Genomic DNA, 57,671 nt, shown 5'->3' on the forward strand with positions numbered 1-57,671 from the left:
CGGTGGCGAGCAATGTGATGGCAATGGACCGGGACTTCGGCCACGAGATGGATGGCGTCTACGCGTTCACTGAGGTCGGTGACACCTGGAAGATCACTGGCCGCGTCCAGTAGTCCTCTGATCGATCCGTCCCTACCCCCTCTCCCAGGACATCCAATGACAGTTGGCACCTTCCTCTTCCTGCTTGTCCTGAGCGCAGCCGTACTGGTCGCCATCGGCACCAGCCGAGCATTTCAGTCCCGAAGCCAGCGGGAGGCCTTCGGTCGGGACTTTGAACGCTCCTACTACGGTGCCCCAGGCGGCTTGGCGATGTCCGTCGAGCGGTCCAGGTTGAAGATCCGTGCTCGCAATGCAGTCAAGATCTACCCGCTGGCGGATGTGCGCTCGTGGGAGAAGCATTGGCACAACTCAAAGCGTCAGGGGACGCTGATTGTGAGTGTCCGGGATACGGATCACCCCGTGTGGTCCATCCCGTTCCAAAGCGAGAACGAGATGAATCAGTGGTATGAAGTCTTGAATCAGGCGATCAACGAGGGTGGAAAGCCCTGATTCCGATTTGCAGGCAACGCTCGATCTTGACCGCAATGCGTTTTGTGCTACGAATCAGGGAACTCCACAACTTGGATTCCTTGCCATCATGCACATCGCCAGTCACTCCGCACCTCCACTCGACGAACAAGAAGCGCAGCGTCGCCAGACCCATGTAGAAAGCTGGATTTCGCAGCAGAACGCCGCTGGATTCGGAGTGGACCAGCACATGGCAACCGCGCTCAATGCGTATCTCGACGGTCTTGTGTCCCTACCGGAGCTCTTGACCGAGCTTCGCCGTCCATACCTGCACTGATCTCTCTATCACGCAGAGAGCCTGCTAACGGAGACGGCGCAAGCTCGATGCCGCTCGCAACCGCGTTGATCGCTCCGACGCCTTTCTCTCGGCGCGCCTGCTCGGCTGTGTGCTCCTCAGGGATTGCCAGGAGGCTGCCTTCCTTACGGTAGCGCTCCAAAAGCTGCTCAAAGCTCGCCAGCCCTTTGACGAAGATCCCCTCATCTCGGCGCACGGCAATTCGTTGGCTCAGTTCACTGCGCTCTGCTCTGGTTTCCGCCTGGTTGCGGGCCAAGTGGGAATGGATGCGGTCGGAGATCATGGCGCGGATCCACTCAATCTCGCCTTTGCCATTGATACGCCCGTCCAGGACTCGCGTCTTGGCTGCCAGCCCAGAGGCCTCCATGCGCCTAGTCGTTGCCAACAGATGAGCGTAGAAGTAGCGAGGATCGTTCTTGGTTGGCCGGTGATGGCTCGCTTGTAGCGCAAAGCCATACCGCTTGATCAGCGCATGCGACACATCGAGAACGAGATCCCAGCGGCGTCTGTCGTCTAGCTCGTGCGGTAAGGCGATGGTGAAGTCGCGACATACGGTGCTGTTGCGACGACGCTCCGCCGCCTCCGCCGCCGCCCACAGACGCTGCGGGTCATTGGTCCATGCAGGTGATCCAGTGGGGGCCAAGCAGCAGGCCTGAATGATTCCAGCCCTGCCCCGGTAGTCATGCTTGACGTCGGATCTGGGATCAGTGAGCAGAAAACCGCCCCGGTAGGCGGCTGCTGCGAGAGCGGAATGACCCTTAGCTCGGCTGTAAGTTTTGATGCGTGTGTGTTCGATAGTCATAAGGCTTCCAGTGTCTTAGTCCATTGGTTATGGCTCAAGATTTAAGAAGCGCAATAGCTCGAAAACACCTTATTTATGGCGCTTTTGTTGCCTGTTATGGTTCACATACGGAACTACTGACTAGCGAAAATTGGGCTGTCGCCTTTGCACTAGACACATACTCACCCGCCGCAATGACAAACCATGTGCTACCGGAGAAGGGGTAACGATGCCAATAGACACCACTCCCTCAGAGATTCATCTTCGACAGGCTCTGACAGATCGACTGGCGGGTCTCGGATGCTCCGGTGCACCAATTCTAGAAGAAGACAAGCGCATGGAAAGAACATGATTCCTCAGCGAGCGCCGCGCCCCCCGTTAGCTTGAACGCATTTCCAAGTCAGTCGCATAAAGAGTTGCGTCCTTGACCATGCTGGCAGATGGCCTGCAACCGTAGATCCGCTGGCAATAAAGGATGCGAGTTAGATTCATGACACAGCCCCGCCGCACAATGTTACGATCTTCGACTCTCAGCCGAACAGGGATGTAAGCAATGTCAAGGCGATTTGCGAGTCTGATCGTTGTCGGGGATAAAATAACGCTCGTACAGGCCGATGTGCCAGATGATGAATCCAATGCCATAGTTATCACTCTTGACGACACCTGGAAATTGCAGAAAGATGGTCGACCGGATGCCTATGACGTGCTGTACAAACGCTGCACAAGTTACTTTTCTGGTCAGAAAATAGATCAGATTGTGATCAAGGCGAGTGCCGTATCCCAAGGATCCGCGACCATGGCACTACTGCGGAGCGCCGAGACTCGAGGGGTGGTCATCGCAGCCGCTGCGTCAACCAATAAGAATGTGGCAATACTTTCGAAAGCCGGTATCAGCAAGACCTATGGTGACCGTAAGGTTGACGAATATATTAGTGATGAGAATTTTTGGAAAACCCACACGCAGGGAGCTCCACTGCGGAAGGCAAGCCGGGAAGGCGCCGTATTGATCCTGGCGCAGAGGAGTATTTGATGGCCGGTGTCGTTCCTGCCCTTCAAATAGGCCAGAAGCTAGGGGCTGGACATTTCGGCGTTGTGTACTTAGGCAATGACAGTATCCACGGTGAAGTCGCGGTCAAGGTCCTCGAACGGAAGGCCGGACAAGATGACGCCGAGTGGGATTTGCATAAAGCAAGCTTTCTATCCGAGGCGCAGAACCTCTCGAAAGCTAAGCACCCAAATGTGGTCCAAGTATTCCATATAGAGGAGCTTCCAGGCGGTCAGAGCATTCGTTTCTGCATGGCCTATTGTCCTGGGGGTTCCCTGCAAGCCCTCTATGAGCAAGGGCCAATGAATCTGAAATCAGTCCGCAAGATTGCGACAGAGGTTGCGATAGGCCTTGGTGCGCTACACACCCGAGGATTGCTTCACCGCGATATCAAGCCTGGCAACATCTTGATTGATAGCCAAGGCACTGCACAAATTGGGGATTTCGGCCTAGTCACTGATCGGTTGATCGCAGGCTACGGATCCGTGGCCGGATACTCGGACCATATCGCTTATGAAGTGTGGGGAGGAGCACCAACGAGCGTCAAGACAGACTTTTGGGCCTTTGGCATGACTCTTTTCCGCCTCCTTCATGGCAAAGACTGGTATGAGCGGAGTCCTGCACCTAGAAGCGTCGTTGCTAACGGTGGCTTTGTTAATTCTCTGACTTGGCTTCCGCACATACCAAAAGCGTGGCGTTCCGCTATCAGACGCATGCTAAACGATGACCCAAAGGCACGCTATCAGAGCGACCAGCAGCTTCTCAATGCTCTTTCTAACTTGCCTATCCCAGCATGGACTGTGACCGTGTCCCCTGCGAAGGTAGTTTGGGAGATGCTTGATGGGACGAGGAAAAAGATCGTCGAGTGGACGACGCATTCAGCCCGCAGCCACAGCTGGTCGGCGTGGAGTGAGCCTGTCCGGGGGAGTGGCAGAAAGCGCACGCTGGGTGGATCGGGGGGCACGATTGGGAAAGTCGAAGTGCTTCGACAGTTGAACGGCTTCTTTGACCCTTAACTGTTCAGATCGGCTCTACTTCACCTTGCGGTGACTTTGACGAAGCGCCCAAGGCAGTAAGTATGGCCCCGACGCATCTTGAGGCGTGAGCGGCATGAGCCCAAATACAGCAGACGCAGCACCCCTTCTCGACGCGGAACACGATGGGCAATAGGCATCGGTAGCTACCACACCTTGGGGTGGTAGCCACGAACGACCGCAATAACGACACTTAGGCCGCGTCACAGTGAGAGACGCGGCACGGGGCAGGACTCGTTCGCCCTTCGTCTTACTTCTACTGGTGACTGTGCGCTCTCCCATTTGAACAACATAGCAACAATCATCGGCTGCGCAAGAGCTCATGGCCATGTGACGATCTGAGAACAGCCCGCATATGAACCCAGTTATGTCTCAAAAGATGAGACTGACCTGCGCCAGGCTCTCCTTGTGTGCACATATGCCGGTAGCGTCGGACTGAATTGCCTAACTGCCTTCTTAAGATAGATTACTTAAGGCAAGCACCCATCCATTTATGTTGCGTTCATTTTCTTGGTGTGAGAAATGTCTCACTTTCCGCCATTATTTTACTTTTAAACACTATAAGCACGTCTATGGATATTTGAGCAGGCTTAGGCCAGATGCCTTGCAATTGCTAAGTGATTAAGAATATTTATTATGAAACTAATTAAGCCTTTTGCCATCCAACAACACAAAAATAGGCAATGACTTAGGCAATCTTTCGGACGTAAATTCTGTCTCGATTTTGGATTGACGAAAAATCGTGCTGCCTTATCAAAGATCTACCTCCTCATACCGGATAGTAGATGCTCTCTCAAAACTCCCAATTGGCGCATTACATCGAAGATCCATTCGGCGATCTGTTTATCGAAGAAGTTAGCCACGGCAAATCAAGCTTTAGAAACATCCGGATTACCAGCCAGGCAGGCGCCGTTTACTTTCAGAACCTCGTCCAAGCGACGCTAGACGACCATGAGCGCAAAAGACGGCTTCGCAGATCAGGCACGCGCTATCCCGAGCCTTTGCCTCCGGCAACCCCGGCTCGGCTTCTTTCGAAAGAAACAGAAGATTTCCTCAACGACAAAAAACGGCAGAATCGCGAGCAGACAACCATTGATGCATATCGCCGAACGCTTGCGATCCTGCAACGCGTCACTGGCGATATCTCCGTTGCAGGCATCAATCACACGCATATTTACGAAATGTGGGATCTGCTTCGGTGGGCACCAGAGGACTTCATGTCCAACCCCGCCTATCAGAAGCTGGATGCTAAAGGGCTGATCGCGAAGGGGCAGGCACTTGGCAGAACTCAGCCCGCCAACGCAACGCTTGAATTGCACCGCCGTCTATTGACCGCCTTCTTCAATACGCTGCACGAGGCCGGAGCCATCCCACATTCGCCGATGACTTCCTTCAAAGCCCCTCGTAAAGATCTTGTCGTTGATCCAGAAGAGCCAGAGCGACTGCTCTCCCAGGAGGAAATCCAGAAGATCTTTGCACCTGAGACCTTTATCCCTTGGGCCAAGAAGTATCCGCACCGCTTGTGGTGTCCGCTGATCGCACTCTACACAGGAGCCCGCATCAATGAAATTGCCCAGCTCAAAGCTAGTGACATCGTCCAGGACCAAGGGGTTTGGTGCTTCTCGATCCAAAAGACAGTGGATGCAGATTTAGCGGGAAGCATCGGCAAACGCTCACGGCAGAAGCTCAAAGGCAAGAGTGCCATCCGCAAAGTGCCCATCCACAGCAGCCTGATTGAGGCAGGCTTCCTGGACTTCTTAGCCGACATCGAGGCCTGCGGACATCCTCGCCTCTTCCCCAATCTGTCAGCGGGCACCTGCCGGCAAACCGGAGAGCCCAATGGTCGTTACAGCCAGGGGTTCGTCAATCAGTTCGCCAAATACATGAAAGAGTTGGGCTTTGGCAAAGGCATCGGCTCCCATGCGTTCCGTCATACGCTCGCCACTGAACTGGATGCAAAGGGCGTGCGAGTCGAGCACATCGCGTTGATCACAGGCCATTCGCTCAACAAGAGAGCGCCCGTGCTCCAAGAGAACTACGTGCACAAGTCAGCGGCCAATGTGCGGAAGATCCAAGTTGAAGCGCTGGCGCAATATCAGCCGTCAGTGACATTACCGAGCTACGTGCGCGGACAGTTTAAAGAACGGTTAAGCAAAGAGGCAAAGATGTATCCGTAACCAACCCGCATCGAGTAATCATAATTTCAGCGAGTCGACAGAGACGGGCATCGCCAATATATTGAACTCATGCCTTTGCTGAGAAATGACTCCATTGATCTACATGTTGAAGAACGGCAGCATCGCCAGTGTCGTTCCAGATTGCAGACTTTAATCCCCAAAAGAAGCGGTGAACGGTTTCCCCGTTGGCGTTTTTAACCGTGGCCTGCTTGCCGATGCCTGTCCACAAGGATACCAAGTCTCCCTTCGACACCTCCTTATCCGGGAACCAGTAAACATGACGGAGTTTGTTGGAGACAGTGTTGTCCTTTATATAGGTTGTATCACTCAACTGATACTTGCCGATATCACAATCATCCAACACACGGAGCAGAACGTATTCTTTGCTCTCGTCCCCGTGACCATGAATTGAAACAATTTTGACCTTCATCATATGACTCCACGCTTTGAATAGGTTTGTCGATGAACATCACTCATGACCCCGCATTTAGCAAGTCATCCCTCCTCACTGAGTGCAGGCCTTATCTGCATGCTACTGTTGCCGGTGCTGAGTGAACTGTCTGAATGCATCCGCGAACTCCTCCATATACTGCCGTGTGCTTTCCTAGAGGACCACAAGCGTCAGGCCCGTTGACTCGGTGCTGGCGCGCCATTACGGGCTGGAACGTCTGGCAGCAACTGCCCTCGCCTCCCGCGCGGCGAGGACGGATGCCCGCTTCAACTGCGCGCCAAATTGCGAGGAGCAATAGGTCGGGAGCACAACGGAAGGCGTAAAGAGCGCCAGCGTGTCAACGCGCTCTTGGAGCGTCTCTGGCTCGCAAAACGCGGGAACCGGCAGACCATCCCTGTCCACATACACCCTGCGCAGCGTCGTCCCGGGCGGCTTGTAGTGCCCTGAGATGCGACCAATCACAGGCTCTCGCTGCTCAGGCTTCATCCCGGTTGCGGCCAGCGCCCGATCCAGGTGGGTGATGAGGTAGTGCCTAAATGCATGAAATCCCATGCCAGGATCAACAATGCCTTGGTCTTTCACATAGGCCGAGAACTGCCGACTGAGCTGCCTGCCCAGCCCAAGCCCTGTGGAGTTCGGCAGATTGGGGAAGAGCCGCTCGTGTCCAGCCGTTCGCACGTCTTCCACATAGGCCATAAAGCCCGCATCCAACAGCGGCTGGGCCAATGGCACAAAGCGGCGGCTGTTTTGGTTCTTAACTTTGTTGCCCTCGCCTTCCGTCGTGACGACAAAGCCCCAGATGCCTTCCACCGCCTGGATGTCGGCAACTCGAAGCTGCGCCACCTCAGTCACGCGGGCGCCACTATAGAGACCGATCATTGGACCGAACCAGCGGTGTGGCCACTTCGACGCCCAGGGCACAAACCCAGCGCCGAACACCGCTTTGAGCTCCGCATGCGAAAAAGGTCGACCCGTCGCCGCCTCGGTCTTCGCCGAAGGGCGAACTATAGCGGCCATCAGATCGCGATCCAGCACTCCGGCAGCATGCAGATGGCGAACGAACACGGCCATTCGATCCCAATGCTTGCTCAACGTCCATGCCTTAGGCGGCGGCTCCCCGTTCGCTTTGGAATGAGCGACCGTCTGCTTGACGCTCAATGTGCGGTATTCGGCGCGCTGCGTCGCGTTCTTCGGCCAGTGCTGCACGCCGTCCAATAGCGCCCTGACATGATCAACCGTCAGCCCAGCCGCTGGCAGATCCCCAACGAGTCCGAGCAGGATGCGAAGCGTCTGGCGGCTTTCGATGATGGTCTTCGGATCGCGCTTTGCACGACGCAGATCATCCAAATGCTGGTCAATCGCGTGAGATAGCGTTACTCCTCCCTTTGGGGGCGCTACGGTCTGAGTCACCTGGCCTTTGATGACCTCGTTGCGCCAGCCTGATCCCGCTGCTTGATCCGCTGGCTCCGTTTCATTTAACGATGAAGCAGACAACCCCAAGAGGCTGGCAAGCAGCGCCGCATCATGGGGCGTATCAACCTGGGCGCGCCCAATTCGCTCTCCGTTGGGAAGCGAAATGTTCTCCAAGGTGAGCTCACGCAGCTGCCCCAAGGCGACTTTACGCAGCAGTTCATCCAGTTCCTTCTTGTCCACGAGTCTTCCTGCACGCATCGCGCTGAACGTATCGGAGAGTGCCACGCTCATGCACGCCGCCGCCAGTCGTGCGCGATCACCGGAGGGCAAACCCAGCGCACGGACGATGAAGCGACAACCCAAGCGGGATCGAAGGTCAAGAGGAACAAGGAAGCGGGCGTAGAGCCCTGATGGGCGCGCAAGAAGAAGCGGCTTTGGCATGGAGCGATACCTCAAACGATACCTATGGGAAGGTCGTTTGAAGGCAGCGTTTTTGACTCAGCACCCTTTGCATTCATGCACTTAGCGGCATGAGCGGGTGGAGTGGAGCGGGTGAAGGGAATCGAACCCTCGTCAGTAGCTTGGGAAGCTACAGCTCTACCATTGAGCTACGCCCGCGTTGCCCGACAAGTCTATGCGGGGCACGTGTTCAAACGCAACGGGCAGGCCCTTGCAGCCTGCCCGTCGAGTAGACGGCAAGCCCGCAGGCCTGCCGTCATGTGCATCAGAAGCTGCCGCTGAAGCTGGCAAACAACGTCGCGTCCTGCGCACGCTTCTGCAGGGTGGTGGCGCTCAGGCCGATGTTGCTCTGCAGGCCGAACAGTTCCATGCGCGCGCCCAGGATGGCGGTCGCATAGTTCTTGTCGAAGTCCATGCCCGGCACGCGGTACATGCCCACGTCCGGCAGGCTCTGCACCCAGGCGCTGGCCTGCTTGGTGTCTTCGAACTCGTGGTCGTAGGTCACCTGCACGTACGGCTTGACGGTGCCGCCGTCGAAGCGGGCCTGCCAACCGATACGGCCCACGGTGGAATCGACATCCTGCTTGCCGTAACCCAGCGCGGTGGCGAGGGTGCCGGCATCGGCGCTTTCGGTGTAACCGTCGATCTTGACCTGCTGCCAGATCACCGAGGCGATCGGGCCGTGGCGGAAACCGCCCTCGGTGCCGAACTCGTAACCGGCGTTCAGGGCGGCGGTCAGGTTGCTGCCGTCCGGCGAGCCGCTGTGCTCACGGGTTGCCGGGCCGAGCTGGACCTTGCGGTTCACGTCATAGGAGAGCCAAGTGTAGCTGACCTGGCCATTGACCCAGATGCGGTCGCCGTACCAGCCAGCGAACAGACCGGCCGTGGTGTCCTTCTGGGTGAAGTCGCCACGGCTGTTGCCGAAGTCGGCATTCAGACGGCCAAAGCCGGCGAAGCCGCCGAAGACCATGCCGTCACGCGCCCAGTCGATACCGAACAGGCCGGCCGGGGCCAGACCGTCGTACAGATCGGCGTGGTCATAGCGCTGCATGTCGCCGCGCACGCCGCCCCACCACGACAGGCCGTCAGCCGGGCGACCCGCCTGGTGCAGGCTGACCTGGTCGGCACGCGAGCGGCCGATGGTCTGTGCCGAATGGCTCAGCACCTGCTGCAGGCGCGGACCTTCGAGGATCGACACCGCGTACTGGCCCAGCAGCGCATGGCCGGCGGTGGTCGGGTGCACGCCGTCGGCGAACAGATAGGCGGTGGCCGCATCCGGGCTGACGTAGCTGGTCGGGTTGCAGGTCAGGATGCTGGTGGTGGTGTCAGCAGGGTTGATCCTGCAACCGGTGTCGGTGACGTTGCGGAAGCCGTACATGGCCGGGTTGGCCGCCACTTCACGCAGCACGGTGAAGGTATCGAGCGGGATGAACTCGATGCCGGCCTGCTTCAGGCCGCCATACAGGGCCTTGTTGTAGCCAGCTGCCAGCGCGGTCGCCTGCGCGGCACCGGCCGGACCCAGCGAGCGGAACTGCGGGGCAATGCCGACGTCGGGCAGGTTGGGGACGAGCACGTACTCGGCACCGGCCTGCTTGAGGGCGCCCACCAGGGCCACCTGGTCGGTGACAGCCGCGCCGATGATGGCCTGCGCCTGGGCCGGCGCACGCGCTGCGGCGAACAGGTCGTTGGCACCGCCCCAGACCGTGTACAAGGCATTGGCGTCAGCCTTGCCGCCGTTGGCAGCCAGGTAGCGGGCCGTCTGGCTCTTCAACGATGGGATGGTGCCCAGGGCACTGGCCACGTCGACGCCGACACGGGCACCGCCGACAGCGTAGTTGTCGCCGTTCTGGCCGTTGCCGTTGGCAGCGCCATTGAGGCCGTAGTAGTTGGCGACCTGCTGCGCCCACACCCAGCCCGGGTTGGTGGTGAACTGGCCAGTGACCGGGCGCACGTCGGCCGGCAGCAGCGGACGGAAGTAGCCAGCGTCGGTCAGGCTGTCGCCGAAGAAGACCGCGTGGCTGTAGGGGGATTCGCCTGCCATGGCCGGCAGCGCGGCCAGCGCGATCGCGGCCGCCATGAGGGAGCGGATCGGGCGTTTGCTGAGCAGCATGTAAAAACTCCTGTGGGGATATCGTTGAGGATCCGACGCACGTACGCCGGCGCACGGTGAATGGTTTCACTGCGCCGCCAATTGCTCACGCTGCGCCGCCGCATGGATTGTCGCCCGAGCCAGGCCTGGTGGGCTTTGCCGGTGCGGGCGTAGCGCGCAACTTGCAACGGTTCCGATGCGAACCGGCGATCAGCGACAATGGCCGCATGAACATCCAGCTCAATGGCGAACCCCGCACCCTGCCCGCTTCGGCGACCCTCCTGGACCTGCTCGCGGCCGAGCAGCTGCTGCAACGCCGGGTGGCGGTGGAGGTCAACGGCGAGATCGTCAGCCGCAGCCGTCATGCCGAGCATGTACTGGCCGAGGGCGATGTGGTGGAGATCGTGCATGCGCTTGGCGGTGGTTGAAGCAAGGCCCGTGCCTTGCGCTCGCCGGGCATGGCCCGGCGCTACCAGCGAGAAATGACCCTCGCCCCCGCATCCGCGTGACCCCATCTTCAGGCGGATAAGCGATAATCGCGCCATGAACGCTCATGTCTCCCCCGATTCGCTGGTGATCGCCGGCAAGACCTACAGCTCGCGGCTGCTCACCGGCACCGGCAAGTTCAAGGATCTGGAAGAAACCCGCCTGGCCACCGAGGCCGCAGGCGCCCGGATCGTCACCGTGGCCATCCGCCGCACCAACATCGGCCAGAACCCGGGCGAACCGAATCTGCTCGACGTGCTGCCGCCGGACCGTTACACCATCCTGCCCAATACCGCCGGCTGCTACACCGCCGAGGATGCCGTGCGCACCTGCCGCCTGGCCCGTGAACTGCTGGACGGCCACAACCTGACCAAGCTGGAAGTGCTGGGCGACCAGAAGTCGCTGTACCCGGACGTGGTGCAGACCCTCAAGGCCGCCGAACAGCTGGTCAAGGACGGTTTCGAGGTGATGGTCTATACCTCCGACGACCCGATCCTGGCCAAGCGCCTGGAAGAGATCGGCTGCGCTGCGGTGATGCCGCTGGCCGCGCCGATCGGCTCGGGCCTGGGCATCCAGAACAAGTACAACCTGCTGCAGATCATCGAAGACGCCAAGGTGCCGATCATCGTCGACGCCGGCGTGGGCACCGCTTCGGACGCGGCGATCGCGATGGAGCTGGGCTGCGACGGCGTGCTGATGAACACCGCCATCGCCGGTGCGCGCCACCCGGTGCTGATGGCCAGCGCGATGCGCAAGGCCGTGGAAGCAGGCCGCGAGGCATACCTGGCCGGCCGCATTCCGCGCAAGCGCTACGCCAGTGCGTCCTCGCCGATCGATGGGTTGATCGGCTGATGACCAATCCATTCGACAGCGCCGGTTCGAAGGCGCCGCCCAAGCCGTTCACGGTCAACGAAGGCCGCCGTGAAGTGCGCAGCTTCGTGCTGCGCCAAGGTCGTTTCACCCCCGCCCAGCAGCGCGCGTTCGACGAGCGCTGGCCGCGTTTCGGCCTGGATTTCAGCGGTGAACCGCGTGATCTGGATGCCACCTTCGGCCGCGATGCACGCAAGGTGCTGGAAATCGGCTTCGGCAACGGTGCCGCGCTGCGCTTTGCCGCACAGCACGACCCCAGCCGCGACTACATCGGCCTGGAAGTGCACGCGCCCGGCGTCGGCCGCCTGCTGAACGCGCTGGCCGACGACAACGCCGACCACGTGCGCCTGTACCACCACGACGCGGTGGAAGTGCTGGAGAAGGAAATCGCCGATGGCGCGCTGGACGAAGTGCGCATCTATTTCCCCGACCCGTGGCACAAGAAGCGCCACAACAAGCGTCGCCTGATCCAGCCGGGCTTTGCCGAGCTGCTGGTGCGCAAGCTGCGCTCCGGTGGCCGTCTGCACTGCGCCACCGACTGGGAAGATTACGCCGAGCAGATGTGGGACGTGCTGGATGCCACCCCCGGCCTGGTCAACCGTGCCGGCCCGCGTGGCAGCGTGCCGCGCCCGGACTGGCGCCCGCAGACCCACTTCGAGACCCGCGGCCAGAAGCTCGGCCATGGTGTCTGGGACCTGTTGTACGACCGCACCTGATGAACGCCTGAGGACGCCGCGCCCCACATGGATACCGCGCTGACGCTGACCACTGACATGAAGCTCGTGCTCGGGCTGGTCGGCTTCACAATGGCGATGTTCCTGTTCGAGCGCATCCGCGCCGACGTGGTCGCGTTGGTGGTGCTGGTGGTGCTGGGCGTGACCGGCCTGATCGCGCCGGAGGAGATCTTCGGCGGTTTCTCCGGCAACGCGGTGATGAGCATCATCGCCACCACCATCCTCGGCGCCGGCCTGGACCGCACCGGCGCGTTGAACCGCCTTGCGGCCTGGCTGCTGCGGCGAGGCCACGGTGTGGAGCAGCGGCTGCTGATGATGACCACGGCCATCGCCGGCCTGAACTCGTCCTTCATGCAGAACCCATCGGTGATGGCGCTGTACCTGCCGGTCGCCTCGCGCCTGGCCGCGCGCACCGGGCTGACCATGCAGCGCCTGCTGCTGCCGATCTCGGCGGCGATCGTGATGGGCGGCGCGCTGACCATGGTCGGCAACTCGCCGCTGATCCTGCTGAACGATCTGCTGGCCTCGGCCAACAACAACCTGCCCTCCGGCCTGGCCACCATCGAGCCGCTGCGCATGTTCGCGCCGCTGCCGATCGGCATCGCCCTGCTGATCGCCTCGCTGCTGTATTTCCGCTATTACGGCGACCGCAAGCTGGTGGAAGAGGAAAGCCTGGTCAACGACGGCACCACGCCGGCCCGCACCGAGAGCTACTTCGCCAAGACCTACGGCATCGAAGGCGATGTGTTCGAACTGGTGGTCACCGCCGAGAGTCCGCTGGTCGGCATGACCCTGGGCGAAGCGGAGAACCTGCATGACGCGCCGCTGCTGCTGGCACTGAAGACCGGCAATGACACCCGCCTGGCGCCGCCGGCAGAAATGCGCATATGGGTGGGCAGCGTGCTGGGGGCGATGGGCCCGCGCGAGCAGATCCACGATTTCGCGCAGAACCAGTTCCTGCGCATGTCCTCGCGCCTGAAACACCTGGGTGACCTGTTCAATCCCAGCCGCGCCGGCATTTCCGAAGCGGTGGTGCCGCCGACGTCGAACGTGATCGGCAAGAGCGCGGCCGACCTGCGCCTGCGCAAGGAACGCGGCATCAGCCTGCTGGCGATCAACCGCGACAAGCAGGTGATCCGCGAGGATGTGCGCGATGTGCAGCTGCGCGCCGGCGACATGCTGGTCTTCCACAGCATCTGGACCGATCTGGCGCAGGCCGCCAAGAGCCGCGACTTCGTGGTGGTCACCGACTACCCGACCGGCGAGCAGCGCCCGCACAAGTTCAAGATCGCCATGGCGATCTTCGCCCTGACCATCCTGATCGCGCTGACCAGCAAGCTGCCGGTGGCGCTGACCCTGATGACCGGCGTGGCCGGGATGCTGTTGACCGGCGTGCTGCGCATGGACGAGGCCTATGCCTCGATCAACTGGAAGACGGTGTTCATGATGGCCGGGCTGATTCCGCTTGGCTGGGCGATGGATTCCAGCGGCGCCGCGGCGTGGGTGGCCGGCCATACCATCGACAAGCTGCCCACGGGTATTCCGATCTGGGTGCTGGAGCTGGCGCTGGCCCTGCTGACCACGGTGTTCTCGCTGGTGATCAGCCATGTCGGGGCGACCATCGTGATGGTGCCGATCGCGGTAAACCTGGCGCTGGCGGCAGGCGGTAATCCCACGGCCTTCGCGCTGATCGTGGCGCTGTCGGCGTCCAATAACCTGATGACGGCGTCGAACCCGGTGATTTCGATGATCACCGGCCCGGCCAACTACACCCCGCGCGAGATGTGGCGGGTTGGCGGCCCGCTGTCGCTGATCTATACGTGCGTGGTGGTGGTGATGATCAACCTGATGTTCTGAGGGTGGGGGTTTGTTGGCAGGGCTGCGCCCTGCACCCGCAGAGGCAACGGCAACGGCAACAGCCGGAGCAACAGCAAAAGCTGGCTATCCGTGGGATGGCGGGGTGGGCCCGGTGGCGGGGGACGCCGCAAGTACGTCCCTGTAGGCTTGGCCGTGGCATCCATGCCGCGGACACCCCCGCAACCGGACCCACCCCGCCTTCGACAAATCGCCGCAATCTGCAGTAGATCCACGCCATGCGTGGATGGATCTCTGGATACCTGTTGATCTATTGGGTGCGGACTGTTGGCTTGGTGGGTGCGGACCGTTGGTCCGCACACCGATGCATCAGGCCAGGTAGACCTGCCCGTCGCGGACGTCCACCGGCACGGCGCGCAGGCGGTCGCCCTTGCAGGGGCCGGCGATGCAGTCGCCGCTGTCCAGCGCGAACGAGGCGCCGTGGGCGGCGCAGACCAGGTGGCCTTCGCGGCTCTTCAGGAACTGGCCCGGTGCCCAGTCCAGGCGGCGGCCCGCGTGCGGGCAGATGTTCAGGAACGCGCGCACCTGCTCACCGTCGCGGTACAGCAGCAGCGACTCGGCATCGCCATCGACCACCGCTTCAACCTCGGCAAACGCACCATCGGCAATGGCATCAAGGGTGATCAGGGCGACAGCGGCAGTCATGGCGAAGGCTCGGACGGAATCGCGCATTGTCGCATGCCTGGTCATGTGACTAGCTGCGACATGAACACAAGTCATTGATCCGTAATAAGCCAAGGCTATATTTAACGAGTTTTTCACTCAATGACAGTGGCAGCTGCCGATACTCATGGCTCGCTGATTTCCAGCCTATCGAGCCACCATGTTCAATCGCGATTTCGCCTTCAACCAGTTCCGCACCCTGTTTGCCCCGCGCAAGCCGCGCCATCCGCTGGTGCGCGTTGCCGTGGGCCTGCTCGGCCTGGCGATCCTGGCCGCGATGGTGTTCATCGGCGTATTCGTCGGTGCGGCCATGATCCTGGTGGGCCTGGCGTGGAAGCTGCTGGCTTCGCGCAAGCCCGGCCCGAGCCGCCCGGCCGACCCGAACGTGGTCGAGGGCGAGTACCACGTGGTGCGCAAGTCGGCGCTGCCGGCCTCGCGCTGATCGACGCTGCCCGCTGACGGCGGGCCTTGCTGCGTTCTAGACTGCGGGCACTCCCTTCCTGGATGCCCGCATGTCCGATGTCTCCGATGTGATCCCTGCTGCAGCCACGCCGCGTGTACCGGTCGTTGGCGGCGGCAGTTTTCCCGTGCACCGCATTTACTGTGTCGGCCGCAACTTCGCCGACCATGCGCGTGAGATGGGTGCTGCCGTGCCTGCAGCCGACGATCGCGGCCGCCCGATGTTCTTCACCAAGCCGGCCGACGCCATCGTGGTCGGCCACGATGATGTGATCCCCTACCCGCCTGCCACCAGCAACCTGCACCACGAGGTGGAACTGGTGGTGGCGATCGGCCGTGACGCACCCGCCGGCGAGCTGGCCGTGGCCGATGCCGAGGCACTGGTGTATGGCTATGCCGTGGGCCTGGACCTGACCCGCCGCGATCTGCAGGCCGCCGCCAAGGAAAAGGGCCACCCGTGGGATTCGGCCAAGGGCTTCGATGCCTCCGCGCCGATCAGCGAGATCGTGCATGCCGGTGAAGTCGGTGACCTGGCTGCGCTCAACCTGTCGTTGGAGATCAACGGCGAAGTACGCCAGCAGTCCCTGCTCGATCAGATGATCTGGAACGTGCCGGAGATCCTGCACGAGCTGTCCAAGCTGTGGCAGCTGCGTGCCGGCGACCTGGTGTTCATGGGCACGCCGTCCGGCGTGGCCGCGCTGAAGCCCGGCGACCGTTTCAGCGCACGCCTTGAGAACGTGGCCGAGCGCCACGGCGTGATCGCCGGCTGACATCACCTGCGCTACCCTGCGCGCTGTCCCCCCTCGCCCTCAGGAGAAAAACAACAATGGGAATGCTCACCGAGTTCAAGGAATTCGCGATGCGCGGCAACGTCATCGACCTCGCCGTCGGCGTGGTCATCGGCGCGGCCTTCGGCAAGATCGTCACCGCGCTGGTGGAGAAGATCATCATGCCGCCGCTGGGCATGCTGATCGGCAAGGTCGATTTCTCGCAGCTTGCGTGGACGCTGTCGCCGGCCAGCATCGGTGCCGATGGCAAGGAAATCCCGGCGGTGGTGATCGGCTACGGTGATTTCATCAACACGCTGATCCAGTTCGTGATCGTGGCCTTCGCCATCTTCCTGGTGATCAAGGTGATCAACCGCCTGTCGCGCAAGAAGGAAGCGGCACCGGCAGCGCCGGCCGAGGAAGTTCTGCTGCTGCGCGAGATCCGCGACAACCTGAAGAAATAAGGTGGTAGCGCCGGGCCATGCCCGGCGGAACGCCATCTTGCCGCTGCGCTCGCCGGGCATGGCCCGGCGCTACCGCAGAGGCATGCGAAAGCCCCGCTCCGGCGGGGCTTTCGCTTTGCTGCATCTGGCGGAAAACAGCATCCGCAGCGGCCATGACCTCCCGCCCATGCGCGGCGCTGAACGACTGTTAAGCTCCAAGGCTTACACCCTTCCCGGAGCTGTCCATGCGTCGCCGCGTCCTTGCCATCGCATCCTCCCTCGCCCTGCTGGCCGCGCCGGCCTTCGCGGCGCCGCATGCCACCACCCTGCCGCCGGCCTCGCTGGCTACCGCCGCACAGCTGCGCGACCAGGCGCTGGCCGACGACACCGGCTGGAAGGTGGTCGAATCGCTGACCACCGAGATCGGCCCGCGCATCGCCGGCAGCGAGGCCGACGCGCGTGCCGTGGCCTGGGCCGAAGCCAAGTTCAAGGCACTGGGCTTTGACAAGGTGTGGAAGGAACCGGTGACCTTCCCGAAGTGGGAGCGCCGTAGTGAACACGCTGCGGTGACCGGCAGGAACCCGCAGCCGCTGCAGATCACTGCGCTGGGTGGCAGCCCGGGCGGTACGGTGGAAGCCGAGGTGGTGCGCTTCGCCGATCTGGCTGCGCTGCAGGCCGCACCGGCCGGTTCGCTGAAGGGCAAGATCGCCTTCGTCGATTACCAGATGCTGCCGTTCCGCGATGGCCGCGACTATGGCCGTGGCGGCGCGATCCGCAGCAAGGGCCCGTCCGAGGCCATCCGCAAGGGCGCGGTCGGCTTCCTGATGCGTTCGGCCGGTACTGATTCGCACCGTGTGCCGCACACCGGCATCACCCGCTTCGATGACGGCCTGACCCCGGTGCCGTCGGCGGCGCTGTCGGTACCCGACGCCGACCAGCTGGCCCGCCTGCTTGCGCGTGGCGCGACCACGGTGAAAGTGGCGCTGGACTGTGGCTGGGATGGCACCGCGACCTCGTACAACGTGATCGGTGAGATCACCGGCCGCACGCTGCCGAAGGAAGTAGTCGTCATCGGCGGACATCTGGATTCATGGGACCTGGGCACCGGCGCGGTCGATGACGGTGCGGGCGTGGGCATCACCATGGCCGCCGGTCATCTGATCGGCCAGCTCAAGCAGGCACCGAAGCGCACCATCCGCGTGATCGCCTTCGCCAACGAAGAACAGGGTCTGTATGGCGGCAAGGCCTACGCGGAGGCACACGCCAAGGACGTGGCCCTGCACCAGCTGGCCGCCGAGAGCGATTTCGGTGCTGGACGCATCTACGCCTTCAACACCGGTTCGCCGAACCCGGAAGGCTCGCGCGAGGCAACGAAGCAGATTGCCGAGGTGATGAAGCCGCTGGGCATCGAGTACCAGGCCGACAAGGGTGGCCCGGGCCCGGACGTCGGCCCGCTGGCGGCCAAGGGCGGTGCATGGGCGTGGCTGGCGCAGGATGGCTCGGACTACTTCCACCTGCACCACACCGCCGACGACACGCTCGACAAGATCGACCCGAAGGCGCTGGCGCAGAACGTGGCGGCCTACACCGTGTTTGCCTACCTGGCCGCCGAAGCCGATGGCAGTTTCGGCAGTGAAGCGAAGGCCACCACGCCGCCGAACGAGTGAAGCCGCATCCACGCATGACGTGGATCAACGCTTGACCAGGTAGCGCCGGGCCATCCCGGCGCTACCTGCCAGGACACTTACTCCGCCCACACGCTGGTATTGCGAACCCCCAGCAGCTTCGGGTTGAACAACGGATCACGCCCGTGGCGCCGGTGGTTTTCGTAATCGCGCAGTGCTGCCAGCGCGGGCCTCTGCAGCAGCAGGATGGCGATGATGTTCAGCCAGCTCATCATGCCTACGCCGATATCGCCCAGCGCCCACGCGACCGTCGCACTCTTCATCGCCGAGTAGCCCGTAGCAGCCAGGAACAGCAGCTGGAAGGCACCCATCACCCACTGTCGGGGACGATCGCGGCAGAGGTAGCTGACGTTGGTCTCGGCCATGTAGTACAGGGCGAGGATGGTGGTGAAGGCGAAAGGCAGGATCGCCAGCGCGACGAATGACTTGCCGAAGCCGGGCAAGGCCGACTCCACCGCGTGCTGCACGAAGCGCGGCCCCGCTTCCACGCCAGGAAGGTTGCCCAGCAGCAGTCGTGCCTCATCGGGCACACCGTTCACCGCCGGGTCGTAGACGTTGTAGAGCCCGGTGGAGAGAATCAGGAAGGCCGTCGCGCTGCACACGACCATGGTGTCGATGTACACCGAGAACGACTGCACCAGCCCCTGCTTCACCGGGTGTGACACTTCCGCTGCGGCGGCAGGATGCGCGCCGCTGCCCATGCCCGCTTCGTTGGACAGCACGCCACGACGCACCCCCCACTGGATCGCGGTGCCGATCATCGCGCCGAATGCGGCGTCAACACCGAACGCGCTGCGCAGCACCAGGGCGATGACCTCAGGCACTTTCTCGACATTGAGCACCATCACCACCGCAGTGACCAGCAGATAGGCCACGGCCATCACCGGCACCACCCATTCGGCGACGCGCGCGATGCGACGCACGCCGCCGAGCAGGATCGCCGCCAACACCACCAGCAGCACACCGGTGGTGACCATTACCGGAACATCCCACGCTTCGTTCACCGCACTGGTGATGGCGTTGGACTGCGTGCCCGCCAGCATCGCCCCCGCCAGCACCGTGACCAGCGCGAACAGCACGGCGTACCAGCGCTGGCCCAACCCCTTTTCGATGTAGTACGCCGGACCACCGCGATACTGCCCCTTGGCATCGCGATCCTTGTAGATCTGCGCCAGGGTGGACTCGATGAACGCGCTTGAGGCACCGAGGAAGGCGACTACCCACATCCAGAAGATCGCGCCGGGACCGCCGAAGGCAATGGCCATGGCGACACCGGCGATGTTGCCCACGCCCACCCGGCTGGACAGCGACAATGACAACGCCTGGAACGGCGAGACACCGGCATCGGAGCGTTCGTGGCGGAACATCAGGCGCAGCATGTCCGGCAGCGCGCGCAGCTGGATGAAGCGGGTACGCACGCTGAAGTACAGACCCGTCGCCAGGCACAGCACCACCAGGTACGGGCTCCAGACAACGGCAAGAACGGCATTGACGATCGTTTCGACATTCATCGCAGGGCCCCCATCAGAAGAACATGCCCAGGGCGACCTGGGGGCTGATGATGCGGCCGGTATTGCGACCGGCAACGGTGAATTCGACGCCGGCAATCACCCCCAGCGACGGACTGAAGTGGTACTCGATCGCCGGCGCGAAGGTCAGGTTGCGGCTGGCAGGACGGGCCTCATCGATGCGCTGGAGCGTACCGGCCGCGTCCGGTGCGAAGCCGGTCAGCCGCTGGCCGCTTTCACGGCTGGCGGCCATTTCCATGACACCCACCCAGCGTTCGTTGAAGCTGTACTCGGCGCCCACCGAAAGACCCAGCACCGAACCGCGCGCGATATGTCCCTGGAAGCCGTCATCGGTGCCATACACGCTGCCGCCGGAAATCGCAGTGCGTGAGGGCGATGGCCCGGCACTGAGCTGCGCGCGCCAGCGCAGCGGGCGATCGTTCGCCAGCCACAGCACCTGCTGCACCGCCAGCGCAGCCACGGTGCGCTGCGTGCCGTCACCCTGGGCGTCGAGCGGGTTGCCGGTGATCCGGTCGTGACTGCCGGTGCTGAAGCGCTGCACCAGTGCAACTGACACCGCCGGGGTGGTGCCATCGGCACTGGAAGGCTGCAGCAGGTACTGCAGGCGTGCGGTGGTGTCGCCGGCGCGGAAACCACTGCTGCGCGCGTTGCCTGATTCTGCACGCGAGGCACTGAGGTTGACCTGGGCGGTCACCCGATCGCTGAACCCGTAGGCGATGGGCACCACCATCGCCCACGCGCCACTGCGCTCGTCGCTGCGTTGACGGTCGCCGTTGTGGTCGAAGGACGAGGAACTGTCGACCCGCACCAGATAGGGTTCGACGTACCAGCGACCTGCCGGCATACCGGCAGGATTGGGGGTGATCAGCGGGCCGGTGAAGTTGACGCCGTCGAGCGTGCGCTCGTTGGCCTGCGCGGACACGGCGGCAAGCGCACTGAATGCCAGTACCAGGCAGACACGCACCGTACTGCGGGGAGGATGATGCATGGGGACCACTCCTGTACGACGTTGGATGGACTTCCACCCTGCGTCGCCGGGAACGGCACACCAATAAGGAAACTTTCAATTCGTCATGCATGCTTTGCGCATCGCACTGTCAGGAAATCCACCGGGCGTTGCCCGGCGCTACCGGTGAACCGTGCATGCCGTGCGTAGTGCAACGCAGGAGGCACCTTCCCGGCATGAGGAAATCCCGCACGACGTGGATCTGCTCCGATCCGCGGGCACCGGCGTTACCCGGCGCCCGCAAACCCACCCATCAGCGGCGCTGGCTGACCCACTGCGCCAGCAGCACGGCAGTGGCGGAAGCGACATTCAGGCTTTCAACCGCGCCACTGCCGGGAATCGACAGTTGCTGGTCACACTGGCTGGCCAGGCCGCGATCCATGCCTTCACTTTCCGCGCCCATCACGTAGACCAGGCGGGCCGGCAACGATGCGCGGAACACGTCATCGCCACCGTCGACCAGGGTCGCGGCAAGGCCGAAACCGGCCGCGCGCAGCTGCGCCATCGCTTCTGCGTCTTCAGGCAGCTGCACCAGCGGCACCGACTCTGCTCCGCCCTCGGCCACGCGTGCGGCCGCGCCGGACAGTGCCAGCGTGCTGCTGGCAGGCAGCAGCAGCGCCTTGGCACCGAAGTGCGCGGCAGAGCGCAGGATCGCACCGAAGTTGTGCGGATTGCCGACGCCATCCAGCCACAGTGCCAGCGCCGGGCCTTCGCCCAGTTCGGCCAGCCACTGCGCCAGCGGCACCACCGGTGCGCGCAGCACGTCGGCCACCAGGCCTTCGTGATGGGTGGTGGCGGCCAGCTTGTTGAGGTCGCCCTCTTCCACCACGCGGTAGCCCACGCGGTTGGCCACGCACCACTTCAGCACCGGCTGCATGCGCGGAATCAGCGACTCCACCAGGTACAGCTTGCGCAGCGCCTGCGGACGCTTGGCGAACAGGGCCTGCACCGCGTTCCAGCCATACAGGCGCAGTTCGTCGTTGCCACGCCCCGGTGGCGGCGGGGTGCCGCCCTCACGCGGTGGCAGCGGGGTGGCCCGCGGCGGTCGCGACGACGGGCGGCGGGCATTCTTCCAGGGATCATTCACTACGGGACAACTCCAGCTTGCGTTGACGCCAGAAATCGGCGTTCTTGATGCCCAGGGCATCGGGGTCGAAGATCGGATCCAGGCCGAGCTTCTTCTGTCGTTCGTAATCGCGCAGCGCCAGCATGGCCGGCTTCTGCACGATGAGGATGGCGATGATGTTCAGCCAGGCCATCAGGCCTACGCCGATGTCGCCCAGCGCCCAGGCCAGGGTGGCGTTGTGGAAGGCACCGAACACCACCATGCCGATGATGCCCAGGCGCAGCAGCAGCACGGTGAACGGCCGCTTCCTGTTGTGGTTGACGTAGGTCAGGTTGGTTTCGGCCATGTAGTAATAGGCCATGATCGTGGTGAAGGCGAAGAAGAAGATCGCCACCGACACGAACGCCGAACCCCAGCCCGGCAGCACCGCTTCCACACCCGCCTGCGCGTAGCCCGCACCTTCTGGAATGCCGGCCAGGCCCTGGAAGATCGGCTCAGCACCCGCGACCGGCGAATACACGTTGTAGGTGCCGCTGGCCAGGATCAGGAAGGCGGTGGCGGTGCACACCATCATGGTGTCGAAGTAGATGGCGAAGGCCTGCACGTAACCCTGCTTGGCCGGGTGCGAGACCTCGGAGGCCGCCGCAGCGTGCGGACCCGAACCCTGGCCGGCCTCGTTGGCGTAGATGCCGCGCTTGATGCCCCACTCCACCGCCAGGCCCATCATCGCGCCGAACGCGGCGTGGGTACCGAAGGCGCTCTTGAAGATGATGCCGAACATTTCCGGCACGCGGTCGTAGTTGATGATCATGATGACGATGGCCATCAGGATGAAGCCGGCCGCCATGAACGGCACCACCACTTCGGCGAAGTTGGCGATGCGCTTGACGCCACCGAAGATCACCACGCCCAGCAGCAGGGCGACGACGATGCCGATGCCCAGCTTCAGCGCCTGCACCGATTCCATGCCGAAGGACTGGCCATCGAGCGGACCGCACAGCGCGGTGCCACGGCATGCATTGATGATGCTGTCGGCGATCGCGTTGGCCTGCACGCCGGGCATCAGGAAGCCGGCAGCGATGATCGTGGCGATGGCGAAGGCCATGGCATACCACTTCAGGCCCATCGCCTTTTCGATGTAGTAGGCCGGGCCACCGCGGTAGCGGCCTTCGGCATCCTTGGTCTTGTAGATCTGCGCCAGGGTGCATTCCACGTACGAAGTGGATGCGCCGAGGAAGCCCATCACCCACATCCAGAAGATCGCGCCGGGGCCGCCGAAGGCGATGGCGGTGGCCACGCCGGCGATGTTGCCGATGCCCATGCGGCCGGCCATCGACATGGCCAGGGCCTGGAACGAGGACACGCCGGCGTCGGATTTCTCACCGGACACGGTGAGGCGGCACATCTCGACGAAACCACGGATCTGCATGAAGCGGGTGCGCAGGCTGAAGAACAGGCCGGCGGCCAGGCACATGAAGATCAGCGCCTTGCTCCAGATGATGCTGTTGATGAAATGTACGGTAGCTTCCACGCGCGCTCTCTCCAGTCGGCGGGTTGTGAGGACGTCCCGTCGGCTGGAAGGGACCGGTCGATTCTCCCTGATCGAAGGTCGCTGCGATAGCGCCGGATGCGGGGGCGTGTTCTCCGCCGGGCATGGCCCGGCGCTACCCCCGGAGACGGCAGCACCTCCGGCGGCCAACGGAAACGGCGGCGCACCCGGTAGCGCCGGGCCATGCCCGGCGGCCTTTCAGGGCAGCGCGGTCCGCACCCGGGCGAATCGGCGCAGGTCATGCAGGACGCCGCGCTTGTAGACGGCGCAGCGCTCCACGCCCTCTTCCTGGAAACCGTTCTTTTCCAGTACCCGGGCCGAGCCCAGGTTGAAGTCGACCACCGTGGCCTGCAGCCTGAACAGGCCAAGCTCGTCCATCACCCAGGGCGAGAACAGACCGACCACACCGGTCATCAGGCCCCGCCCCCAATGGGCCTGGCCGAGCCAGTAACCCAGTTCAGCGGTATGCCCGCGCTCGGCCACGCCTTGCTGGGCACCCACGCTGCCGCAGGCCTGGCCGTCGATCTCGATGGCCAGGTTCAGGGTGCCGGGGGCCAGCACGCGCCCGCCCAGGAAGGCTTCGCCATCCTCGCGGGTGTACGGATACGGGAAGCGGTCACGCAGTCCACGCGAGACGTCCGCGTCGTTGGCGTGGCGCAGCAGCGACTCCAGGTCATCGCTGCGCCAGGGCCGCAGGAGGAAGCCTTCGCCGTGCAGAATGCGCGCCGGCTCAGGCATGACCACCCACCGACGGCGAGTCGGCCTCCTGCTTCTCCAGCTCGCGCTTCACCGCCTCCGGCGAGCGGGTATACGGGGCCAGCCGCGCGTAGAACGCCGGCACCACGAACAGCGACAGGAAGGTGGACAGGGTGACGCCGAAGATGATCACGATGCCGATGGTGCCACGGCTGGCCGAACCGGGGCCACCGGCCACCACCAGCGGAATCGCGCCGACCACGGTGGCGATCGAGGTCATCAGGATCGGACGCAGGCGCACCATCGCCGATTCGATGATTGCTTCGCGCACGGTTCGCCCGTCGTCGCGCAGCTGGTTGGCGAATTCGACGATCAGGATGCCGTTCTTGGCCGCCAGGCCGACCAGCATGACGATGCCGATCTGGCTGAACAGGTTCACCGTGCCGCCACTCAGCCACAGGCCGACCAGCGCACCGAGCACACCCAGCGGCACGGTCAGCATGATCGTCAGCGGGTGGATGAAGCTCTCGAACTGCGCGGCCAGCACCAGGTACACCACCAGCAGGGCCATGGCGAAGGTCAGCAGCACCGCGCCACCCGCGCTCTGGTACTCGCGCGATTCGCCCTTCCAGTTCACCTGCGCGTACTGCGGCAGCTCTTCGCGCGTCACCTGCTGCGCCCAGGCGATAGCCTCGCCCAGCGGGTAGCCGGGTGCCAGGCCGGCACTGATGGTGATCGAGCGCAGGCGGTTGAAGCGGTTCAAGGTGCCAGCTTCGGCCACTTCGCTCAGCGTGACCAGGTTGGACAACGGCACCAGTTCGCCGGAGGTCGCACGCACGCGGATCGCGGCGAGGTCGGCCGGGCTGGCGCGGCCATCACGGCCGGCCTGGACCAGCACGTCGTACTCCTCGCCGTTGTCGACGAAGGTGGTGACGCGGCGCGAGCCCATCATCGTTTCCAGCGCCGAACCGATCGCGGTGACCGGCACGCCGAGGTCGGCCGCACGCTGGCGGTCGATGTTCACCCGCATCTGCGGACGGGTTTCCTTGTAGTCCGAGTCCGGACCGACCAGGCCGGGGTTGTCGGCCATGCGCAGCAGGATGCGGTCGCGCCACTGCGCGATCTCGGCGTATTCCGGGCCACCCAGCACGATCTGGAACGGCTGCCCGCCACTGCGCACCAGGCCGCCACCGACCTGGGTGCGTACGCGCACGCCACGGATGGTGTCCAGTTCCTTCTGCAGTTCGTTGGCTACTTCCGGCGTGCCTTCGCTGCGCTGGCGCCACGGCTGCAGGAACACGCTGACGCGGCCGGTGTGCATTTCCTCGCTTGCGCCGAAGCCGCCGGGCACGCGCGGGTTGGCGCGCACGATCGGCTTGTCCGCGCCCACATGCGGGGCCAGCAGCGCTTCCACCTGCTGCACCTGCTGCACGGTGTAGTCGTAGCCGGCGCCCTCCGGGCCATCGATCATGATCTGGAACGAACCTCGGTCTTCGGCCGGAGCCAGTTCCGAAGGCAGCACTTTGATCAGCAGCCAGCTGGCCGCCAGCGCTGCGACCATCACCAGCAGATAGATCCACGTGCGATCGACATGATGATCGAGCACGCGACCGTAAGCGCCGGCCAGGCGTTCCAGATTGCGGTTGATGAAACCGTGCAGCCCGCGCGGGGCCTGCCCGGTATGCGGCTTGAGCAGCTTGGAGGCCATCATCGGGGTCAACGTCAGCGCAACGAACGCTGACAGCGCGACCGCTGCGGCCAGCGCCACCGCCAGTTCGCGGAACAGGCGCCCGGTATTGCCTTCCAGGAAACCGACCGGCAGGAATACCGCCACCAGTACGGCGGTGGTGGCAATCACCGCGAACGCCACCTGTGCGGTACCGCGTTTGGACGCCACCAGCGGTGGTTCGCCCAGGTCGATGCGGCGCTGCACGTTTTCCACCACCACGATCGCATCATCCACCACCAGGCCGATGCACAGCACCAGCGCCAGCAGCGTCAGCAGGTTGATCGAGAAGTCGAACGCGTACAGCGCGATGAACGCCGCCACCAGGCACACCGGCACCGTCACCGCCGGAATCAACGCCGCGCGGAAGCTGCCGAGGAACAACCAGATCACCGCAAGCACCAGGATCATCGCCTCCACCAGCGTCGCGTACACGCGGTCGACGGCGGCCTCGATGAAGGTGGTGTTGTCGAAGGCAACGAAGATCTGCGTGCCCTTGGGCAGGGTCAGCGCAACACGCTCGGCCTCGGCGCGCGCGGTGCGCGCCACGTCCAGCGAGTTGGCGGTGGAGGTCTTGACGATACCCAGGCCGATGCCGGGCTCACCGTTGCTGCGGTAATAGGCGCGACGCTCGGCCGAGGCCAGCTCGATCTTCGCCACATCGCCCATGCGCACCACGTAACCATCACTGCCCTTGCCCAGCGGGATGGTCGCGAAGTCTTCGGGCTTGATGTAGTTGCGCTCCACGCGCAGGGTGAAATCGCGGTCGGTGGATTCGATGCGGCCGGCCGGCAGTTCCACGTTCTCGTTGCGCAGCGCGGTTTCGATGTCGCCGGTGGTCAGCCCGCGTGCGGCCAGCTGGTCGCGGTCCAGCCAGATGCGCATCGCGTAGCGCTGGCGGCCACCGATGCGGACCTGGGCCACGCCATCGAGGCTGGAAAAGCGGTCGACCACGTAGCGGTCGGCGTAGTCGCTCAGTTCCAGCGTGTCCATGGTCGAGGACACCATGTTGAACCAGATGATCGGATCGGCATCGCTCTCGACCTTGGCGATCTCCGGTGGCCGTGCCTCTTCGGGCATGCGGTCGGCCACGCGGCTGACCGCATCGCGCACGTCGTTGGCCGCCGCTTCGATGTCACGGTTGGAGGTGAATTCGATGCTGACCTGCGAACGGCCGTTGGTGCTGCGCGCGTTGATCGTATCGATGCCTTCGATGCCGGCCAGCGCGTCTTCCAGCACCTGGGTGATCCGGCTCTCGATCACCGCTGCCGAGGCACCGGTGTAGTCCACCGACACCGAGACGATCGGCGGGTCGATGGCCGGCAGTTCGCGCAGGGTCAAGCGAGTGAAGGACATCACGCCCAGCACCAGCAACAGCAGGCTCATCACCACGGCAAACACCGGCCGCTGGATGGAGATGTCAGACAGCTTCATCCGCCGTGACCCTCGGCAGCGACCGGTGCTTCAGCCGTCACCGGCTGGGCGCCACTGGCGGGCGCGGCGTCGGTGGCCGCCACCTTCAGGCCTGCACGCAGCTTGCCGGTGCCGTCCACCACGATGCGCTGGCCTGCCTGCAGGCCCTGCTTGATCTCGACCACGCCAGCGCGGCGTGCACCGGTGACCACGTCCACGCGTTCGACGGTGTCATCGGCCTTGATGCGATACATGAAGCTGTCGCGACCGACCTGCACCACGGCGATTTCCGGCACCACCAGTGCCGGTCGATCAGGATGGAACAGGCGCACGTCTAGCAGCATGCCCGGACGCAGTGCGTGGTCGCCGTTGGCGAAGTCGGCACGCACAGTCACCGCACGGGTGGCCGGGTCGATACGTGCATCGATGGTGCTGACCTCGCCTTCGAAGGTGCGGCCCGGCCAGGCCACGCTGGTGGCCTGCACCTTGTCGCCGATGGTCAGCGCGGCCAGCTCCACTTCCGGCACCTGGAAATCGATGTGCATGCGCTCGACGTCGTCGAGGGTGGCGATCACCGTGGTCGGCGTCAGCAGCGTGCCCGGGCTGATCTGGCGGATGCCGAGGACGCCGGCGAACGGCGCGCGCACACGACGATCACCGATGTCCGACTGCATCTGCGCCACGCGTGCTTCGGCGGCATCACGGATCGACTTCTGCGTATCCAGGGTCGCGCTGGACACCAGCCGCTGTGCCGCCAGTTCGCGCTGGCGCTTGTACAACTGGTCGGCTTCGCGGAAGGTCGCCTGCGCCTGCACCAATGCGGCTTCCTGGGCCTGACCGCGCAGGGTCACCAGCGGCGCGCCAGCGGCGACCTGCTGGCCACTTTCGAAATGCACGCGCTCGACGATCTCGCTCACCTTGGCGGTCACGCTGATCGACTCGCGCGCCTTGGCCGTACCCAGCGCCTGCAGCGTGTCGCTCCACTGCATCGCCTGCACGACCTGCGCGGTGACCGGCACGGCTTCGCCCTGCCGACGCGCGGCGGCCTCCTGTTTGCCTGCGCACCCGGCCAGCACGGCCAGGCTGAGGCCAAGGGCCAGGGTCGAAGCGATACGAGCCAACATGAACAATCCTGAGCGATCCACGGCCGCCGAGTGTAGGCAAGGCCCCGCAAAAGCGATATGTGCCAAGCGTTTACCGGCGTGGAACGGGTGCTGCGATAGCGCTGCGCGCCCATTCCATGCAGGGGTCCGCAGCACGGTGTCGGTGTATGTCGGGATGTATCCCGGCGCGCCATGAGCGGCGACGCCGTCGTAGAGTCGGGAGGCCCGGCCGAGGGCGCCGGGCGGGGTCGGAACCTGGCGGGGATCCGACCCCGTTTTCTTTGGACGCAGGCCTTCTTTGCCCGGCGCATGGGTAGCGCCGGGCCATGCCCAGCGGATCAGTATCGGTAGTTCACCTTCATCCACAGGCTGCGGCCGGGCTCGTTGATGCGTACCGGATCGGCCGGGAAGCCGAAATCGGCGCTGCCGGCCAGATTCAGATGCTCGCTGTAGGCGCGGTCGAACAGATTGTCGACACCGGCGCTGAGCTGCAGCTGCGAACTGAAACGATAGGCCGCATTGAGCGCCAGCGTGGCGAAGCCACTGCTCGGCCCGAGGTCCTGCGCCACCACGTTGCCCTGCCCGTCCGCGACCCGGTGCTGATGGGTGACCGCGCGCACCAACGCACCGGCACTCCAGCGCTGGCCTTCCCAGTCAGCGCTCAGGCGCGCTTCCAGCGGCGGCATCTGCGGCAACGGGCGATGCTGGTCGCGGTTCTCGCCCCAGGCATAGGCCAGGGTGCCACCCAGCTTCCACTGCGCGTCGAGCTGCAGCTGCACACCGGCCTCGGCACCGGCGATGCGCGCCTGCACGTTGTCGGCCTGGCTCATGCCCATCATGCCGCTGCCGCGATAGGTGAACAGGATGTAGTCCTGGATCTGCCCCGCATAGGCGGAGACCCAGGCCTGCACGCGCGGGCCTTTGTATTGCAGGCCGACGTCGAGCTGGGTGGTGCGTTCGGGCTGGATGCCAGCGAACGCGTTGACCACACCTGCCGGGCCATGATCGGGCGAGAACAGTTCCCAGTAGTCGGGCATGCGCTGGCTGTGACCAAGGCCGGCATACCAGGTCAGGCCATCGGCGAGATCCTGTTCGTAGCGCAGGAAGCCACTGCCCAGCCAGTCCCTGCGGCGCTGGCCGGCGGTGGGATTGGGCATGGCCATCATCATGCCGCCGATGTCGGCGCGCTCATCGCGCACGCTGGCACGATCGACGCGCAGGCCGCCGATCCAGCGCTGGTCGGTGCCGGCGCCGAGGGTCAATTCGGTGAACGCACCGTAGCGGCGGAAGTTGGCGTCGGTGTTCCAGTCCGCCTGTCTGTAGGTGCCGCGGCCCATGCCCATGCGGCCGCGATGTCGGCTGTCCTCGCCGTCGACGCCGGCCACCAGCTGCACGTCCTGCCAGCGCCATTCGGAGCTGATGCGCCCACCCTGCGTGCGGCGATCCACGTTCGACGCCATCGGCATCGGCATCATGCTGTGCGGGTTCGGCTCGCGCAGCGTGTAGTTGTCCATCACGTGGTCGGCTTCGTTGTAGTACACGTTGGCCTGCAGCGTGTCCCACGCCCCGGGCAGGTTGCGCTTCTCGAAGCGCGCGGCGTAGCTGGTGCGCTCGAACGCGGCACCGTCCATGCCGCGCCCGGCGTAGCGCGCGATCGCATCGCCGGCACCGGCGGATACTTCGAGCAGGGTATCGGCATCAGGCGTCCAGCCAACGGCTACGTCGCCATTCCACTTGCGCCATTTCGACGGAACCACATCACCGTTGCCGTCCTTGTAGTCATCGGCTTCGGAGCGATTGCCGCTGGCACGCACATAGCCCGTCGGATTGCCCAGGGTGAGGTCCAGCACCTGGTCGTTGCGGTTGCGCGAACCAACCAGCGTGCTGGCATCGGCACGCAGCCCGGGCTCGTCGAAACGCGGGGTATCACGCTCAAAACGCACGGTGCCCGCAGACGCACCCGCGCCCCAGCGCACGCTCTGCGGGCCCTTGATGATGGTCAGCCGGTCAAAGCTCTCCGGCGAGATGTAGGACAACGGGTTGTCCATGCGCGAGGGACACGCACCAATCAGATTGCCATCGTTGCTGAGGATATTCAGGCGCGAACCGAACATGCCACGCAGCACCGGGTCGCCGTTGGTGCCGCCGTTGCGGATGGCGGAAAAGCCGGGAACGGTCTTCAGGTAATCGGCGCCATCGCTGGCCGGCACCGGCTGTCGCGGCAGGCGCGGATCGGTCACCCAGTGCAAGGGTGAGGACGGTGCAGCGGCGGTGACCACCAGCGTATCCAGCGTCCGCGCATCTTCAGCGGGCGCGGCATGGGCGAAGGGCGCGGCCAAGGCAACGCCAAGGGCAAGCGGCAGGCGCGCACGGGCGCCCGCGTCGGGGAAAGTCATTTTCATGGGAACAGCTCCAAGGTACGCACGCGCGCACGACGCCCTTGCAGGCATCGTGCGACGGATTCGATAGGGAAATCAGCGGACGGTGGAGATCGGCGGCGGGCCACGCGCGGCGTGTGCCGGCCAATGCAGCAGCGGCAGTCGCAGCTGTGACCATGGGAACACCAGCTTCGGCCGCCACAGCAGTGGCAGCAGCAGCACCAGCACTGCCAGCCACGGCAGCAGGCGCATGGCCAGCACGCAGTACTCGCAGGCCTCGCCATGCATGGCGTGCGGATCGGCGGGCGGGCGGGGCACAGCCGGATCTGCATCGTGGTGCGCGTGACCGGCCATGGCCATGTCGTGCATGTCGTGGCCCATGGCCGTGTGGTCCATGCCTGCCATGCCCGCATGATCCATCGGCTGCGCCTGAAGCGCGCGGCTGACCAGCGGCGCGAGCACCATCAGCAGCGTCGCCATGAAGGCAAGCTGGAGCAGGGTTCGATGCAGCTGGACGGTACGGATCACCGCGCTAGTGTAGAGGTGCCCCCCGGGGGCGCCGTGCGACGAACCGTCGCAGGAGGGGGTATCGGCAGGGCTGCGCCCTGCACCCGCTACCAGCCGGAGCAGGAGCAACAGCAACAGCAGAAGCTGGCATTCCGTGGGATGGCAGGGCGGTGTCGGATTGCGGGGACGCCGTAAACCCATCCTTGGGGGCTTGGCCGCGGCATCCATGCCGCGGACACCCCGCAATCCGACACCGCCCCGCCTTCGACAGATTTCCGCGATCTGTAGATCCACGCCATGCGTGGATGAATCTCTATCGAAATCGAATATTTCGGCAATTGATCGAAAAGCATCCACGCATGGCGTGGATCTACCGTGTCGACCAAGGTCGACGCCTACCAACAGCCGCCGGAATCTGTCAGCGGCGGGGCGGTGTGGGCAGGCAGGACCGTTGGCGCCATGGATGGCGCCATCGAGCCCCCAGGGATGGGTTTACGGCGTGTCCTGCATGCCCACACCGCCCCGCCACCCCAAGGAATGCACGCTGTTGCTGTTGCTGTTGCTCCTGCTCCGGCTGGTAGCGGGTGCAGGGCGCAGCCCTGCTCAACCACTCCTCAGACTGTGATCGTCTGGGTCAGCGATTCCCAGGTCGGCGGCACCGGCCAGGACGCGGCCTGGTTGCCGTCCAGCACCCGCCGCAGATCGCGTGGATCGATCTGCGGGGCCAGCACATGCACCAGCTCCAGCGCGTAATCGCGCAGCACCCGGTCGCGTGGCAGCACCGCCCAGGCGATGCACTCGGTGATCGGCGCCGGTGCCGGCCACACCCGCAGGTCCTCGTCGTTGGCGCTGATCGCCATCTCGGCCAGCAGCCCCACCCCCAGACCTGTGCGCACATAGGTCTTGATCAGGTCGGCGTCCAGCGCGGTCAGCGCCAGATCGGGTACCAGGTTCTGCGCGGCAAAGGCGCGCTGCAGGGAGGAGTTGGGTCGGGTCGAGGATTCATAGCTGATCAGCGGCTGGCGGGCCAATGCTGCCAGGTCCGGTACGCGGCCGGCGCGGTCCAGCGGATGGCCCTTGGGCACCACCACCAGCCGTCGCCAGCGGAACAGCGGCACCGCGATGCCGTCGCTGGGTTCGCTGCCGGCAGTACTGATGATCGCGATATCAGCATCGCCCTGGTTCAGCCGGTCCAGCGCATCGGCCTCACCGGCCTGCTGCAGGTGCACGCTGACCTGCGGATAGGCCTGCTTGATGCGCGCCACGGCTGGCGGCAGCACGAAGCGCGCCTGGGTGTGGGTGGTGGTCAGGATCAGCTGACCCTGGCTCTCGCGGCGCTGGTTGGCCGCGTAGGTGCGGATGTTGTTGGCTTCGGACAGCACGGCGCGGGCGCGGCTGATCACTTCGGTGCCGGCCGGGGTGACCGACTCCAGGCTGCGTCCCTTGCGCACGAACAGCAGGAAGCCCAGTTCGTCCTCCAGCTGCTTGAGCTGCTTGGACAGGCCGGGCTGGGTGGCATGCACCCGCGAGGCGGCGAGCGTGATGTTCAGCTCGGCGTCGGCGATGGCAACCAGGTAGCGCAGCTGGGTCAGCGTCATGGCAGGCGGGCGATGTGGGGGCGGAGGTCCACTCTAGGGTCAATTGCCGTCACCAGCTTATAACCAAAGGTTGTTTAAGAAAGGTATCTGGTCATTTCCGGGCGTCATATGCCGGCGCTACGGTCAGCCGGCAGCCGCTGGCCTGAACAGCCAGCCTTCTTCCCTTATGCCCGCCGAGCCCGGCGCGGCCTGTTCCTGGAGCGCTCCCATGGCCCTGTACGACTCCATCCTCGACACCATCGGCAACACCCCCATCGTCAAGCTGCAGCGCCTGGCGCCGCAGGGCGTGACCGTGTACGCCAAGGTTGAATCCTTCAATCCCGGCGGCTCGGTGAAGGATCGCCTGGCGCTGGCGATCATCCTCGATGCCGAACAGCGTGGCCTGCTCAAGCCGGGCGACACCATCGTCGAAGCCACCTCGGGCAACACCGGCGTCGCCTTGGCGATGGTGGCCGCCGCACGCGGCTACAAGTTCGTGGCGACGATGGTCGAGACCTTCTCGGTGGAACGCCGCAAGCTGATGCGCGCCTACGGCGCGAAGGTCATCCTGACCCCGGCCGCCGAGCGCGGCAGCGGCATGGTGCGCAGGGCGCGCGAACTGGCCGAGGAGCACGGCTGGTTCCTGGCCAGCCAGTTCGCCAACCCGGCCAACCCGGCCTACCACCGCAACACCACCGCCGCGGAGATCCTGCGTGATTTCGCCGGCAAGCGTCTGGACTACTTCGTCAGCGGCTGGGGCACCGGCGGCACCCTGACCGGTGTCGGTGAAGTGCTGAAGGTCGCCCGCCCCGACACCCGCATCATCGCCACCGAACCGGCAGGCGCCGCCTTGCTGAAGGGCGATGACTGGAAGCCGCACAAGATCCAGGGCTGGACCCCGGACTTCGTGCCCGATGTGCTCAACCGCAATGTGGTGGACGAACTGGTGACGGTGGAAGATGATCGCGCGATCGCCACTGCCCGCCAGCTGGCCGCAGAGGAAGGCATCTTCGTCGGCATCTCCGCCGGTGCCACCGTGGCCAGCGCACTGGACGTGGCACATCGCGCGGAACCGGGCGCGGTGATCCTGGCGATGTTGCCGGACACCGGTGAACGCTACTTCTCCACGCCGCTGTTCGCCGACGTCAATGAAGGTTCCGACGACGACTGGCTGGCCGGTCTGCCCTGATCGCCGCGTTGTCGATGACAGCAGGATGACGCCCACCCTCGCGGTGGGCGTTTCCATTTGGGCAATCCTGACTGGGCATTGCCGTTGCAAGCGGACCGTTTTCCCCCGCAAATCAGAAGCAATCCATTTCAGGAACTTTCGTTTCGCCTGCGTGCGGCGCTCGCTTCAGCCTGCGTGAAGGCGCTGCCGGCCATCGTGCATGAACAGCGCGGATCGCAGTGCGTGAGACGGTCATGACGCAGCATCGATGCCCTGTCCCGCAAGATGCGGGTGCAGCCAGCGTGGGCACGGCGCGCAACAACTACAGGCAGGAGACGGACGCATGAAGATCGAAGTGTGACAGGGCGACATCACGGCCCTGGCGGTGGATGCGATCGTCAACGCGGCCAATGAATCACTGCTCGGTGGCGGCGGTGTCGACGGCGCGATCCATCGTGCGGCTGGCCCCGGCCTGCTGGCCGAGTGCGAGCGTCTGCCGGAGCTGCGCCCCGGCGTGCGCTGCCCGACCGGTGAGGTGCGCGCAACGGATGCCCATGCACTTCCGGCACGGCACGTACTGCATACCGTCGGCCCGGTCTGGCACGACGGCCAGCGCGACGAACCGGCACTGCTGGCCAACTGCTACTGGAAGTCGCTGCAGCTGGCCGAATCGCTGAACCTGCAGTCGATCGCGTTCCCGGCCATCAGCTGCGGGGTGTATGGCTATCCGCTGTACCAGGCGGCGCAGATCGCGGTGACCGAAACACTGGCCTGGCAGCGCAGCCACGCCCAGCCGATGCGGATCGTGCTGGTGGCATTCAACACGGCGACCGCCAAGGCCTACCAGCAGGCGCTGTCGGCCGCAGGCCAGGTCGCCGACAGCGGGCGCGGGTCGCTGCTGCCCCCACTGGGCGATACCGGATTCGTGCCGGCGCATTGAAACAATGCGGGGCGTGGAAGAAAAAAAGGCCGGGCATTGCCCGGCCTTTTCGTTTACATCCGTCGCGACAGCGTCAGTTCGTTACTTCGGCGGCAGCGTCGGCCGCCGCCGTAGCAGCCGCCGATGCCGCGGCCGAAGCGGCGCCGTCGACCTGCACACGCACTTCCACCATGCCCGCTTCGTCGCTCAGGCTGGTTACGTCCACGGTGTAGTGGCCGGCCGGCAGCGATTCTTCCAGGCGTGCGTTGGTGCCATTGCCACCATCGTCGTCCACCAGCTCCACGTTCGAACCGACCACGCGCAGCACCGTATCCACCTGGCTGGAAATCGCATCCAGGCGCACATCGGCCGGACGCGGCAGGCTCAGCAGGAAGCGGCGGCGCCCTTCGCCATCAAGCATGGCGAACACGCTGCCGGAGTTCGGCAGGGTGGTGCCATCACGCATGACCATGTTGGCCGGCAGCTCGGTGCGCTTGGCAGTCAGCTTGAAGGCGCCGGTACCGTCTTCGCCCAGGCTGCGCACGCGCAGGGTGTACTTGCCCGGTTCCAGCGGCATGCCGATGCGCGAATTGGTGCCGTCGCCGCCGTCGTCGTTTTCCGACTGAGCGCCGTTGCCGTCCAGCTTCAGCACGGTATCGAACGCATCCGATTCCAGGCGGATCTCGTACATGCCCGCCTTGTCCACCTGCAGGGTGTAATCCTGCGACTTGGAGACCAGCAGGTCGACGATCTCGCCTTCGGCCACCATCGGCTTGCCGTCATACGGCACCAGCTTCTCGGCGCGCAGGCGGTACGGGCCGAAGGCGGAGGGGCCGTCGGCATTGATGGCCACCTGGTAGCTGCCGGTGCCATTGGCGCGGAATGCCAGCGAGACGTCGTCGCCGCGCTCGTAGCCCGAACTGCTGCTGGCCACCAGCACGCCGTTGTTGAACACGGCGATCGAGCCGCGCAGCGCGCCGGTCAACTTGATGCCGACCAGTTGCTTGTCGTCCAGCTTCAGCTGGTACAGCTGATGGTGGCTGCCATCATTGAAATTGACGCCGCTGCGCGAGGTGATTTCGCCGGATACCGGCTTGTCGAACTCCAGCGAGGGGGCCTTGCCCACGTCCGGGCTGCCACCCATCCGGTTGCAGCCGCCGACAGCCAGCACCGTGGCAACGGCCAGCGTGATTGCGGTAATACGCATGTTTTTTCTCCTTGGCCTTCCATGTATGCCCCCACGCACTGGCCTGGCGTGCGGGAGGCGGCAACGATACCGGCAAAAGCAAACGCCGGCGTGATGCCGGCGCTGCCTTGTTCAGTTCATGCTGCGAAACGACGGATCAGCCGTTCCACTTGCCCAGGGCGGCCTGGCCGTTTTCCTTGGCGCGCTCGTAGACGGTCTTCTGCGCGGCGGCGTAGTTGCCCTTCATGTCCTTGGCCCACAGCTTCAGTGCCGCCTGCTGCATGGCACGGCCATAGGAGAAGCTCAGCGGCCACGGCAGGTGACCCATCTGGTTCATGGCATTGAGGTGGGCGGTGGACTGCTCATCGCCCTGGCCGCCGGACAGGAACACCACGCCCGGCAGGATCGCCGGCACGGTGCTCTTCAGGCACATCACGGTCGACTCGGCCACTTCCTCGACGTCGGCCTGCTCGTCGCAGCCCTTGCCGGAGATGACCATCGAGGCCTTCAGGATGGTGCCTTCCAGCAGCACGTTCTGCTGGTACAGCGCGTCGAACAGCGAGCGCAGGGTGGCTTCGGTGACTTCGTAGCAGGTCTCGATGTCGTGCTCGCCGTCCATGATCACTTCCGGCTCGACCATCGGCACCAGGCCGCATTCCTGGCACAGCGCGGCATAGCGGGCCAGCGCATGCGCGTTGGACTCGATGCAGGTGCCCGACGGAATGCTCTCGCCGATGTTGATGACCGCACGCCACTTGGCGAAGCGCGCGCCCAGCTTGTAGTACTCCTGCAGGCGCTCACGCAGGCCGTCCAGGCCTTCGGTGACCAGCTCGCCCGGGCAACCGGCCAGCGGGTGCGCACCCTTGTCCACCTTGATGCCCGGGATCATGCCGTGGTCGGCCATGTACTTGGCGAACGGCACGCCGTCCTTGGTCGACTGACGGATGGTCTCGTCGTACAGGATCGCGCCGGAAATGTGCTCGTTGAGCTTCGGCGTGGTCAGCAGCAGTTCGCGGTAGGCGCGACGGTTCTCTTCGGTGTTCTCGATGCCGACGCTGGCAAAGCGCTTGGCGATGGTACCGGTGGATTCGTCGATCGCGATGATGCCCTTGCCCGGGGCAACCATGGCCTGGGCGGTTTCAGCCAGCTGTTCGATGCTCATGTACTTCCTGTGGCGGGTGCGGGAAAAACGTAAGTATAGCCCCGACGCCCCGTTACCTCGACGTGGAGGCCAGGGTGGAAACGATTCCACTTCCGTACAGGACAGGAAATGTCCTGCACGGCATGGGGTCGGAGCCCCTCCGGGGATCTGACCCCGGGGTCGGATCCGCACAGCGGCTCCGACCCGGTGTGATCAGCTCTTACAGGTCGCCGAGACCGCTGGCGCGGCCGTCGTCGCCCACTTCCAGCAGGCGCAGGGTATTGGTCGCGCCGTGGGTTTCCATGTGCTCACCGCTGGTGAACACCACGCGGTCGCCGGCCTGCAGCATGCCGCCTTCCACCAGCAGGCGGATGCTGCCGCGTGCGGCTTCGCGCGGGGTGAAGCCACGGCTGTCGAAGTTGATCGGGAACACATCGCGCATCAGCGCCATCTGCCGGCGGGCGCCGTCGTGGCGGGTAACCGCGAACACCGGTGCCGAGGCACGGAAACGCGACAGGTAGCGGGCGGTGCCACCGGATTCGGTCATCGCCACGATCGCGCGCACGCCCACGTGCTGGGACAGGAACATGGTGGCCATGGCAATGGCCTGGTCGGCACGTTCCAGGTTGCGCGGCGAGGCGCCGAAGTCGGTCTCGGTCTGGAACTGGCGCTCGGCGCCCAGGCAGATGCGCGCCATCGCTTCGACCGCCTTGACCGGATACGCACCAGCGGCGGTTTCGGCCGACAGCATCACCGCATCGGTGCCGTCGATGACCGAGTTGGCCACGTCCAGCACTTCGGCGCGGGTCGGGATCGGGCTTTCGACCATCGACTGCAGCATCTGCGTGGCGGTGATCACCACCTTGTTCTGCGCCAGCGAGGCCTTGATGATCTTCTTCTGCAGGCCCGGCAGCTCGGCATCGCCGATTTCCACGCCCAGGTCACCACGCGCCACCATCACCACGTCACTGGCGTCGACGATCTCTTCCAGGTTCTCGATGGCTTCGGTGCGCTCGATCTTGGATACCAGCGCGGCGTAGCAGCCGTGCGATTCGGCGATCTCGCGTGCATCGTTCATGTCCTGCGCATTGCGGCAGAACGACACGGCGATGAAGTCCACGCCGATCTTGGCGACGATGCCGATCAGCTCCTTGTCGCGCTCGGTCAGCGCGCCCAGCGACAGGCCACCGCCCTGCTTGTTCAGGCCCTTGCGATCGGACAACGGACCGTCATTGAGCACGGTGTTGATGATGCGCTCGCCCTGCACTTCCACCACCTGCAGCTGCATCAGGCCATCGTCGAGCAGCAGCACGTCACCGGCGGTCACGTCCTGCGGCAGGCCGAGGTAGCTCACGCCCACCTGGGTCGCATCGCCCGGGCCGGCATTGGTGCTGGCGATCAGGTCGAAACGGTCGCCGGCCTTGAGATGCACCTTGCCTTCGGCGAAGCGCTCGATGCGGATCTTCGGGCCCGGCAGGTCGGCCAGGATGCCTACTTCCACGCCCACCCGCTGCGCGGCGGCGCGCACATCGGCGGCACGCTTGGCCTGGCCGGACGGGTCACCGTGGCTGAAGTTGAGGCGCACCACGTTGACGCCGGCGCGGAACAGATCCTCCAGCACGCCCGGCGGATCGGTAGCCGGACCGAGGGTGGCAAGGATCTTGGTGCGACGCTGACGCTCGAACATGATGGATGGGCCTCTCCCGTTAAAGGACGGAAATTAGCACATCCTTCACGTCCCATGTATACGGTTACAGCCTTGTGCTGCCTGACTCTGCGGGACATCGCACGGACATGTTCCGGACATACGCCGGTCGATGGCAGCGGAAACGCCGCCGGGCAAGGCCCGGCGCGCGCCTCGTCTGCTTCAGGCCAGCAATGCCAGCAGCTGCGCCGGATCACGGGCCAGCTGCCCTGCACCGGCCTCGGTCAGCTCCTGCTCGCCACCAAAGCCCCACAGCACGCCCACGCTGCGCAGGCCGTGATGACGGGCACCTTCGATGTCCATGCGGCGGTCGCCGATCATCCAACAGCGTTCCGGTGCCAGCTGCAGGCGATGCAGCGCTTCGCCCACCAGCTGCGGCTTGCTGCTGCGCGAGCCATCCGGCGTGGAACCGATCACGTCCTCGAACAGGTCACCGAACGGCAGATGCTCGACGATGCGGCGGGCATGCGGCTCGTTCTTGGCGGTGACCACGGCCAAGCGGTGCCCCCGTTCGTGCAGTGCGCGCACCACCGCTTCGATGTCCGGATAGATCGTGTGCTCGCGCCAGCCTTCCACGTCGAAGCGCTCGCGATAGAAGGCCACGGCCTGCTCCACCCGTTCGGCATCGCCGAACAGCGGCGCGAACGTGGTGCGCAGCGACGGACCGATCCAGCCCAGCAGGGTTTCCTGCGACGGCACCGGATGGTCCATCTTCTGCAGCGCATAGGCGATGCAGGTGGTGATGCCCACTTCCGAATCGATCAGCGTACCGTCCATGTCGAAGAAGAGCGTTGCACGCTCTTCTCCGTCCACCCGCAGGTCGACGCTCATGCGCCGCGCGCGGCCAGGGCGGCAACGGCCGGCAGGGTCTTGCCTTCCAGGAATTCCAGGAATGCGCCGCCACCGGTGGAGATGTAGCTGACCTGCTGGGCGATATCGAACTTGTCGACCGCGGCCAGGGTATCGCCACCACCGGCGATGGAGAACGCCGGCGAACTGGCGATGGCGCGGGCCAGCGCTTCGGTGCCCTTGCTGAAGGCTTCGAACTCGAACACGCCGACCGGACCGTTCCAGACCACGGTGCCGGCCTTCTGGATCAGCTGCGCGTACTGCCCGGCGGTCTGCGGGCCGATGTCCAGGATCAGATCATCCTCGGCCACCGCATCGACGGCCTTCACTTCGGCAACCGCGTCGGGCAGGAACTGCTTGGCGGTGACCACGTCCACCGGCAGCGGGATGTCCGCACCGCGCGCCTTGGCGTCGGCCACGATCTTCTTCGCGGTATCCAGCAGGTCCGGCTCGTACAGCGACTTGCCGACCTTGTAGCCGGCCGCCGCGATGAAGGTGTTGGCGATACCGCCACCGACGATCAGCTGGTCGACCTTGCCGACCAGGTTGGCCAGCAGTTCCAGCTTGGTGCTGACCTTGCTGCCGGCGACGATGGCCAGCAGCGGCTTGGCCGGTGCATCCAGTGCCAGTGCCAGCGCATCCAGCTCGGCCATCAGCAGCGGGCCACCGGCAGCAACCGGGGCAAAACGGATCACGCCATGGGTGGACGCCTGCGCACGATGCGCGGTACCGAACGCATCCATCACGAACACATCGCAGAGGGCGGCGTACTTCTTCGACAGGACTTCATCGTCCTTGCCCTCGCCGACGTTCATGCGGCAGTTTTCCAGCAGCACCAACTGGCCCGGCTGCACGTCGACGCCGTCGACCCAGTCACGCACCAGCGGCACTTCGCGGCCCAGCAGCACCGACAGGCGCTGCGCAACCGGCGCCAGCGAATCGGCTTCGCTCCACACGCCTTCCTTCGGGCGGCCCAGGTGCGAGGTGACCATCACCGCCGCGCCCTGCTCCAGCGCGCGCTTGAGCGTCGGCAGGGAAGCGGTGATGCGCTGTTCGGAGGTGATGCGGCCATTCTCGATCGGCACGTTCAGATCCTGGCGGATCAGCACGCGCTTGCCGGAGAGGTCGAGGTCGGTCATGCGGACGATGGACATGGGCAACTCTTTGGCTCTGGAGATGGGATGCCGGTTTGCGGCAGACGGTCATTGTATCGGGTGCGGCTGGCGGCCGCGCCGCTGCCTGCGGCAGGCTTCGAAGCAACGGCAACGGCAACGGCAACGGCAACGGCAACAGCAACGGCCGAAGCGCTGGCGCTTCGTGGTGCTGTGGGTGGGCCGGGGCGGTGTGGGCCCGCGGGGGACGCCGTGAATCCATCCCTGGAGGCTCGGGCGCGCCATCCATGGCGCTTACGCCCCCGCGAGCCCACACCACCCCGGCCTCGACAGGTTCATGAGGCGGAGCGGATGGCGAAAGCAAAGGCGGTTTCTGGTGTCGGATGAAGGAAGAAGGGGTCTCGAGCGAAGCGACCCGCTTCTGCTCTTGCTCTTCTTTTTTTCTCTTCCGTGGGTGGACGCACACGGAAACTGTCAGAGGCCGGTCGGGTGGGCTGGGCAGGGGTGTCAGCCGCATGGATGCGGCTGCCAAGCCTACAGGGACGTACTTGCGGCGTCCCCTGCCCAGCCCACCCGCCCGGCCAAGCGAGGCTTTTGCTCCCTGCGACCAACCGACCACCCACGAGGGGCTGCGCCGTTCGCTGCAAACTACGCCGAAGGCGACGGCTTCTGCTTCAGCAGGCTCAACGCCAATCCGCCGACAACCAGCACCCCCAACCCCAGCAACGCCCACAGCAGCCACGCCTTCCAGTCGTGCTGCGGCTTCAGCGCCGCATCACCGGCCAGCGTCTCCGGGCTGCCTTCCAAGCGTGCCAGCGTCGGCTGCCACGAAGGATCATTGCGCTGGCGCAGTTCCTCGATCAGCACCGTGATCGGTGCCTCTGCGCGGCGCGCGGTGGTACTGCCCACGGCCAGCGCGTAGGGCGCCGCGCCCTGGCTGAGGAACACCATCACTTCCGGTTGATAGCCCAGGCGCAGGGTCGGCGCGCTGGTGGTCTCCACCGGGCTCGCTACCAGCTTCCAGTAGCGGTCGCGGTACATGCCGCCCAACGGCTGTGCCGCCGATTGCTGGCGCTGGCCCGGTGCGCCCTGCTGCAGCTGATAGGCAATCCAGGGCGCGCTGCGGCGCTGCCATTCGGCGGCAGCGTCATCGCGACTGAACAAGGTCCACTGCACCAGGCTGTTGTCGGTGCTGGCCACGTCGGCGCGGGTCACCGGGAATCGGCCATCCAGTTCAAAGGTGAATTCCCCCTTGCCCTGCGCGGTCGGTGTCAGCGACAGCCACTCCCAGGGCACCGTTGCCGGCGCTGGCGGCAGTTCCGCCAGGACGCTGCGCAGCTCCGGCAGGCGCGCCTCGCCCTGCGGCAGGATCCGCAGGTAGCGCACGTTGCTGTCGACCTGCAGGCGGCGCTGCAGCAGGCGCTTGCCCGCGCGCTGCAGATCCACCAGGGGGACGTCGCGGGCGATCGACTGCCAGCGCTGCAGATCGTCGCTGGCATCGAGCTGTACCTGCGCCTGCAGTGGCTGGCTGCTTTCGGCCCAGTCCAGCACCAGCGCTGCCAACGGTTGCTGGCCGAGCACGCTGGCATCGATCAACCAACCACCCTGCCCGTTCGCTACCGCACCACCACCAAGCCGAGCTTCGACCCGGCGCACACGGCCGTCGGTATCGCGCTCGGTCAGCAGCTGCAGGTCGTTGCGCTGGGCCTCGGCCAGCGGCGGTAGTGCAAACCACGGCAGCTCGCGCTGTACCGGCGGCTGCGCCAACGGCTGGTCCGGTGCCAGCAGCGCCGACGGCAATGCCTGGCCAGCGGCGTTGAACACCTGCAGGTCGCTCAGATCGGCTGTGCCTGCACGGCGATAAATCGCCGGCTCCAGCACCACGCGGTAGGCACCGGACTGCGCGCTGGACAGGCTCAGCGGCCATTGTTCGGCGTACTGCGCGCGGTAGTCCGTGGCCTGTGCAGCAACTGCACCGGCCACCCCGAACAACACCGGCAGCAAGGCTCGGCTCCACTTCCTCATTGGCTTTCCTCCACGGTTGGCGGCGCGCTCGGCGGCGCGGGCGCCAGGTAACCCACCACGGTGCACAGCAGGCCGTAGGCGATGAACGATGCGATTCCCAGCAGGTTGCCCAGGTGCTGGCGATCGATCAGCACCAGCTTGGCCAGCACCACGGCCATCAACACGGCACCGACCATCCACAGCACACGCTGGCCGCGACGCGAGCCCCACACCCAGGCGATCACGCCGAGCACGCTCCACAACACGGTCAGGCTGGTCTGGGCCAGGCTGAAGCGGGCCATTGTCGGATCCCAGGCCACCCCGCCCCAATGATGCACGCCATGCAGCACGGTGCTGGTCAACGCGATGAAACCGGCCACGGCCAGCACCGGCACACGCAACCGCTGCAGCGGCGCCGGTCCCTGCGCGTCATACAGCCAGCGTGCGATCAGCAACAGGCTGACCCACTGCGCCAGTTCGGCAGGATTGAGCAGCGGCAACCACGGCAACGGCGTGGCGTCGCCCGCCAGGGTCAGGCCGAACAACCAGGCCAACGCCAGCACCGCGAAAATCACGCTCTGCAGTGGCAGGCGCACCGGATCAAACGCAGCACCCAGCGGCCAGCGCAGCACGTTCCAGCGCCACAGCGACAGCGCCGCCAGCAGCAACCACGGCAGGGTCACCAGCAACGCGGTCCAGCCCTGCGCCAGGCGCGCGTCGCCGCCGCCCCACAGGGCCAGCAGCGAAAGCAGCGACGGCCACAACAGCCACCACAGGAACTGGGCGATACGGGCCACGCCACCACTGCCCTGACGCAGGCACAGCAGGCTGCGCACGCCGAGCACGGCGAACACTGCCCATGCCAGCGCGCCATAGCCGGCAAACGGCTGCTGGTGCGCGTCGCTCTGCAGCAGCGCCAACGGGAAGCCCGCTGCCAGCATCACCAGCGCGGTCACGCCCAGCGCACGTGCCGGCATGCGGCGCTGCACTTCCGACGCCAACCAAGCGGTGACGGCGGCCAGCACCAGCACGGCATCGGCCTGCGTCGAATGCGGGAAGAAGCGGCCGATTTCATGCACCAGACCACCCAACCACCACAGCAGGCCCCACAGGTAATACGCCAGGGCGATGTCATGGCGCTGCCTGCGCTGATAGCTCCACGCCGCCGCGAAGCCTGCCACGGCCAGCAGCAGCGCGCCGATCGCGGTCGGGTTGAGCAGGAAACGCTGGTCCTGATGCCAATGGTCGGCACCCACCACGAACGCGAATGCGGCGGCGAGCTGCAGCAGCGCACCGGTCACCTGCGGCAACCAGCGCTTCTGGCGCAACCCCAGCCACGCCAGGCCGGCACCTTCCAGCGCGAACACCGCGCCGGTGGCCCGCGCCGAGAATGCCAACGGCACCGCCAGCGTCGCAAAGCCCACGGCCAGTACCGCATGCGACTGCGCCAGCACCGTATACGACGCGCGTGCGATCAGCGCGCGGGCCAGCAATGCGTAGATCGCGGCCAGGCCCAGCGCACACAGGGCCAGCGTCATCGGCTGTTCGTGCAGCATGCCGGCCTGCAGCGAGAAGGCGATCAGCGGCGTGCCGAACACCAGGCTGCCATCAACCAGATCGCGCCGCCCGGCCGGCTGCCGGCGCGCATACAACAGCGGAATCAGCAGGTAGAAGGCGAAGAACAGCAGCAGGAACGGTTCGGTGCTGGCGAACTTGGCCGCGTCGTACTGCAGCACGCCCCAGAACGTGCCGATGCCGAAGGTGAACGCGAAACCGAGCAGGTTCAGCACACGCCACGGGCGATACCAGGCGATGGCGAAAATACCCGCGTTGAGCACAGCGTAGTAGCTGAACAGCCCGACGTGGTTACCACTGCCGGTGGACAGCCACAGCGGCGCCATGAAGCCCGCCAGGATGCCCAGCACCGCCAACGTGCGCGAGTTCTGCACCACCGCCAGCACGCACAGCCCCGCCACCAGGGCGATCGAGCTGGCAAAAGCGAAACCGGGCGCGAGCAGATCGAAACGCTTGAAGGCAGCGAAGATCGTCAGCAGCAGCACGCCGACGGCGCCGCCCTGCAAGGCCAGCGCGAACATCCGCCGGCGCTCGCGCTGGTGCCAGCCGAAGGCCAGCAGGCCCAGCGCACCGACGGTGATGCCCGCCAGCCGCAGTTCGACCGGCACCACCAGCCAGCCCTGGTCGCTGACGTACTTGAGCAGCGCGGCGACACCCGCCAGCAGCACCAGCATGCCGATCTTCACCGGCACGTTGCCTTGGGTGAACCAGTGTTTGACCGCACCGATCGCGCGCTCGACCAGGTTCGGCAGGGCCGGTTCTGCCGGCAGCGGCGGCACTGTGGGCTCCGGTGGCAACGGCGGTGGCGGCATTGGGCGCGCGGGCTGGGCCGGCGGCGGCAGCTCTTCGCGGGCGGCGACCGGCGCTGATGCCGGAGTTGCCGTGGGCCGCAGGAACGAGGGTTCGCTGCTGGGCTCGCGTGTTGCCGCAGGCGCGCGCGGCGGCTCGGCTACTGCCGAGGGCGCACGGCCTACCGTCCCGGCCGGGATGGGCGCGACCTGCACGGTCTGTGCGGCCTCCAGGGCGGCGACCCGCCGGCGCAGGCCGGCAATCATCACCAGCGCGACCACCAGCAGCAGCGGTATCGCCAGCAGGACCAGTACTGCCAGGACCAAGAGTGCTTCCATTCCTCGCCTTCCAATGCGATCCCGCGCCACGATGGCGGCGGTCGACGGGCCCATGCTACGTCAGGCCGGGCCCCTTAAACGACGAACCCCGGCCAGGCCGGGGTTCGCGCAACGATCTTCGCAGGCCTTACTTGGCCGCGACGACCTTGGCCATTTCCAGGCACTTGTTGGAGTAGCCCCACTCGTTGTCGTACCACGACACGAGCTTGACGAAGGTGCCGTCGAGGGCGATGCCGGCGTCGGCATCGAACACCGAGGTGTGGGTTTCACCGCGGAAATCGGTGGCAACCACCTTGTCTTCGGTGTAGCCCAGGATGCCCTTCAGTGCGCCTTCGCTCTGTGCCTTCACTTCGGCGCAGATCTCGGCGTAGGTGGCTTCCTTTTCCAGCTCGACGGTCAGGTCGACCACCGACACGTCCGAGGTCGGCACGCGGAAGCTCATGCCGGTCAGCTTCTTGTTCAGTTCCGGAATGACCACGCCGACAGCCTTGGCTGCGCCGGTGGAGGACGGAATGATGTTTTCCAGGATGCCACGGCCGCCGCGCCAGTCCTTGTTGGACGGGCCATCGACGGTCTTCTGGGTGGCGGTGGCCGCATGCACGGTGGTCATCAGGCCGCGCTTGATGCCCCACTTGTCATTGATGACCTTGGCCAGCGGCGCCAGGCAGTTGGTGGTGCACGAGGCGTTGGAGATGATCGCCTGGCCGGCGTAGGTCTTGTCGTTCACGCCGAACACGAACATCGGCGTGTCGTCCTTCGACGGTGCCGACAGGATGACCTTCTTGGCACCGGCATCGATGTGCTTCTGCGCGCTGACCTTGTCCAGGAACAGGCCGGTGGCTTCGAGCACGACGTCGACGCCGACTTCGTCCCACTTCAGGTTGGACGGATCGCGTTCCTGGGTCAGGCGGATCTTCTTGCCGTTGACCAGCAGATCCTTGCCATCGACGGCTACGTCGGCCTTGAAACGACCGTGCACGGAGTCGTACTTGAGCATGTAGGCCAGGTAATCAGGCTCCAGCAGATCGTTGATGGCCACGATTTCGATGTCGTCGCCGAAGTTCAGCACCGCCGAGCGCAGGACGTTACGCCCGATGCGACCGAAACCGTTGATACCAACCTTGATTGCCATGTTCTCAAGCTCCTGCAGCCGCGACAGGTGCGGCGGGGTGGATAGGGCCCACAAGTCTAGCAGGCCGGCCTTGACCACCGCCGGCCAAGGCCGGCCCCGGGACGGCGGCCGGACAGGATTTGATCCGGATCAAAGCGTTAGCGCGGCGTGAGGCCGAGACTGGCCACATCCACCCAGCAACGAGATCACCCCCATGCGCAAGAACTCCCCCCTGATCGTGGCCAGCCTGGCCGCCGCCCTGTCGCTGGCCGCCGCCCCGGCCATGGCCCAGTCCAAGGGCGACTGGACCATTTCCGCCGGTGTGCACCAGGTCGCCCCGAAGTCGAACAACGGCTGGCTGGCCGGTGGCACCCTGAAGGTCGATGTCGACAACGACGTCAAGCCGACCATCACCGGTGAGTACTTCATCGCCGACAACCTGGGCATCGAAGTGCTGGCGGCGCTGCCGTTCAAGCACGACATCAACATCAACGGCCTGGGCCGCGTGGGCAGCACCAAGCAGCTGCCGCCGGTGGTCACCCTGCAGTACCACTTCAACAGCAAGGGCAAGGTGTCACCGTTCGTGGGCGCCGGCCTGAACTACACCACCTTCTTCAGCGAAGACACCACCGGCGCGCTGGCCAGCAGCAAGCTGAAGCTGCAGGATTCGTGGGGCCTGGCCGCCCATGCGGGCATCGACTTCGCGATTGGCGAGAAGGGCGCCCTGCGCGTGGACATGCGCTGGATCGACATCGACAGTAAGGTGAAGCTGGACGGCGAGAAGATCGGCACGGTCAACATCGATCCGCTGGTCTACGGCGCGTCCTACGTCTTCAAGTTCTAAGGGGTTGTTTGGCGGGGGCTTCGCCCCCGCTCCCCCGCTACAGGCAAAACCCTCGCAGCATGTTGCCCCGGTATGTGTGTGCCGGGGCTTTTTTTGTTGCAGAGCGTAGAGCTGCGTTTGGGCGAGGCAGGTGAATTGCTCAGGACACGCCGTAAATACGTCCCTGTAGGCTCGATCGCCGCATCCATGCGGCGAACGGTCCTGAGCAATCCACCCGCCCCGCCCCTCTCATTTCCGCGCGCGCGCAAGCGCAAGCAGAAGCCGGCATCCGCATGGCGCAGTTGCTATCGGCCGGATGCTTCGCGCGCCGCAGGATGTGATCCTGCATTTGACTGTGATTCTGCTTTTGACCTTTGCATCCGCCAACGCGGCCATGTTGGAGGTGTGCGGCCGGGGCAGGCAGAGCGGGACCGTTGGCGCCATGGATGGCGCCATCGAGCCCCCATGGATGGGTTTACGGCGTGTCCCGCACTGCCTGCCCCGGCCGCACACGCCCCGATGACAATGAACGCGCCGCTTTCCATCAACCACCCATCTCCCCCGCTGGCTAGAATGAGCGGATGAAAGCACTGCACTCCCTGTTCCTCGCCGCCGCTCTCGCGCCGGCCCTGCTGACCCTGTCTGCACCCGCCCATGCCTGGGGCGCGCAAGGCCACCGCCTGGTCGCCGAAGTCGCCGACAGCCGCCTCAACCCGACCGCACGCACCGAGGTCGACCGCCTGCTGGCCACCGAACCCGGCGCCACCCTCGCCAGCATCGCGCCCTGGGCCGACCAGCTGCGCGCCAAGGACCCCGGCCTGGGCCGTCGCTCGGCCGGCTGGCACTACGTCAACATCGCCGAAGATGGCTGCCACTACGAGGCGCCGAAGCACTGCAAGAGCGGCAACTGCATCGTCGAAGCGCTGAAGGCGCAGAGCGCGATCCTCGGCGACCGCAGCCTGACCGATGGCGAGCGCCTGCAGGCGCTGAAGTTCGTCGTGCACCTGGTCGGCGACATCCATCAGCCGATGCACGCCGGCTACGGCCACGACAAGGGCGGCAACGATTTCCAGCTGCAGTTCGGCAACCGCGGTACCAACCTGCACTCGCTGTGGGACAGCGGCATGCTCAATACCCGAAAGGTCGACGATGCCGGCTACCTGCCGGTGCTGCGCGCGCTGCCGGCGCCGAAGCTGGCACGCCAGTCCAACCCGCAGCGCGACCCGGTCAGCTGGGCCGAAGCCAGCTGCCGCATTTCCGTGCAACCTGGCGTTTACCCTGCCTCGCGTAAGATCGGCGACGACTACACCACGCGTTACCGGCCAGTGGCCGAAGCGCAGCTGCGACTGGCGGGTGAGAATCTGGCGCAGTTGCTGAACCGCGTGCTCGCCACACGCTGAGGAGTATCCGATGTCGGTCCAGGTGCAATCGTTCTTCCACCGTGACAGCAATACCTTCAGCTACCTGGTCAGCGACCCGGCCAGCAGGGAGGCCGCGCTGATCGACCCGGTACTGGATTACGACCCGGATACCGACGCCAGCAGCGAGTCACCGGTGCGCGCGATGCTCGATGCCATCGCGCAGCAGCAGCTGCACGTGCGCTGGCTGCTGGAAACCCACGCCCATGCCGACCACGTGTCGGCCGGGCGGCGGCTCAAGCAGCGGTTCCCGCAGGCGACGTTGGCCATCGGCGAAGGCATCCGCGCAGTGCAGGCCACGTTCGCACCGCGCTATGGCCTGCAGCTGCCCGATGAACATGCGGTCTTCGATCACCTGTTCGCCGATGGCGAGACCTTTGCACTGGGTGAGTTGCAGGGGCGCATCATCGCCGTACCCGGCCACACCAGCGACAGCATCGCCTATCTGATCGACGATGCTGTCTTCACCGGCGATTCGCTGTTCATGCCCGATGGCGGCACTGCACGCTGCGATTTCCCCGGCGGAGATGCCGCGCAGCTGTACCGCTCGATCCAGCGTCTGCTTGCCCTGCCCGATGCCACCCGCGTGTTCGTCTGCCACGACTACGGCCCGGGCGGCCGCGATTTCGCCAATGAAACCAGCATCGGCGAACAGCGTGCGCACAACATCCACGTGCATGACGGCGTGGCTGAGGCCGAGTTCGTCAGCGTGCGTCAGGCGCGTGATGCGACCTTGGCAGAGCCAACGCTGATGCAGCCGGCGGTGAAGGCGAACATCCAGGGCGGAGCGTAGGGGCCGCACGGTCGCTTCATCGCGGCGGGAATGACGCGGCGTCATTTGCCCTGCGTGCGCACGACATGCTGGCCCTTCACGATCTCGAACGTGAAGGCATACAGCAGACTCACCGGCACTGGCTCAACGCGCTCGGCGCCTTCGCAGTCGCCACGGTCGTTCGGCACCTTGCCGGGTGCGAAGTGGCAGACGGCGGCGGGTGAATACTTCCACATCGCCACCGCCTCCTGCGCCGCCTGCAGCAGAGGCGCATTCTCGCTTGCCGCGCCTGCAGCGCATTCGCTGCGGTCTACCAGCGCCAGGCTTCGCTCGACAGCGCCGTCGGCATCGATCACCACCTGCAGGCAGATCGTGGTCGGCGCCAGCTCGGTACGCGGGTCACGATCGCCGATCTGCGGATCCGGCGCTGCATACAGCTGCGGCATCCGATAGCCTTCGGTCGCTCCCAGCGTGTACGCCTGCACCTGGCCGCTGCCGCCTTTCCCTTCCGCATGCAGGCGCTGATGGCCGACACTCTCATTGCGGGTGTCGACGGTGGTCAGCCGTTCCTGTGTGGCGCAGCCTGCCAGCATCCCCGCTGCCAACAGCAGCGTGATGCGCATCACCTGGCGGTCTCCGTCACTTCATCGCTCTCATCCATGGCGAAAGTGATCGGAATGCGCACGGCGCCCGCCACCGGCTTGCCGTTCTTCAGCGCCGGGCGATAGGTCCAGCTTCGCGCTGCTGCAATCGACACCGCTTCGAACACGCCCGGATTGGTGGCGCTGAGTACCTGCACATCGGTGGGGTAGCCCTTGGCATCCACGTCCACGCGCAGGCTAACTACGCCGGCCTGACGTTGCTCTATCGCAGACTTCGGATAGGAGGGTGGCGGCATCTTGTCGACCTGGATCGGACGATCCAACCCGGCCTTCGCTGCATCTTGTTCCGCGTGCTCGTAGGGCTCGACGTTGATCGACGGCACGCCCGCTGCTCCACCTTGGCTCGCCCACGCCACCGCCCCCATCCCCAGGCACAACCCGACCACCAGTACCTGACCCGACACCCACGGCAATGCCTTCCGCTTGGACTGCTTCAACATGGCGATACGCTCCTTCAACACAGGTTGGCTGCGCCAGTGGCAGACCGCCGGCGCAACCGGGTGGACCAGCTGCGCCTTCAGCAGCGTGCTGGCGTAGAGGCCGCGCAGCGCGGGCTGCGGGGCAATGGTGCGGGCATCGCAGGCCAGTTCCTGGTCACGCAGGAAACGACGTGCAGCCCATGGCAGCAGCGGGTGGAACCAGAACATCGCGCGCATCAGCAACAGCGCGCCGTTGGCCCAGTGATCGCCATTGCGACGATGGCTGTGCTCGTGCTGCAGGATCAGGCGCTGCTCCTGCGCGCTGAACTGCCGGTCGAAATCCGGGCCGACCACGATGCGCGGCCGCCACAGGCCCACCAGCGCCGGCAGCCCGGGATCTCCACTGGCCTGCCAGCTGCCATCGGCGCGTGCCTGCAGGCCGCCCATGCCACGTTCGAAGCGGCGCTGTGCGCGCAGGTCGCGCAACAGGCAGACGCCCGCGCCCAGCGCCCACACCAACAACAGCAGCAAGGGCCATTGCAGAGATGACGCAGGCAGGCCCTCCACTGCTTCGGGCACCACCTTCAGCGGCAAGGTCGGCACATGCTGCAACAACGCAACCTGCGGCAGGGGAAGCAACAGCGCGGCCAACAGCAGCGGTAGCAGCCACCAGCTGCGATACACCACTCCAGCGCCGCCCAGCCGCAACAGCAGCGGCCGCACCGTCGCCAGCAGGATTACGCCCAGCGCCAGCCACAGGCTGGCCCGCCACAGTCCGTCGAGCAGCTCATTCATCATCCAGCTCCTGGATCAGCTTCTTCAGTTCGGCGATGTCCTGTGCGCTGAGCTGGCCGCGTTCGCTGAAATGCGCCACCAGCGGCGCCACCCGGCCCTCAAACACACGCCCGAGGAAGTCCTGGCTCTGCGCCTGCACCCATGCCTGGCGCTGCAGCAGCGGCCGGTACAGATAGCGCCGGCCATCGCGCTCGGCGGCGATCGCGCCCTTGGTCAGCAGGCGGTTGAGCAGGGTCTTGATGGTCGGCTCGGCCCAGTTGCGGTGGGCCAGTGCCGCCACGACCTCATCGGCGGTGCGCGGTGCCTGCTGCCACAGCACCTCCATCACTACGGCCTCTGCTTCGCTGATCGGGGTCATGGTTTACGTCCGTAATCGATGACTTGATTACGCGCGTAATCGAACCTGCTGTCAAGCCCTCGACCGGTACTTCATCGCGCCTGCGCCAGCATGAGGGGCCTCCATCGCAGGTACCGGCATGAAGCCCTTGCGCAAGCGTGATTTCCCCGTCGAACAGGCCCGGCGCTTCCTCGAACCCGGCCCGATCGTGCTGGTCAGCACCGCGTGGCGGGGGCAGCGCAACCTGATGACGATGGGCTGGCACATGGTGATGGGCTTTTCGCCCTCACTGGTGGCCACCTACCTGTGGAACGAGAACCACAGCTTCGGGCTGGCCCGTGGCAGCGGCGAGTGCGTGATCAACGTGCCGGGGGTCGAACTGCTGGACACCGTGGTCGACATCGGCAACTGCAGCGGCCGCGACGTGGACAAGTTCGAACGGTTCGCCTTGGATGCGGTGCCGGCGCGGGATGTGGGGGCACCGCTGGTAGGCCAGTGCCATTCCAGTTTCGAGTGCCGCCTGCATGACGACAGCCAGGTCGAATCGAGCAATCTCTTCATCTGGGAAATCGTGCGCGCCCACGTGGCGCCGCGGCCGAAGCTGCCGCGCACGGTGCATTACCGCGGCGATGGCCGGTTCATGGTGGCCGGCGCCGAAGTCTCGCGTCGACGGCGGTTCAAGCCCGACATGCTGTAATGCCAGCACTCCCCCCAAGCAGGATCGCCCCGGATGACCGAACACCTCACCGACCTCGACGCCGCCGTTGACTGGCTGTTCGCGCGCGTGGATGGGCCGCTGCGGATCGGTGCACCGCTGGCGCTGGGCAAACCCCACCGCCTGCTCAACGCCCTGTATGCGCGTGTGGAACAGGACCCGTCGCGGCCGCTGCAGCTGTACACCGCGCTGTCTTTGAACCCGCCGCAGGCGAAGGGAGACGGCCTGGAAGCGCGCTTCATGGCGCCGTTCGCGTCCCGCCATTTCGGTGAAGACTTCCCGCGCCTGGCCTATGCCGATGCGATCGCGCGCGACGCATTGCCAGCGCACGTGCAGGTGGAAGAGTTCTACATGCAGTCCGGTGCCCTGCTCGGTTCGCGGCAGGCGCAGTCCAGCTACACCAGCCTCAACTACACCCACGCCGCCGATGCCGTGGCCCAGCGCGCGCCGCAGGTGATCGTGCAGAAAGTAGCGATGCGCCCGGACGACCGGCGCCTTTCGCTGTCCTGCAACAACGACATCACCCAGGACACGCTGGACGCGATGACCGCGCGCGGCCTGCCGCGCCCGCTGCTGGTCGCCGAGATCGATCCGCAGCTGCCGTATCTGGGCGGCACGGCCACGGTCGACGTGTCCTTCTTCGATCTGGTCATCACCCCGCCAGCACCGTATCCGGCGTTGTTCGGGCTGCCGCGGCAACCGGTGGCCGACGCCGACTACGCCATCGGCCTTTATGCCAGCACCCTGGTGCGCGACGGCGGCACGCTGCAGATCGGCATCGGCACCTTGGCCGATGCACTCAGCCACGCATTGGTACTGCGCCACACCGACAACGCGCGCTACCGGCGCGTGTTGGATGCGCTGGACCCGCAACTGGCCAGCCATCCGCTGGTGCAGGAGATCGGCGGGCTGGAGCCGTTCGAGATCGGCCTGTACGGCTGCAGCGAAATGCTCAACGAGGGCTTCCGCCGGCTGGTGCAGACCGGCGTGATCAAGCGCAAGGTGCATGATGACCTGGCGCTGATGCAGCGCATCGAGAACGGCAGCACGCTGTCCATCGATCACGCCACGTTGGAGGCGGAGGGCGAGTATCTGCACGGCGCGTTCTACCTGGGCTCATCCGAATTCTACGAATGGCTGCGCACCCTGCCCGAGGACGAATGCCGGGCGATCGGCATGCGCCGCATCAGCGAGATCAACCAGTTGTACGGCGGCAACGAAACACTGGAACGCCTGCAGCGCCGGCACGCGCGCTTCTTCAATTCCTGCATGATGGCCACCGCACTGGGCGCAGCGGTGTCCGATGCACTGGAAGATGGACGCGTGGTCTCCGGTGTGGGCGGCCAGTACAACTTCGTGGCGATGGCGCATGCGCTGCCGGAAGCACGCAGTGTGTTGATGTTCCGCGCCGCGCGCGATGACAAGGGCCAGCGCGACTCCAATGTGCGCTGGAACTACGGGCACACGACCATTCCGCGCCACCTGCGTGACATCTATCTCAACGAGTACGGCATCGCCGATGTGCGCGGCCTGACCGACGACGACTGCGTGCACGCGATGGCGGCAATCACCGAGGCGCCATTCCAGGGCGCGCTGCTGCAGCAGGCCTTCGCGGCGCGCAAGCTGGCAGCAACGGCACAGCCCGATGCGCAGCGGCAGCAGCGCAATACACCGCAGGCACTGGCGGCGGCGCTGGCGCCGTTCCGCAACGATGGCACCCTGCCCGATTACCCGTTGGGCAGCGACTTCACCGAGATCGAACAGGTGCTGGTGAAGGCACTGGGCTGGCTGAAAGCCAACACGCAGACGCGCGGCAGCAAGCTGCGCACCGTGTGGGACGCGCTGTGGCAGCCTGCAGGTGATGGCGACGCGGTGTACCTGCAGCGGATGGAACTGCAGTCGCCCAAGGACGTCGGCGAACGGCTCAATGCACGGTTGTTGAGGCTGGCCCTGGCACGCACCGCCTGAGAAAAGGGGACGGAGGGGATTAAGTCGTTTGTGGCACAAACGACTTAATCCCCTCCGTCCCCTTTTTGACAGGCAAAGAAAAGGCCGGCTTGCGCCGGCCTCCCCGTATTCCATGCAGCGCGGCTTACAGCGCCTTGGCTGCTTCCACCACGTGCGCGGTGGTGATGCCGAAGTGCTGGTACAGCTTGTCGGCCGGGGCCGAGGCACCGAACGTGTCGATACCGATCACTGCACCGTCCAGGCCGACGAACTGGCGCCAGAAGCCGGTGATGCCGGCTTCGATCGCCACGCGCTTGCGCACGGCGTTCGGCAGCACCGATTCGCGGTAGGCCGCATCCTGGCGCAGGAACACATCGGTGGACGGCATCGAGACCACGCGGGTCTTCAGGCCGGCCGCATCCAGCTGCGCCTTCGCTTCGGTCGCCAGCGAGACTTCCGAACCGGTCGCGATCAGGATCACGTCCGGGGTGCCGGCAGCATCGGCCAGCACATAGCCGCCACGCTCGATCTGTGCGATCTGCTCGGCGTCGCGCGGCTGGTGCGGCAGGTTCTGGCGGCTGAACACCAGGCAGCTCGGGCCGTCCTGGCGGGTGATCGCAGCCTTCCAGCTCACGGCCGACTCGACCGCGTCGCACGGACGCCACACGTCGTTGTTCGGGATGTAGCGCAGCGAGGCCAGATGCTCCACCGGCTGGTGGGTCGGGCCGTCTTCGCCCAGGCCGATCGAGTCGTGGGTGTAGACGTGGATGGCGTGGGCCGGGATCAGCGCGCTCATGCGCACGGCATTGCGGGCGTAGTCGCTGAACACCAGGAAGGTGGCATCGAACGGAATGAAACCACCGTGCAGGGCCAGGCCATTGGCGATCGCGGTCATGCCGAACTCGCGCACACCGTAGTACACGTAGTTGGCATTGGCATCGTCGGTGGCGACGGACTTGCTGCCCTTCCACAGGGTCAGGTTCGAGTGCGCCAGGTCAGCCGAACCGCCAACGATTTCCGGCAGCAGCGGTGCGAACGCTTCGATGGCCAGCTGCGACGCCTTGCGCGAAGCGATGGTCTGGCCTTCGGCGGCAACCTGGGCGATGTAGGCGTCGGCCTTGGCGACGAAGTCGGCCGGCAGATCGCCATGCGAGCGACGGGTCAGTTCAGCGGCTTCAGCCGGGTACTGCGCAGCGTACTTGTCGAACTGCTGCTCCCACTCGGCCTGGCGCAACGTGCCGGTACCGCCGGCACGCCAGCCGGCGTAGATCTCTTCCGGAATCTCGAACGGGCCGTAGTTCCAGTCCAGCGCCTTGCGGGTAGCTTCCAGTTCGTCCTTGCCCAGCGGTGCGCCGTGGCTGGATTCCTTGCCGGCCTTGTTCGGCGAACCAAAACCGATCGTGGTGCGGCAGCAGATCAGGGTCGGCTTGCCGTCCTGCGACAGGGCCGCTTCGATACCGGCCTTGATGCTTTCCGGATCGTGGCCATCGACGCCACGGACCACGTTCCAGCCATAGGCCTCGAAACGCTCCGGGGTGTTGTCGGTGAACCAGCCTTCGGTGTTGCCGTCGATGGAGATGTGGTTGTCATCCCAGAAGCAGACCAGCTTGTGCAGGCCCCAGGTGCCGGCCAGCGAGGCGGCTTCGTGGGAAATGCCTTCCATCAGGCAGCCGTCACCCATGAACACCCAGGTACGGTGGTCGACGATTTCCAGCTCCGGGCGGTTGAAGCGCTGTGCCAGCAGTTTCTCGGCCAAGGCAAAACCGACGGCATTGGCGAAACCCTGGCCCAGCGGACCGGTGGTGGTCTCCACGCCCGGGGTCTCGTGACGCTCCGGATGGCCAGCGGTGTGGCTGCCCAGCTGGCGGAATGCCTTCAGCTGCTCGATCGGCAGGTCATAGCCGCTCAGGTGCAGCAGCGCGTACTGCAGCATCGAGCCGTGGCCATTGGACAGCACGAAGCGGTCGCGGTTGAACCACTGCGGGTTGTTCGGGTTGTGACGGTGGTAGTCGTTCCAGAGGACTTCGGCGATGTCGGCCATGCCCATGGGCATGCCGGGGTGGCCGGACTTTGCGGTTTCAACCGCATCGGCGGCGAGGAAGCGGATGGCGTTGGCCAACTGGCGACGGGTAGGCTGCGTCATGGTTCTGTCGGAATCGGGAGGCGGCCGCGGAACTGCGGGCGGCCTATTGTCCCACAGACGCCGGGTGGGGTCAGGCCAACAAGGCGGTAGTGCCGGCCGCTGGCCGGCAACCCGGTAGAAATTCCCGAAGATCATGAAGTTGCCGGCCAGCGGCCGGCACTACCGCCCCCGGAGTCCGGGGGCTGCGCCGAAGGCGCGGGGGCCGGCACTACCGGTCAGTTGTCCAGACGGGCCGCGGCGGCAGCGATCTCGGCCGGGGTGTCCGCGGCTTCGCCCTTGGCCACCAGGGTGGTCAGGGCCAGGTCGCCGGTCACGTTCAGCGCGGTGCGGCACATGTCCAGGAAGTGGTTCACGCCCAGGATCAGGCCGATGCCCAGCGGATTGACGCCGACCATCGCACAGATCATCGCCACCACCGGCAGCGAGCCGGACGGCACACCGGCCGTACCGATGCCACCGAGGATGCAGACCGCCATCACCATGACCTGCTGGCCGATGCTCAGGTCGACACCGAAGAACTGAGCCAGGAAGATCACCGTCACGCCCTCGAACAGCGCGGTGCCGTTCTGGTTGGCGGTGGCGCCCACGGTCAGCACGAAGCGCGACACGCGCTGCGGCAGGCCCATCTGGTCGGCCACGCGCAGCGCGGTCGGCAGCGTGGCGTTGCTGGAGGCAGTGGAGAAGGCCATCACCGTGGCCTCCTGGGTCTGCCGGAAGAACGCCAGCGGCGAACGCCCCGACAGCCATACCGCGGTGCCGTAGGTCACCACCATGTGCAGGCCCAGTGCCAGCACCACCACGCCCACGTAGGCACCCAGGCGGATGATCAGGTCGAAGCCGAACAGCGCGGCCAGGTTGAACATGAAGCAGGCCACGGCATACGGCGCCAGGCGGATGACC

General features: G+C 65.2%; 48 protein-coding genes and 1 tRNA gene (2 of these 49 cut by a window edge). 20 read left to right on the forward strand and 29 right to left on the reverse strand.

What is annotated here, in order from left to right; genetic code table 11:
* Together CR156_RS14915 and CR156_RS14920 are read left to right on the forward strand one after the other, a co-directional pair.
* Window positions 1-113, forward strand: partial view of a hypothetical protein gene (locus CR156_RS14915; RefSeq protein WP_100553399.1) — the 3' end only. Its footprint begins 199 nt before the window's first position; 113 of the gene's 312 nt are visible here — the last part of the coding sequence; its start codon lies off the left edge, out of view; it ends in the stop codon at window positions 111-113.
* A gap of 43 nt (window positions 114-156) precedes the next feature.
* Window positions 157-549 (forward strand): hypothetical protein, encoded by a 393-nt coding sequence (locus CR156_RS14920; RefSeq protein WP_100553400.1) that lies wholly within the window; start codon window positions 157-159, stop codon window positions 547-549.
* A 221-nt stretch (window positions 550-770) separates the two neighbouring features.
* Here CR156_RS14920 and CR156_RS14930 read toward each other — a convergent pair whose 3' ends face one another.
* On the reverse strand, window positions 771-1,664 hold the full coding sequence (locus tag CR156_RS14930; protein ID WP_100553402.1) for a MobA/MobL family protein: 894 nt from the start codon (window positions 1,662-1,664) through the stop codon (window positions 771-773).
* Between the two features lie 532 nt (window positions 1,665-2,196).
* Between CR156_RS14930 and CR156_RS14935 the strand changes: the two genes are divergently transcribed.
* The 3 genes from CR156_RS14935 to CR156_RS14945 all read left to right on the forward strand — a co-directional run bounded on the left by CR156_RS14935 (window position 2,197) and on the right by CR156_RS14945 (window position 5,899).
* Window positions 2,197-2,673: a hypothetical protein gene (locus CR156_RS14935; RefSeq protein ID WP_100553403.1), complete on the forward strand. Its 477-nt coding sequence runs from the start codon at window positions 2,197-2,199 to the stop codon at window positions 2,671-2,673.
* On the forward strand, window positions 2,673-3,704 hold the full coding sequence (locus CR156_RS14940) for a serine/threonine-protein kinase (RefSeq protein ID WP_100553404.1): 1,032 nt from the start codon (window positions 2,673-2,675) through the stop codon (window positions 3,702-3,704). The genes CR156_RS14935 and CR156_RS14940 overlap by 1 nt, the downstream gene beginning before the upstream one ends.
* Window positions 3,705-4,507: 803 nt before the next feature.
* Window positions 4,508-5,899, forward strand: coding sequence for a site-specific integrase (locus tag CR156_RS14945; RefSeq protein ID WP_100553405.1), 1,392 nt, complete (start codon window positions 4,508-4,510; stop codon window positions 5,897-5,899).
* A gap of 67 nt (window positions 5,900-5,966) precedes the next feature.
* Here the strand turns inward: CR156_RS14945 and CR156_RS14950 are convergent, their stop codons facing one another.
* The 4 genes from CR156_RS14950 to CR156_RS14965 form a co-directional block, all read right to left on the reverse strand.
* Entirely contained in the window at window positions 5,967-6,329 is a 363-nt protein-coding gene (locus CR156_RS14950) for a hypothetical protein (protein ID WP_100554191.1), read from the reverse strand.
* 222 nt (window positions 6,330-6,551) lie between these two features.
* Window positions 6,552-8,204: a site-specific integrase gene (locus CR156_RS14955; RefSeq protein WP_100553406.1), complete on the reverse strand. Its 1,653-nt coding sequence runs from the start codon at window positions 8,202-8,204 to the stop codon at window positions 6,552-6,554.
* A 103-nt stretch (window positions 8,205-8,307) separates the two neighbouring features.
* Window positions 8,308-8,381, reverse strand: a tRNA-Gly gene (locus CR156_RS14960).
* A 106-nt stretch (window positions 8,382-8,487) separates the two neighbouring features.
* The gene (locus CR156_RS14965) at window positions 8,488-10,332 is read right to left on the reverse strand and encodes an autotransporter outer membrane beta-barrel domain-containing protein (protein ID WP_100553407.1); all 1,845 of its coding nucleotides are present in this window, start codon (window positions 10,330-10,332) and stop codon (window positions 8,488-8,490) included.
* Between the two features lie 206 nt (window positions 10,333-10,538).
* On the opposite strand from CR156_RS14965, the gene thiS reads away from it, so the two are divergent.
* The 4 genes from thiS to CR156_RS14985 all read left to right on the forward strand — a co-directional run bounded on the left by thiS (window position 10,539) and on the right by CR156_RS14985 (window position 14,258).
* A complete protein-coding gene (thiS, locus tag CR156_RS14970; RefSeq protein ID WP_025874279.1) occupies window positions 10,539-10,739 on the forward strand; it encodes a sulfur carrier protein ThiS in 201 nt (66 codons plus the stop codon).
* A 115-nt stretch (window positions 10,740-10,854) separates the two neighbouring features.
* Window positions 10,855-11,649: a thiazole synthase gene (locus CR156_RS14975; protein WP_100553408.1), complete on the forward strand. Its 795-nt coding sequence runs from the start codon at window positions 10,855-10,857 to the stop codon at window positions 11,647-11,649.
* Window positions 11,649-12,383, forward strand: a complete 735-nt coding sequence (gene trmB, locus CR156_RS14980; protein ID WP_089236613.1) for a tRNA (guanosine(46)-N7)-methyltransferase TrmB — start codon at window positions 11,649-11,651, stop codon at window positions 12,381-12,383. Before CR156_RS14975 ends, trmB begins: the two co-directional genes overlap by 1 nt.
* 27 nt (window positions 12,384-12,410) lie before the next feature.
* Window positions 12,411-14,258: an SLC13 family permease gene (locus CR156_RS14985; protein WP_100553409.1), complete on the forward strand. Its 1,848-nt coding sequence runs from the start codon at window positions 12,411-12,413 to the stop codon at window positions 14,256-14,258.
* 327 nt (window positions 14,259-14,585) lie between these two features.
* Here CR156_RS14985 and CR156_RS14995 read toward each other — a convergent pair whose 3' ends face one another.
* Window positions 14,586-14,921 carry a Rieske (2Fe-2S) protein gene (locus CR156_RS14995; protein WP_049469607.1) on the reverse strand — a complete coding sequence of 112 codons (336 nt, stop codon included), beginning with the start codon at window positions 14,919-14,921 and terminating at the stop codon, window positions 14,586-14,588.
* A gap of 178 nt (window positions 14,922-15,099) precedes the next feature.
* Here CR156_RS14995 and CR156_RS15000 point away from each other — a divergent pair, with 178 nt between their 5' ends.
* The 4 genes from CR156_RS15000 (at window position 15,100) to CR156_RS15015 (ending at window position 18,275) form a co-directional block, all read left to right on the forward strand.
* The gene (locus CR156_RS15000; protein ID WP_089236615.1) at window positions 15,100-15,381 is read left to right on the forward strand and encodes a hypothetical protein; all 282 of its coding nucleotides are present in this window, start codon (window positions 15,100-15,102) and stop codon (window positions 15,379-15,381) included.
* Window positions 15,382-15,451: 70 nt separating this feature from the next.
* A complete protein-coding gene (locus tag CR156_RS15005) occupies window positions 15,452-16,168 on the forward strand; it encodes a fumarylacetoacetate hydrolase family protein (protein WP_100553410.1) in 717 nt (238 codons plus the stop codon).
* Between the two features lie 56 nt (window positions 16,169-16,224).
* Window positions 16,225-16,629, forward strand: a complete 405-nt coding sequence (gene mscL, locus CR156_RS15010) for a large-conductance mechanosensitive channel protein MscL (RefSeq protein WP_100553411.1) — start codon at window positions 16,225-16,227, stop codon at window positions 16,627-16,629.
* A 224-nt stretch (window positions 16,630-16,853) separates the two neighbouring features.
* Window positions 16,854-18,275, forward strand: coding sequence for a M28 family peptidase (locus CR156_RS15015; RefSeq protein WP_089236617.1), 1,422 nt, complete (start codon window positions 16,854-16,856; stop codon window positions 18,273-18,275).
* Between the two features lie 77 nt (window positions 18,276-18,352).
* Here the strand turns inward: CR156_RS15015 and CR156_RS15020 are convergent, their stop codons facing one another.
* From CR156_RS15020 to CR156_RS15070, 10 genes are all read right to left on the reverse strand, one after another.
* Entirely contained in the window at window positions 18,353-19,804 is a 1,452-nt protein-coding gene (locus CR156_RS15020; protein ID WP_100553412.1) for an alanine/glycine:cation symporter family protein, read from the reverse strand.
* A 13-nt stretch (window positions 19,805-19,817) separates the two neighbouring features.
* Complete coding sequence (locus CR156_RS15025) at window positions 19,818-20,810, reverse strand: hypothetical protein (protein ID WP_100553413.1); 993 nt, start codon at window positions 20,808-20,810, stop codon at window positions 19,818-19,820.
* Between the two features lie 271 nt (window positions 20,811-21,081).
* A complete protein-coding gene (locus tag CR156_RS15030) occupies window positions 21,082-21,915 on the reverse strand; it encodes a TrmH family RNA methyltransferase (protein ID WP_100553414.1) in 834 nt (277 codons plus the stop codon).
* The gene (locus CR156_RS15035; RefSeq protein ID WP_089236620.1) at window positions 21,908-23,425 is read right to left on the reverse strand and encodes an alanine/glycine:cation symporter family protein; all 1,518 of its coding nucleotides are present in this window, start codon (window positions 23,423-23,425) and stop codon (window positions 21,908-21,910) included. The genes CR156_RS15030 and CR156_RS15035 overlap by 8 nt, the downstream gene beginning before the upstream one ends.
* A 216-nt stretch (window positions 23,426-23,641) precedes the next feature.
* Window positions 23,642-24,181: a GNAT family N-acetyltransferase gene (locus CR156_RS15040; RefSeq protein WP_100553415.1), complete on the reverse strand. Its 540-nt coding sequence runs from the start codon at window positions 24,179-24,181 to the stop codon at window positions 23,642-23,644.
* Window positions 24,174-27,299, reverse strand: coding sequence for an efflux RND transporter permease subunit (locus CR156_RS15045; protein ID WP_100553416.1), 3,126 nt, complete (start codon window positions 27,297-27,299; stop codon window positions 24,174-24,176). Before CR156_RS15045 ends, CR156_RS15040 begins: the two co-directional genes overlap by 8 nt.
* Window positions 27,296-28,402, reverse strand: a complete 1,107-nt coding sequence (locus tag CR156_RS15050) for an efflux RND transporter periplasmic adaptor subunit (protein WP_100553417.1) — start codon at window positions 28,400-28,402, stop codon at window positions 27,296-27,298. Before CR156_RS15050 ends, CR156_RS15045 begins: the two co-directional genes overlap by 4 nt.
* Before the next feature lie 317 nt (window positions 28,403-28,719).
* Entirely contained in the window at window positions 28,720-30,783 is a 2,064-nt protein-coding gene (locus CR156_RS15055) for a TonB-dependent copper receptor (RefSeq protein WP_100553418.1), read from the reverse strand.
* Window positions 30,784-30,855: 72 nt separating this feature from the next.
* A complete protein-coding gene (locus tag CR156_RS15060; protein ID WP_100554192.1) occupies window positions 30,856-31,239 on the reverse strand; it encodes a DUF2946 family protein in 384 nt (127 codons plus the stop codon).
* A 641-nt stretch (window positions 31,240-31,880) separates the two neighbouring features.
* Window positions 31,881-32,864: a LysR family transcriptional regulator gene (locus CR156_RS15070; protein WP_100553420.1), complete on the reverse strand. Its 984-nt coding sequence runs from the start codon at window positions 32,862-32,864 to the stop codon at window positions 31,881-31,883.
* A gap of 208 nt (window positions 32,865-33,072) precedes the next feature.
* Between CR156_RS15070 and cysK the strand changes: the two genes are divergently transcribed.
* Both cysK and CR156_RS15080 read left to right on the forward strand, forming a co-directional pair.
* Window positions 33,073-34,032, forward strand: a complete 960-nt coding sequence (cysK, locus tag CR156_RS15075; RefSeq protein WP_100553421.1) for a cysteine synthase A — start codon at window positions 33,073-33,075, stop codon at window positions 34,030-34,032.
* Window positions 34,033-34,381: 349 nt separating this feature from the next.
* The gene (locus CR156_RS15080; RefSeq protein WP_243381996.1) at window positions 34,382-34,951 is read left to right on the forward strand and encodes an O-acetyl-ADP-ribose deacetylase; all 570 of its coding nucleotides are present in this window, start codon (window positions 34,382-34,384) and stop codon (window positions 34,949-34,951) included.
* A 73-nt stretch (window positions 34,952-35,024) separates the two neighbouring features.
* On the opposite strand, the gene CR156_RS15085 is transcribed toward CR156_RS15080, so the two are convergent.
* The 8 genes from CR156_RS15085 to gap all read right to left on the reverse strand — a co-directional run bounded on the left by CR156_RS15085 (window position 35,025) and on the right by gap (window position 46,761).
* A complete protein-coding gene (locus CR156_RS15085; protein ID WP_089236628.1) occupies window positions 35,025-36,137 on the reverse strand; it encodes a copper resistance CopC family protein in 1,113 nt (370 codons plus the stop codon).
* A 136-nt stretch (window positions 36,138-36,273) separates the two neighbouring features.
* Window positions 36,274-37,278: a class I fructose-bisphosphate aldolase gene (locus CR156_RS15090; RefSeq protein ID WP_100553422.1), complete on the reverse strand. Its 1,005-nt coding sequence runs from the start codon at window positions 37,276-37,278 to the stop codon at window positions 36,274-36,276.
* 199 nt (window positions 37,279-37,477) lie between these two features.
* The gene (gene pyk, locus CR156_RS15095; protein WP_089236630.1) at window positions 37,478-38,944 is read right to left on the reverse strand and encodes a pyruvate kinase; all 1,467 of its coding nucleotides are present in this window, start codon (window positions 38,942-38,944) and stop codon (window positions 37,478-37,480) included.
* 180 nt (window positions 38,945-39,124) lie between these two features.
* Window positions 39,125-39,793, reverse strand: coding sequence for an HAD hydrolase-like protein (locus tag CR156_RS15100; RefSeq protein WP_100553423.1), 669 nt, complete (start codon window positions 39,791-39,793; stop codon window positions 39,125-39,127).
* Complete coding sequence (locus tag CR156_RS15105) at window positions 39,790-40,965, reverse strand: phosphoglycerate kinase (RefSeq protein WP_100553424.1); 1,176 nt, start codon at window positions 40,963-40,965, stop codon at window positions 39,790-39,792. The genes CR156_RS15100 and CR156_RS15105 overlap by 4 nt, the downstream gene beginning before the upstream one ends.
* A gap of 606 nt (window positions 40,966-41,571) precedes the next feature.
* Complete coding sequence (locus tag CR156_RS15110; RefSeq protein ID WP_100553425.1) at window positions 41,572-42,948, reverse strand: DUF3999 domain-containing protein; 1,377 nt, start codon at window positions 42,946-42,948, stop codon at window positions 41,572-41,574.
* Window positions 42,945-45,629 carry a DUF2339 domain-containing protein gene (locus CR156_RS15115; protein WP_100553426.1) on the reverse strand — a complete coding sequence of 895 codons (2,685 nt, stop codon included), beginning with the start codon at window positions 45,627-45,629 and terminating at the stop codon, window positions 42,945-42,947. The genes CR156_RS15110 and CR156_RS15115 overlap by 4 nt, the downstream gene beginning before the upstream one ends.
* Before the next feature lie 127 nt (window positions 45,630-45,756).
* Window positions 45,757-46,761 (reverse strand): type I glyceraldehyde-3-phosphate dehydrogenase, encoded by a 1,005-nt coding sequence (gene gap, locus CR156_RS15120; protein WP_025874252.1) that lies wholly within the window; start codon window positions 46,759-46,761, stop codon window positions 45,757-45,759.
* A gap of 193 nt (window positions 46,762-46,954) precedes the next feature.
* On the opposite strand from gap, the gene CR156_RS15125 reads away from it, so the two are divergent.
* The 3 genes from CR156_RS15125 (at window position 46,955) to CR156_RS15140 (ending at window position 49,774) form a co-directional block, all read left to right on the forward strand.
* The gene (locus CR156_RS15125; protein ID WP_100553427.1) at window positions 46,955-47,584 is read left to right on the forward strand and encodes an OmpW/AlkL family protein; all 630 of its coding nucleotides are present in this window, start codon (window positions 46,955-46,957) and stop codon (window positions 47,582-47,584) included.
* A gap of 560 nt (window positions 47,585-48,144) precedes the next feature.
* A complete protein-coding gene (locus CR156_RS15135; RefSeq protein WP_089236636.1) occupies window positions 48,145-48,963 on the forward strand; it encodes a S1/P1 nuclease in 819 nt (272 codons plus the stop codon).
* A gap of 10 nt (window positions 48,964-48,973) precedes the next feature.
* A complete protein-coding gene (locus CR156_RS15140; protein WP_100553429.1) occupies window positions 48,974-49,774 on the forward strand; it encodes an MBL fold metallo-hydrolase in 801 nt (266 codons plus the stop codon).
* A 41-nt stretch (window positions 49,775-49,815) separates the two neighbouring features.
* Here CR156_RS15140 and CR156_RS15145 read toward each other — a convergent pair whose 3' ends face one another.
* The 3 genes from CR156_RS15145 to CR156_RS15155 are packed head-to-tail and all read right to left on the reverse strand — an operon-like array spanning window position 49,816 to window position 51,987.
* Window positions 49,816-50,376, reverse strand: coding sequence for an energy transducer TonB (locus CR156_RS15145; RefSeq protein ID WP_100553430.1), 561 nt, complete (start codon window positions 50,374-50,376; stop codon window positions 49,816-49,818).
* The gene (locus tag CR156_RS15150; protein ID WP_100553431.1) at window positions 50,376-51,629 is read right to left on the reverse strand and encodes a M56 family metallopeptidase; all 1,254 of its coding nucleotides are present in this window, start codon (window positions 51,627-51,629) and stop codon (window positions 50,376-50,378) included. The genes CR156_RS15145 and CR156_RS15150 overlap by 1 nt, the downstream gene beginning before the upstream one ends.
* Window positions 51,622-51,987: a BlaI/MecI/CopY family transcriptional regulator gene (locus CR156_RS15155; RefSeq protein WP_100553432.1), complete on the reverse strand. Its 366-nt coding sequence runs from the start codon at window positions 51,985-51,987 to the stop codon at window positions 51,622-51,624. Before CR156_RS15155 ends, CR156_RS15150 begins: the two co-directional genes overlap by 8 nt.
* A 118-nt stretch (window positions 51,988-52,105) precedes the next feature.
* Between CR156_RS15155 and CR156_RS15160 the strand changes: the two genes are divergently transcribed.
* Both CR156_RS15160 and CR156_RS15165 read left to right on the forward strand, forming a co-directional pair.
* On the forward strand, window positions 52,106-52,663 hold the full coding sequence (locus CR156_RS15160) for a flavin reductase family protein (RefSeq protein WP_100553433.1): 558 nt from the start codon (window positions 52,106-52,108) through the stop codon (window positions 52,661-52,663).
* Window positions 52,664-52,696: 33 nt separating this feature from the next.
* Window positions 52,697-54,649, forward strand: a complete 1,953-nt coding sequence (locus CR156_RS15165) for an acetyl-CoA hydrolase/transferase C-terminal domain-containing protein (protein WP_100553434.1) — start codon at window positions 52,697-52,699, stop codon at window positions 54,647-54,649.
* Window positions 54,650-54,773: 124 nt separating this feature from the next.
* Here CR156_RS15165 and tkt read toward each other — a convergent pair whose 3' ends face one another.
* Together tkt and CR156_RS15175 are read right to left on the reverse strand one after the other, a co-directional pair.
* Window positions 54,774-56,771 carry a transketolase gene (gene tkt / locus CR156_RS15170; RefSeq protein ID WP_100460210.1) on the reverse strand — a complete coding sequence of 666 codons (1,998 nt, stop codon included), beginning with the start codon at window positions 56,769-56,771 and terminating at the stop codon, window positions 54,774-54,776.
* A 215-nt stretch (window positions 56,772-56,986) separates the two neighbouring features.
* On the reverse strand, window positions 56,987-57,671 hold the 3' portion of the coding sequence (locus CR156_RS15175; RefSeq protein ID WP_089236644.1) for a dicarboxylate/amino acid:cation symporter. Its footprint extends 650 nt past the window's final position; 685 of the gene's 1,335 nt are visible here — the last part of the coding sequence; the start codon falls outside the window, past its right edge; the stop codon is at window positions 56,987-56,989.

The sequence above is a fragment of the Stenotrophomonas lactitubi genome, assembly GCF_002803515.1.
GTDB classification, from domain to species: domain Bacteria; phylum Pseudomonadota; class Gammaproteobacteria; order Xanthomonadales; family Xanthomonadaceae; genus Stenotrophomonas; species Stenotrophomonas lactitubi.

Bases quoted from the DNA above. Each gene is read 5' to 3' on its own strand.
- CR156_RS14920 (WP_100553400.1), top strand. From the start codon at position 157: ATGACAGTTGGCACCTTCCTCTTCCTGCTTGTCCTGAGCGCAGCCGTA.
- CR156_RS14930 (WP_100553402.1), bottom strand. From the start codon at position 1,664: ATGACTATCGAACACACACGCATCAAAACTTACAGCCGAGCTAAGGGT.
- CR156_RS14935 (WP_100553403.1), top strand. From the start codon at position 2,197: ATGTCAAGGCGATTTGCGAGTCTGATCGTTGTCGGGGATAAAATAACG.
- CR156_RS14940 (WP_100553404.1), top strand. From the start codon at position 2,673: ATGGCCGGTGTCGTTCCTGCCCTTCAAATAGGCCAGAAGCTAGGGGCT.
- CR156_RS14945 (WP_100553405.1), top strand. From the start codon at position 4,508: ATGCTCTCTCAAAACTCCCAATTGGCGCATTACATCGAAGATCCATTC.
- CR156_RS14950 (WP_100554191.1), bottom strand. From the start codon at position 6,329: ATGAAGGTCAAAATTGTTTCAATTCATGGTCACGGGGACGAGAGCAAA.
- CR156_RS14955 (WP_100553406.1), bottom strand. From the start codon at position 8,204: ATGCCAAAGCCGCTTCTTCTTGCGCGCCCATCAGGGCTCTACGCCCGC.
- CR156_RS14965 (WP_100553407.1), bottom strand. From the start codon at position 10,332: ATGCTGCTCAGCAAACGCCCGATCCGCTCCCTCATGGCGGCCGCGATC.
- thiS (WP_025874279.1), top strand. From the start codon at position 10,539: ATGAACATCCAGCTCAATGGCGAACCCCGCACCCTGCCCGCTTCGGCG.
- CR156_RS14975 (WP_100553408.1), top strand. From the start codon at position 10,855: ATGAACGCTCATGTCTCCCCCGATTCGCTGGTGATCGCCGGCAAGACC.
- trmB (WP_089236613.1), top strand. From the start codon at position 11,649: ATGACCAATCCATTCGACAGCGCCGGTTCGAAGGCGCCGCCCAAGCCG.
- CR156_RS14985 (WP_100553409.1), top strand. From the start codon at position 12,411: ATGGATACCGCGCTGACGCTGACCACTGACATGAAGCTCGTGCTCGGG.
- CR156_RS14995 (WP_049469607.1), bottom strand. From the start codon at position 14,921: ATGACTGCCGCTGTCGCCCTGATCACCCTTGATGCCATTGCCGATGGT.
- CR156_RS15000 (WP_089236615.1), top strand. From the start codon at position 15,100: ATGTTCAATCGCGATTTCGCCTTCAACCAGTTCCGCACCCTGTTTGCC.
- CR156_RS15005 (WP_100553410.1), top strand. From the start codon at position 15,452: ATGTCCGATGTCTCCGATGTGATCCCTGCTGCAGCCACGCCGCGTGTA.
- mscL (WP_100553411.1), top strand. From the start codon at position 16,225: ATGGGAATGCTCACCGAGTTCAAGGAATTCGCGATGCGCGGCAACGTC.
- CR156_RS15015 (WP_089236617.1), top strand. From the start codon at position 16,854: ATGCGTCGCCGCGTCCTTGCCATCGCATCCTCCCTCGCCCTGCTGGCC.
- CR156_RS15020 (WP_100553412.1), bottom strand. From the start codon at position 19,804: ATGAATGTCGAAACGATCGTCAATGCCGTTCTTGCCGTTGTCTGGAGC.
- CR156_RS15025 (WP_100553413.1), bottom strand. From the start codon at position 20,810: ATGCATCATCCTCCCCGCAGTACGGTGCGTGTCTGCCTGGTACTGGCA.
- CR156_RS15040 (WP_100553415.1), bottom strand. From the start codon at position 24,181: ATGCCTGAGCCGGCGCGCATTCTGCACGGCGAAGGCTTCCTCCTGCGG.
- CR156_RS15045 (WP_100553416.1), bottom strand. From the start codon at position 27,299: ATGAAGCTGTCTGACATCTCCATCCAGCGGCCGGTGTTTGCCGTGGTG.
- CR156_RS15050 (WP_100553417.1), bottom strand. From the start codon at position 28,402: ATGTTGGCTCGTATCGCTTCGACCCTGGCCCTTGGCCTCAGCCTGGCC.
- CR156_RS15055 (WP_100553418.1), bottom strand. From the start codon at position 30,783: ATGAAAATGACTTTCCCCGACGCGGGCGCCCGTGCGCGCCTGCCGCTT.
- CR156_RS15060 (WP_100554192.1), bottom strand. From the start codon at position 31,239: ATGGCGACGCTGCTGATGGTGCTCGCGCCGCTGGTCAGCCGCGCGCTT.
- CR156_RS15070 (WP_100553420.1), bottom strand. From the start codon at position 32,864: ATGACGCTGACCCAGCTGCGCTACCTGGTTGCCATCGCCGACGCCGAG.
- cysK (WP_100553421.1), top strand. From the start codon at position 33,073: ATGGCCCTGTACGACTCCATCCTCGACACCATCGGCAACACCCCCATC.
- CR156_RS15085 (WP_089236628.1), bottom strand. From the start codon at position 36,137: ATGCGTATTACCGCAATCACGCTGGCCGTTGCCACGGTGCTGGCTGTC.
- CR156_RS15090 (WP_100553422.1), bottom strand. From the start codon at position 37,278: ATGAGCATCGAACAGCTGGCTGAAACCGCCCAGGCCATGGTTGCCCCG.
- pyk (WP_089236630.1), bottom strand. From the start codon at position 38,944: ATGTTCGAGCGTCAGCGTCGCACCAAGATCCTTGCCACCCTCGGTCCG.
- CR156_RS15100 (WP_100553423.1), bottom strand. From the start codon at position 39,793: ATGAGCGTCGACCTGCGGGTGGACGGAGAAGAGCGTGCAACGCTCTTC.
- CR156_RS15105 (WP_100553424.1), bottom strand. From the start codon at position 40,965: ATGTCCATCGTCCGCATGACCGACCTCGACCTCTCCGGCAAGCGCGTG.
- CR156_RS15110 (WP_100553425.1), bottom strand. From the start codon at position 42,948: ATGAGGAAGTGGAGCCGAGCCTTGCTGCCGGTGTTGTTCGGGGTGGCC.
- CR156_RS15115 (WP_100553426.1), bottom strand. From the start codon at position 45,629: ATGGAAGCACTCTTGGTCCTGGCAGTACTGGTCCTGCTGGCGATACCG.
- gap (WP_025874252.1), bottom strand. From the start codon at position 46,761: ATGGCAATCAAGGTTGGTATCAACGGTTTCGGTCGCATCGGGCGTAAC.
- CR156_RS15125 (WP_100553427.1), top strand. From the start codon at position 46,955: ATGCGCAAGAACTCCCCCCTGATCGTGGCCAGCCTGGCCGCCGCCCTG.
- CR156_RS15135 (WP_089236636.1), top strand. From the start codon at position 48,145: ATGAAAGCACTGCACTCCCTGTTCCTCGCCGCCGCTCTCGCGCCGGCC.
- CR156_RS15140 (WP_100553429.1), top strand. From the start codon at position 48,974: ATGTCGGTCCAGGTGCAATCGTTCTTCCACCGTGACAGCAATACCTTC.
- CR156_RS15145 (WP_100553430.1), bottom strand. From the start codon at position 50,376: ATGCGCATCACGCTGCTGTTGGCAGCGGGGATGCTGGCAGGCTGCGCC.
- CR156_RS15150 (WP_100553431.1), bottom strand. From the start codon at position 51,629: ATGAATGAGCTGCTCGACGGACTGTGGCGGGCCAGCCTGTGGCTGGCG.
- CR156_RS15155 (WP_100553432.1), bottom strand. From the start codon at position 51,987: ATGACCCCGATCAGCGAAGCAGAGGCCGTAGTGATGGAGGTGCTGTGG.
- CR156_RS15160 (WP_100553433.1), top strand. From the start codon at position 52,106: ATGAAGCCCTTGCGCAAGCGTGATTTCCCCGTCGAACAGGCCCGGCGC.
- CR156_RS15165 (WP_100553434.1), top strand. From the start codon at position 52,697: ATGACCGAACACCTCACCGACCTCGACGCCGCCGTTGACTGGCTGTTC.
- tkt (WP_100460210.1), bottom strand. From the start codon at position 56,771: ATGACGCAGCCTACCCGTCGCCAGTTGGCCAACGCCATCCGCTTCCTC.